The sequence below is a fragment of the Micromonospora sp. HK10 genome, assembly GCF_000982955.1.
In the GTDB taxonomy this organism is placed as follows: domain Bacteria; phylum Actinomycetota; class Actinomycetes; order Mycobacteriales; family Micromonosporaceae; genus Micromonospora.
Genome location: NZ_KQ058772.1, coordinates 1 through 56829, shown reverse-complemented (window position 1 = coordinate 56829; position 56829 = coordinate 1). Strand labels below are relative to the sequence as shown.

Genomic DNA, 56829 nt, shown 5'->3' with positions numbered 1-56829 from the left:
CCCTGGTCCTGGAGCTGGTAGGCCTGCAGCTTGTGCAGCAGGCCGATCCCCCGCCCCTCGTGCCCGCGCACGTAGAGCACCACGCCGCGCCCCTCCTGGGCGACCCGGGCCAGCGCGGCCTGCAACTGCGGGCCGCAGTCACAGCGCAGCGAACCGAACACGTCCCCGGTCAGGCACTCCGAGTGCACCCGGACCAGCACGTCCCGCCCGTCGCCGAGGTCGCCCATGACCAGCGCGACGTGCTCGGCCGAGTCGAAGTCGCTGCGGTAGCCGAGCGCCCGGAACACCCCGTACGGGGTGGGCATCCGCGCCTCGGCGAGCTGCTCCACCTGCTTCTCGGTACGCCGCCGGTAGGCGATCAGGTCGGCGATGGTGATCAGCGTCAGCCCGTGCTCGGCGCAGAACTTCTCCAGATCGGGCAGGCGCATCATGGTGCCGTCGTCGTTGACCAGCTCGCAGAGGACCCCGGCCGGACGCAGCCCGGCCAGCCGGGTCAGGTCCACGGCCGCCTCGGTGTGCCCGGGGCGGCGCAGCACCCCGCCCTCGCGGGCCCGCAGCGGCACCACGTGCCCGGGGCGGGCCAGGTCGGTGGGGTCGGTCGAGGCGGCGGCGAGCAGCCGGATGGTGTGCGCCCGGTCGGCCGCCGAGATGCCGGTGCTGACCCCCTCCCGGGCGTCCACGGTGACCGTGTACGCGGTGCCCCGCCGATCCTGGTTGGTGTGGTGCATGGGCGGCAGGTCCAGCCGGTCGCACTCGCTCTCGGTCAGCGGGGCGCAGATGTAGCCCGAGGTGTAGCGGACCATGAACGCGACCAGTTCCGGGGTGGCCAGCTCGGCCGCGAAGATCAGGTCACCCTCGTTCTCCCGGTCCTCGTCGTCCACCACGACCACGGGTCGGCCGGCGGCGATGTCCGCCACCGCCTGCTCGATGCTGCCGAAGGTGCTGCTCATGCCACGGCCTCCGAGTACGTCGGCGGGATGTCGGTGCGGGCGGGCGGGGTGACCCGGGAGGTGCGCCACCAGGCGGCCAGACCGGCCAGGCAGAACCCGCCGTAGACCAGGTACATGACGGCCGACGGGTAGAAGCCGCCGCGCAGCAGCAGCGGCACGCCGACCGCGTCGACGGCGATCCAGATCAGCCAGAACTCCACCCAGCCGCGGGCCATCCCGTAGGTGGCGAGCAGGCTGCCGACCAGGATCCAGGCGTCCGGCAGCGGTCCCCAGGAGCCGAGCGCGGCCAGCACCGGGTACGCGGCCGCGGTGCCGACCACGGCCGCGACGAGCAGGCCGAGCCGCTCCCGCCCGGTCGCCCAGCGCGGCACCACGGCGGGCCGCTGGCCGTCACCGGAGCGGCGGTTGCGCGACCAGCGCCACCAGCCGTAGACGCTGACCGCGAAGAAGAAGACCTGCCGGCCGGCCTGGCCGTAGAGGTCGTGCGCCTGCGGGGTGGCGAAGACCCCGCCCAGGAAGACGGTGAACAGCAACGCGTTGCCGATCATGCCGACCGGCCAGGCCCAGACCAACCGGCGCAGCCCGAGCAGCGCCGAGGCCAGCCCGAAGCCGTTGCCGACGATCTCCCGGACCAGCACCGGCGAGCCGGCGACGTGCACCTGGGCGTCGAGCAGCCAGCCGAGCGGGCCGGTCACCGGGCACCACCGGCGAGCCGGTCGCCGAGCAGCCGCTCGACGTACTTGGCCAGCACGTCCACCTCAAGGTTGACCGGGTCGCCGACGCCCCTGGCGCCGAGGGTGGTCAGCTTCAGGGTGGTCGGGATCAGCCCGACGGCGAACCAGTCGTCGCCGACCTCGGCGACGGTCAGCGACACGCCGTCGACGGTGATCGAACCCTTCTCCACCACGTACCGGGCCAGGCCGGCGGGGAGCCGGAAGCGGACCGTCTCCCACTGGGCGGCCGGCTCCCGGGCGACCACCTCGCCGACCCCGTCCACGTGGCCCTGGACGAGGTGCCCGCCGAGGCGGCTGTTCAGCGCCGCGGCGCGTTCCAGGTTGACCGGGTCGCCCGGGCGCAGCGCGCCCAGCGCGCTGCGGCGCAGGGTCTCCCCCATCACGTCGGCGGTGAAGACGCCGCCGTCGACGTCGACCACGGTCAGGCAGACGCCGTTGACCGCGATCGAGTCGCCGTGCCGGGCGTCCGAGGTGACCAGCGGGCCGCGGAGGGCGACCAGCACGGAGTCGCCCCCGGTCTCGGTGATCCGGACGACCTCGCCCAACTCCTCGACGATGCCGGTGAACATCTCAGGCCTCCCTCTTCCGGGGCAGCGCGGTGATCCGCAGGTCGGGGCCGACCTGCGTAACGTCGGTGATCTCCAGGTCGATGGCGTCGGCGATGGTCGTCACGCCGGCGTCCAGCAGCGCGGTCGGCCCGGCGCCGAGCAGCTTCGGCGCGACGTACCCGACGACCTTGTCGACCAGGCCGGCGGCGAGGAACGCCCCGGCCAGCCGGGGGCCGCCCTCCAGCAGGGCGGCGCGCACGCCCCGGTGGTGCAGCTCGGCCAGGAGCGCCGGCAGGTCGACCCGGCCGTCCGGGCCGGCGCCGACCTCCGCGGCGGTGGCGATCCAGGTGCGGGCGGCGCCGTCGCGGACCCGGGCGTCGGCCGGGGTACGCCCCGTGCTGTCCACCACCACCCGCAGCGGCTGCCGGATGGCCAGCGTGCCGTCGCGCAGGTTGCGGGCGGTCAGCCGGGGATCGTCGGCGAGCACCGTGCCGACCCCGGCGAGCACCGCGTCCACGGTGCCGCGCAGGGCGTGCACGTCGATCCGGGCGGCCTCCGAGGTGATCCACATGCTGGTGCCGTCGGCGGCCGCGGAACGCCCGTCGAGGGTGGCGGCGTACTTCCAGATCAGGTACGGCCAGCCGCGGCGCATCGAGGTGAGCCAGGCGACGTTGCCGGCCTCGGCCTCCTCGGCGCGTACCCCCACCTGGACCTGGACCCCGGCGGCGCGCAGGGTGGCCGCGCCGCCGGAGGCGACCGGGTTGGGGTCACCGACGGCGACCACCACCCGGGCGATCCCGGCCGCGATGAGCGCGTGGCTGCACGGGCCGGTGCGCCCGGTGTGGTCGCAGGGCTCCAGGGTGACCACGGCGGTGCCGCCACGGGCGCGGCTGCCGGCCTGGGCCAGGGCGACGATCTCGGCGTGCGGGCCACCGGCGTAGGCGTGGAAGCCCTCCCCGACGACCTCGCCGTCCGGGTCGAGGAGCACGCAGCCCACCACCGGGTTGGGGCTGGTGGTGCCGAGGCCGCGGGCGGCCAGTTCGATCGCGCGACGCATCGCCTCGTCCACGGAGACGCTCGCCATCGCCAGCCCTGCCCTCTCGCTCGCCGGGGCACGCGCGGACGGGCGGGAGGCTGGCGGCACGGGTGCCGCGGACACGCGGCGGCGGAGATCCGGAGACGGCACAGCCGACCCCGGGAAGCCCACGCGGCGGCTGAGCATGCCAGCGGCCGGCAGGGGCCTCCCCGTCCCGCGCGCTGTCTCCCATCCGGACTGTCTGGGGGCGGACCAGCCGCACCCCAACCGTCGGCCCCGGATTCTCACCAGGTCCACCGTCCGGCCGAAGCCGTCCGGGTCGCGGGCTTACCACGGTCGGACCGTGGATCACCGCCGGTTCGGAATTTCACCGAGCCCCGCCAGCGCGTGGTGGGTACAGGGGAAGTCTTACACGCCGGACGGGGGCGCGTGCCACCGAGGCGAGCTACCTCACAGCGACGGGTGGTTCGTCACGTCACGCCACGCCGCCGGTCGACCGCGACGTACGACCCGGGTTGGCTCTTGGCGACCGTCTTCATCTCGGAGGCGACCGCGATCGCCTCCAGGGGGTCGGTGAACCGTTTGCCCGAGTCGGAGAGGGAGACCCCGATGGAGAGGGTGACCAGGGCGGCCCGCCGGATGTTGCCGCGCCGGTCCTTCAGCTCGACGAACCCGCGCTCCCGGTCGGTGGGGTCGTAGAGGGCGTCGGCGGCCTTCTCGAAGTCGACCACGGCCCGGCTGGTCAGCGGCCGGACCTGGGTGGGGGCGCAGACGATGACGAAATCGTCGCCGCCGACGTGGCCCAGGAAGGCCGGCGGCAGGCCGATCGAGACGACCGCCCGGTGCAGGCTCCGGGCGAGCGCGGAGATGAACTCGTCGCCGCGGACGAAGCCGTACCGGTCGTTGACGCTCTTGAACCGGTCGATGTCGATGTAGCCGACCGCGTAGTCGACGCCGTTGCGCACCCGGTCGCTGATCTCCCGCCGGATCCGGCTGTTGCCGGGCAGCCCGGTCAGCGGGGAGACCTCGCGGAACTCCTTGTTGCGCCGCAGCGTGGAGCTGACCCGGGCGACCAGCTCGGCGGTGTCGAAGGGCTTGACCAGGTAGTCGTCGGCGCCCGCGCTGAGGCCGTTGACCTTGTCGACGGTCATCCCCTTGGCGGTCAGCATGATCACCGGCAGGGCCGAGGTCATCGGGTCGGCGCGCAGCCGGCGGGTCAGCTCCAGGCCGTCGATGCGGGGCATCATCAGGTCCACCACGGCCAGGTCGGGTCGGCGCTGCTCGATGATCTCCAGGGCCTCCTGGCCGTCCCCGGCGTGCAGCACCTCGAAACCGTGCAGCCGCAGGTTGAACTCGACGAAGCGGGCGATGTCCTCGTCGTCGTCGACGACGAGGATGACGTCGGGTCGCTCGCCGGCCGGCTCCACGTCAGGCCCCGGTCGCCGCGCGTTCCGCCAGGCCGCGCAGCCGGCGTACCGCCTCGGCCGGGTCGTCGGCGCCGTAGACCGCGGTGCCGGCGACGAAGGCGTCGGCGCCCGCCTCGGCGGCCTGCGCGATGGTGTCGTCGGCGATCCCGCCGTCGACCTCGATGCGCAGCTCCAGGTGCCCCGCGGCGGCGTGCCGCCGGGCGGTGCGGACCTTCTCCAGCAGCTGCGGGAGGAACCGCTGCCCGCCGAAGCCCGCCTTGATCGTCATGATCAGCAGCGTGTCGAAGCTGGGCAGCAGCTCCAGGTACGGCTCGATCGGGGTGTCCCGGTCGATGGCCAGCCCCGCCTTCGCCCCCGCCGAACGCAGATCCTTGGCCAGCGCCACCGGGTCGTCGCACGCCTCCGCGTGGAAGGTGACGTTGTAGGCGCCGGCGTCGGCGTAGCCGGGGGCCCAGCGGCGCGGGTCCTCGATCATCAGGTGCACGTCGAAGGGCAGCTCGGTCGCCGCGCGCAGACTCTGCACCACCGGCAGGCCGATGGTCAGGTTCGGCACGAAGTGGTTGTCCATCACGTCCACGTGCAGCCAGTCGGCGGCGTGTTCGACGGCACGGACCTCGTCGGCGAGGCGGGCGAAGTCGGCGGCCAGGATGCTGGGCGCGACGATCAGCGGCGGTACGGTCACCGGGCCAGTGTACGAACGCGGTGACCCGCCGTTCACCACCCGGCACCGACCGCAACGCGCCGTGACCCGGGCGTGACCGGCGGTGCGGGATCGACCCGTCCGGAGGAATAATCCGGAACGAGGAGCCAGACACTACTGGCCGAACGACCGAAAGACGGCAACACTCCAACAGGGACGGTCCCGTATGCTGCACGCCCCGGCGGCGGTACGCCCGCCATCCGGGCCCCGGCGACCGCCTGTCATCTCCCGGAAAGGGCGGACGATGCGACGGTGGCTCCTGGCGCTGGCCGGCGCGGCGACGCTGCTCCTGGCGGGTTGCGTGCCCGGGCACCGGGCCGACGGCGACCTGACCGACGACTGGCCCGCGCTCCCGGAGGCCCGCGTCTTCGTCCCCGCCACCGACGCCTGCCTGCCCCGGATCACGGCGGTGGTGCCGGCCGGCAGCTACGAGACGGTCGACTGCGCGCGCAGCCACCTCGCCGAGGTGGTGCACGTCGGCACGTTCGCCGGGTCCGCCGCGACCGGCCCCCGCCCCGAGCCGGGCTCGCCCGCGCTGCGGGCCGCCCGCGCCGAGTGCGACCAGCGGGCCCGCGAGGTCATCGGCGGGGACTGGCACGCGGCCCGGCTCGCCCTGAACATCGCGCTGCCCACGACGGCCGCCTGGCTGGCCGGGGCCCGCTGGTACCGCTGCGACCTGGCCGAGACCGGCAGCATCGACAACACCCGACCGGTCAACCGGGTGGGCAGCCTGCGCGGCGCGCTGGTCGGCGACAACCCGCTGGCGCACCGCTGCTTCGACCCGAAGCTGATCGGCGAGAACCTCAACTACATGGCCCCGGTGCTCTGCACCGAGCCGCACCGGGCCGAGTTCGTCGGGGTCTTCGTGGAGCGGGACATGAGCTGGGCCGACTTCCTGCGCGCCGCCCCGCAGGTGCACCGCCGCTGCATGGCGCTCATCGCCACCTTCGCCGAGGTGCCCGACAACGCCGACCTGCCGTACCGGGCCGGCTCGATCTTCTATCCGCCGTCGCAGCGGGAGTGGACGGAGGGCGACCGGGGCGTGCGCTGCTTCCTGTGGAGCGACGACCGCAAGCTCAACCGGTCGATGCGCGGCGCCGGCCCGGAGGGACTACCGGTCATCTGAGCGTCCGTGCCGTATGCTGCACCGCCGTGACGGTCGGCCGTTCCGGCGCGCGGCAGGGCGCCGGGCGCACCGGCGCGCGGTGCGGTCCGGGTGACCACGACGACGGGGAGGTCGGTGCGATGCGGCGATGGTGGACGGCGATCGCGGCGGGTGCCGCGGCCGCGCTGGCGCTGACCGGGTGCGGCGCGCCGGGCGGGGTGGACCGCGACCTGGCCGACGACTGGCCCGCGCTGCCGAAGGCCGCCGCGTTCCTGCCGGACGCGGGGACCTGCCACGTCACCATCCAGGACGTCGGATACCTCAGCGGCTACAACCCGGTCGACTGCACCGTCCTGCACCGGGCGGAGACGCTGCACGTGGGCACGCTGACCGGCCCGGACGCCGAGCGGTCCACGCCGCCGCGGGTCGGCTCGGCCGGCATGCGCACCGCCCGCGCCGAGTGCGACACCCAGGTGAGCAAGGCCGTCGGCGCGGACTGGCGGTCCGGGCGTCTGGCGGTCGGGGTGGTCTTCCCGTCGGCCTCGGCGTGGGGCGGCGGGGCGCGCTGGTTCCGCTGCGACGCCTCGGAGGTGACCAGCCTCGACGACGGCAGCGTCACGGCGCGTACCGCCAGCCTGCGCGGGGCGCTGGCCACCGGCTCCCCGCTGGCGTTCGGCTGCTTCAACCCGAAGCTGGTCAAGGACGACATCCAGCAGATGCGTCCGGTCGCCTGCACGGCGAAGCACCACGCCGAGTTCGTCGGGATCTACCAGTTCCCCGACATCTCGTACGCCGAGTTCAAGCGCACCTCGTTGCGCGCGCACAAGGCCTGCCGGGATCTGATCGCCACGTACGCCAAGGTGCCGAAGAACGGCGACCTGCAGTACCGGGCCGGCACGATCATCTACCACCCCCTCGAGGCGGAGTGGCGCAACGGCGAGCGGGGCGTGCAGTGCTTCCTCTGGGTGGCCGACCGGGCGCTGACCCGCTCCATGCGGGGCGCCGGCAACAAGGGGCTGCCGGTCCGGTGAGCGGGGCGGGCACCGGGCCCGCCCCGCCGGAACGCTAGCCGACCTGCACCGTCACGTCGTCGATGACGAAGCTGGTCTGCAGGGACGCGTCCTCCACCCCGGTCCACTTCAGGGTGACCGTCTGCCCGGCGTACCCGGCCAGGTTCACGGTGCGCTGCTGGTAGCCGCTGGCGGCGTTGAGGTTCGAGTACGTCGCCACGGTGGTGCCGCCGACCTGGACGGTCAGCTTGTCGTACGCGGTCGACGTGGTGGTCTCCGCGGTGTCGATGTGCAGCCAGAAGGCGAGGGTGTAGCTGGCGCAGCCGGCCGGGAGGCTCACCGTCTGGGCGAGGCTGTCGGTGTGCGAGCTGCCGTAGCCGTCCAGCCAGGCCTTGTACGACCCGCTCCGGGCCGCCTGGCCGGAGTCGTTGGTGATCACGCCCGAGGTCGCCGTCCACGGTGAGCTGCCGGACTCGAAGCCGCCGTTGACGATGAGCTGGCCGCCGGCGCAGCCGCCGGTGCCGGTCACGGTGAGGGTGTAGCCGGCGGTGCGGGTGGCCGACCCGGTGCCGGTCACGGTGATGGTGAAGGTGCCGGTGGTGGCGCTCGACGAGGCGCTCACCGTCATGGTGGCCGAGCCGCCGGAGGTGACCGACGACGGGCTGAAGCTCACCGTGACACCGCTGGGGGCGCCGCTGGCGGACAGGCTCACGGTCTGGGCGCTGCCGCTCGTGGTCGCGGTGCTGACGGTGGCCGTGGTGGAGCCGCCCCGGGCCACGCTGCCGGAGGTCGGGCTCACCGCCAGGGAGAAGTCGTTGGTCGGGGTGCCGCCGACGGCCGTGTTCCAGATCGTGTAGGCGACGCCGTCGGCGCTGCGGTTCAGGACGGTCGCGTTGATGTTGGCGGTGGTGTCGCAGGAGCGGTGGTAGCAGCCGTCGTACGCCGCCCCGGCGGTGCCGCCCCACTTGCTGGCCTGCGCGGACGTCTTGGTGTAGCTGGCCCCGGCGGCGTAGCCGGAGGTCTGGATGCCGGCGTTGGCGAACGAGTAGTCGTCGCTGCGCCCGGCGCCCTCGGTGTTCTCCTCCGGTTGCAGGTTGAACGAGTCCCAGTACGCCTTCAGTGGCGCCGCCGTGGCCGAGGTGATCCGGTTGATGAAGTAGCCGCCGTTGGGCGAGCCCACCATGTCGAAGTTGTAGTACGCCTTGATGTAGCCCCGCTGGGTCGAGCTGAGCTGCCCGACGTAGTACTTCGAGCCCTGCAGGCCCTGCTCCTCGCCGTTCCACCAGGCGAACCGGACCCGCTTGGACATGGTCGGTTGCTGGCTGGCCAGCACCAGGGCGTTCTCCAGCAGGGTGGCCGAGCCGGAGCCGTTGTCGTTGATGCCCGGCCCGGCGGAGACGCTGTCCAGGTGGGCGCCGAACATGACGACCTGGTCGGCCGGGCCCTGCGGCCATTCGGCGATCAGGTTGCTGCCCGGGTAGGTGCAGCTGGTGCAGGTCTGCTCGGTGACCGTGTAGCCGGCGGCCTGGAGCTTGGACTTCACGTACGCCACCGAGGCGGTGTAGCCGGCCGAGCCGGCCCGCCGGGTGCCCCCGTTGTTGCTGGCGATGGTGTTGAGCTGGGTGAGGTGGGCCTGGACGTTGGTCACCGAGATGTCCGGCGCGGCGGCGGCGAGCGGGGCGGCGACGCTCACCGGCGCGGGCGCGGCGGCGGCGGCCGTGGCGGTCACCGTCGCCGCCATGGTGGCGAAGAGGGCGAGCGCGAGGCCGGCGGCGGGCATGCTGCGTCTCATGGAGACTCCTCGTGGGGGTCGGCGGGACGTGCTGGCGGGGGATGGCGCGACCCGTGGTCTCCGGTGGGAGAGCCCCGGGGCCGGCGGGGGAAACCGGTGATCGGAACAGTTACATGTATCGATCTAAGAGTCAACGGGGTGTCACATGGTGCGCGGAGCGAGCTTCGGTGCGATGGGGGTCGAGGCGTCCGAGGCGCGGCCCATTCCGGCACATCCGCCCGGCGGCCCACCCCCGCGCGCTCAACCCCGGCGCAGCACCGCCAGGAACATCGCGTCGGTGCCGTGCCGCTGCGGCCACAGCTGCACGGTCGGCCCGTCCCCCAGACCGGGCATCCCGGCGGGCAGCAGCGGACGGGCGTCGACGAAATCGACCGGGAAGCCGCACCGCCGGGCCGCCTCGGTGACCGTCACGTGCGTCTCCACCGTGTGCGGCGAACAGGTCACGTAGGCGACCAGGCCGCCCGGCCGGACCGCCCGCAGCGCCGCGGTGAGCAGCTCCCGCTGCAACCGGGTCAGCGGCGGCAGGTCGGCCGGCTGGCGCCGCCAGCGCGACTCCGGCCGGCGGCGCAGCGAGCCGAGCCCGGTGCACGGCGCGTCGACCAGCACCCGGTCGAAGTGCGCCTCGGGCAGCTTCGGGTCGGCGCCGACCGTGCGCCCGTCGGTGTGCAGCACGGTGACCGGGAGCCCCCGGGTGGCCTGGGCGACCAGCCGGGCCCGGTGCTCGGCCACCTCGACGGCGGTGAGCCGGGCGCCGCGCTCCGCGGCCAGGGCGCCGAGCAGGCCGGCCTTGCCGCCCGGACCGGCGCAGAGGTCGAGCCAGCGGCCGTCCGGCCCGTCCAGCGGGGCCACCGCGAGGGCGTTCGCCACCAACTGGGAACCCTCGTCCTGGACGTGCGCGCGCCCGTCGGCCACCGCCGCCAGCTCGCCCGGCGCCCCGCCGGAGAGATAGACCGCGTACGGCGAGAAGGCGCCCGGAGCGCCGCCGACCTCGTCGGCCAGCGCCACCGGGTCGGCCAGCCCGGGCCGGGCGCACAGGTGCACCGGCGGCCGCTCGTTGTCCTCGATGAGCAGGCGGGCGGTCTCCCGCAGGTCGCCGCCGAGCGCCTCGGCGAAGGCCCGGACGATCCACTGCGGGTGGCTGTACGCCAGCGACAGGTGCCCGATCGGGTCGGTCTCCTCGGCCGGGGCGAGCTTGGCCACCCAGCCGTCGAGGTCCCGGCCGGCCACCTCGCGGAGCACCGCGTTGGCGAAGCCGGTGGCGCCGGGACCCACCGACCGGACCAGGTCCACGGTGGACGAGACGGCCGCGTGCGCCGGCACCCGGGTGTGCAGGAGCTGGTACGACCCGAGCCGCAGCGCGTCCCGCACCGGCGGGTCGATCCGCGCCACGTCCCGACCGGCCGCGTCGGTGACGATCGCGTCCAGCGTGCCGGTGTGCCGCAGCGTGCCGTAGGTCAGCTCGGTGGCGAAGGCGGCGTCCCGGCCGGTCAGCCCCTCCTCGCGTAGCAGCGCCGGCAGCACGAGGTTGGCGTACGCGTCGTCCCGGTGCACCGCCGCGATGGCCTGGTACGCGACCTGCCGGGGCAGGTCCACCACCGGCCGGGCCGGCCGGCGCGGCCCGCCGCGCCGGTCCGCGCCGAAGCGCCCCTCGCGCGGCGGCCCGTCGCCCCGGCGCCCGCCGCGCTCGGCTCCGCCCCGGTCGCGGGACCGGTCGCCGCCGGTGAACCGTCCGGCGTCGCCCGCGCGGCCGCCACGCGCCCCGCCCCCGGCGGAACGCTCATCGCGCGGCCCGGACGGGCCGGTCACGCGAACACCTCGCCCGCCGCGACCCGGGCGCCGCGCGCCCAGTCGCTGGCCGACATCGCCTTCTTGCCGGCCGCCCGGACCTCGCCGAGCTGGACCGGGGTGGTCGCCGTGCCGGCCAGCACCCGGGACTTCTCCACCAGCAGCTCACCGGGCTTCAGCTCGGGGCCGTTCGCCACGGGGGTGACCGGGCCGAGCTTCACCCGGTCGTCCCGGAAGGTGGTCCACGGGCCGGGGGCCGGGGTGCAGGCGCGGATCCGCCGGTCGACCGCGAAGGCCGGATCGGCCCAGCGCACCCGGGCGTCCTCGACGGTGAGCTTCGGCGCCAGGGAGACCCCGTCGGCGGGCTGCGGCTCGGCCCGGGCGGTGCCGGCGGCGAGCGCGTCGAGCACCGCCACGAGCAGTCCCGCGCCGGAGTGGGCAAGCCGCTCCAGCAGATCGCCGGAGGTGTCGGTGGGGCGGACCTCGTCGGTCACCGTGCCGTACACCGGGCCGGTGTCCAGCCCCTCCTCCAACTGGAAGACGCTGGCCCCGGTCAGCTCGTCGCCGTGCAGCACGGCGTGCTGCACGGGTGCCGCGCCCCGCCACGCCGGCAGCAGCGAGAAGTGCAGGTTGATCCAGCCGTGCCGGGGGATCTCCAGCGCCACCGGCGGGACCAGGGCGCCGTACGCGACGACCGGCACGCAGTCCGGGGCCAGCGCCCGGAGCCGGTCGAGGAACTCCGGCTCGCGCGGGCGGGCCGGGGTGAGCACCTCGACGCCGTGCGCGTCGGCCCAGGCGCCGACGGGCGAGCGGACCAGGCCGCGGCCCCGGCCGGCGGGCGCGTCGGGGCGGGTCACCACGGCCAGCAGCTCGTGGCCGGCCGCGGCGATGGCGGCCAGGGCGGGCACGGCGACGGCCGGGGTGCCGGCGAAGACCAGGCGCATCCGGGTCACCGCCCCAGACCGAACGGGTTGCCGGCGGCGTGCGGACTGAGCTTGACCGTGGGCGGCGCGGCCGGGTCGTACCACTCGGCCTGGCGGATCGCCTTCATGGCCTCCTTGCGGCCGGCCGGGTCGAGCCGGTCCACGAAGAGCACCCCGTCGAGGTGGTCGGTCTCGTGCTGCACGCAGCGGGCCATCAGGCCGGTGCCGACGATCTGCAGCGGGTCACCGTAGCCGTTGAAGCCCTTGGCGATGACGTTCTGCCGGCGCTTGGTGTCGAAATAGAGCCCGGGGATGGACAGGCAGCCCTCCGGGCCGTCCTGCTCCTCCTCGTCGGGGAACTCCAGCACCGGGTTGACCAGGTGACCGAGGACGTCGTCCACGTCGAAGGTGAACACCCGCAGGCCCACCCCGAGCTGCGGCGCGGCCAGCCCGGCACCGCTCTGCTCGCGCATCGTGTCGGTCAGGTCGGCGATCAGCTTGCGCAGCTCGGCGTCGAAGTCGACCACCGGGTCGGCCGGCGTGCGCAGCACCGGATCGCCGAACAGACGGATGGGCTGGACGGTCACGCGGGGTGGCTCCTTCACTGGGACGGGTGGTGCCGTCCCAGTCTACGGAGTCGCTCCCGCCGCGCCGGCCGGCGTACCGCGATCGGCGCCCGCCCCGGCCGGGTCGCCGACCGTGACCGGCAGGGTGGCGTACCCGCGCAGGGTGAGCCGGACCCGCCGTTCGGGCGTTCCGGCCAGGGCCAGGCCGGGCAGCCGGCGCAGCAGCAGCGGGAAGGCCACCTGGGCCTCCAGGCGGGCCAGCGCCGCGCCCAGGCAGTAGTGCGGGCCGGCACCGAAGGAGAGCGGGTGCGGCTGCGGGCGCCACGGGTCGAAGCGCGCCGGCTCCGGATAGCGGCGCGGGTCCCGGTTCGCCGCGCCGAGCATCACGATCAGCCAGCTGACGGCCGGCAGGTCGAGCCCGCCGTGCCGGCTCGGTGCGGTGCTCATCCGGGAGGTGAGCTGCACCGGGGAGTCGTAGCGCAGCAGCTCCTCGACGTAGGCGGGGGCGAACTCGGGATGCGCGCGCAACGCCGCCGCCTCCCGTGGGTGCTCCAGGAGCACGACCAGGCCGTTGCCCAGCAGGTTGGTGGTGGTCTCGAAACCGGCCACCAGCAGCACGATCAGGTTGGCCAGCAGCTCGTCGGCGCTGAGCCGGGCGCCGTCGGCGCCGGCCCGCGTCCGGTCCGCCGCGGCCGGATCCGGGCCGTCGTGCGCCTGCACGAGCGCGGAGGTCAGGTCGTCGCCCGGGGCGCGCCGGCGGGCCCGGACCAGCTCGGTGAAGTAGTCGCGCAGCTCGACGGCGCCCCGGTCGGCGACGGCCAGCTCCTCCGGAGTGGTCTCCGGCTCGAGGACGCCGGTGAGGTCGGCGGCCCAGCGCCGGAACAGCGGCCGGTCGGCCGCCGGCACCCCGAGCAGCGCGCAGATCACCCCGACCGGCAGCGGATAGGCGAAGCCCGCCATGAAGTCCACCGGCGCGCCGTCGCGGCCGGCGGCCAGCATGCCGTCGACCAGCTCGTCGGCCTGGGCCTCGATCACGTCGCGCATCGCGTTGATCCGGCGCGGGGTGAAGGCGCCGGCCGCCAGCCGGCGCATCCGGCTGTGGTCCGGCGGGTTGGTACGCAGCATCGACCGGGAGATCGACAGCACCGCCGGGCTCTCCCGCCAGCCGGGCATGAACTGGTCGCGCAGGTCGTCGTCCATCACCCCGAAGCGGGCGTCGCGCAGGATCTCGTCGGCCTCCGCGTACCCGGTCACCAGGTAGAAGACCGGGCCGGCCTGGACCACCGGCCCGTGCGCGCGCAGCTGCTCGTACGTCGGGTAGGGGTCGACCCGCCCGGCCGGGGACATCAGCAGCGCGAGGGCGTCGGCAGGATCCACGGTCGGCCTCCCCAGGCATCGGAGACCTTCATCATGCCCCGGATGCGCCGGATCCGGGGAACCCCCGGCCGGCGCTCAGGCCCCGGCGCCCGGCTCCCCGGCCAGCACCGCGTCCCCGCCGAGCAGCGCGTGCTCGGGCAGCGGCAGCTGGATGCCGTGCGCGGCCTCCCAGTCGTGGATCAGGCTGGGCCGGGCCTGTTCGGTGAAGTAGTCGACCGCGCCCAGCCCGCCGACGACCGGCTCGTCCACCTCGGCGACCAGCCGGGCCGGGACCATCGGGAAGCCGCTGCGCAGCGCGGCGCTGAGCCGGCGGTGCCCGTCGACCACGAAGAAGTACTCCCCCGTGTAGCCGATGGTCAGCGGCTCCAGCGCCTCGTCGCCGGCCTCAGCCACGTCGCCGACGTACTCCGAGTCCCACAGGCCCCGCAGGGTGGTGATCTCCTCGGTGGGGTAGATCCGGGCCGGGTCGAGCAGCAGCAGCGGGTGCCCGTCGCGGAGCACGTCGGCGCCGAGCCGGCCCTCGTAGACGTCGATGACGTGCTGGATCACCTGTTCCGGGGTGGCCCGGGTGGTGTCGCAGATCAGGTCGTAGTTGCGCAGCCGGGCCTTGTCGACGCCGTACCGGACGATGAACCGGTTGCGCTCGCTCTCGCTGCGCTCGCGCAGCTTGGCCCGGGCCTCCTCCAGCGAGGTGTAGCTCTCGGCCGGGCCGGACGGGCGGGCCAGCACCCGGCGGGCCGCCTCGGTCGGCTCGGTGATCATGTGCACCTTGAGCGCGTCGGTGAAGAAGTGCCAGGCCAGCCGGGAGTCCATCACCAGGCGCTCCCCGGAGGCGGCGATGTCCCGCTGGAGCTGGTCGACGTACCCGTCGACGGCCTGGTCCAGCTCGGCGTGCAGGTTGAGCTGCAGGGCGGTCATCTGCCGCTCCTGGGCCATCTGCCGGTAGAGGTCGCCGACGCTGACCCGGCGCATGTTCAACCGCTTGGCGATCTCCACCGAGACGGTGCTCTTGCCGCTGCCGAGGTCACCGTTGAAAACGATCGATTGACGAACGGTCACGACTGGTCCATTCCTGATCACCGGCTGGTTGACATCATCGATTTCGCGTCCGCCCCGACGCCCCGTCGCTCCGTACGCCCCGGCATGACGGGCGATGCTATCACGCGGTTGCTACCCATTTGCCGCCCGAGGTGTGCGACAAACCGCTGCTCACGAGCGTTCGTGGCGGGCCGGGTGCGGCAGCTCAGGTGCCGGGTCGGGGCTCAGAACAGGGTCAGCGGGTCGACCTGGAGCCGGACCGGGTCGGCGGCCTTGCGGGCGCTGCGCTGCCCGGCGGCGGTGTGCAGCGCACCGGCGAGCGCGCCCGCCCGGGCCCGCGGTACCCGGACCAGCATCCGCTCCCGCCCCTCCTCGGCCGGCACCGGGCCGAGCACCTCGGCGCCGTCCGGCAGCCGGACCCCGGCCAGCAGGTCCGCCACGGCGGCGGGCGGGCCGGTGAGGCTGGCCATCCGCACCGCCGGCGGGAAGCCCAGCTCCCGCCGCTCGGCCAGCTCGCGGGCCGCGAACCAGGGGGCGTCCCAGCGCAGCAGCGCCTGCACCGGGGCGAGGGCCCCATCGGCCACCACCACCACCCGGCCACCCGCCGGCCCCGGCCGGGCCAGCGCCGCCGCCGCCAGCCAGCGCCGCAGCGCCTCCTCCCCCGCCCGCAGGTCGGCCCGGGTGAGCAGGGCCCACGAGTCGAGCAGCAGCACCGCGCCGTACCCGCCGTCGGCGACCGGTTCGGCACCCGGGGTGGCGATCACCAGCCCGGCGCCGCCGGGCACCGTGGCGAGCACCTCCTCCCGGCCCGAGGTCCGCACCGGCACGCCGGGAAAGGCCCGGCCCAGCTCCTCGGCGGTCCGCCGGGCGCCGGTCACCGCGGCCCGCAGCCGCCGCCCGCCGCACTCCGGACAGGTGTACGCGGCGGCGACCCGCCCGCACCAGCGGCAGGCCGGCGCGCCGTCGGCGGCGGGCAGGGCGAGCGGGCCCGCGCAGTGCGGGCAGCGGGCCGGGGTACGGCAGTCCGCGCAGGCCACCGAGGGCAGGTAGCCGCGGCGGGGCACCTGCACCAGCACCGGCAGGTCGGCGCGGAGCGCGTCCCGGGCGGCGGTCCAGGCCAGGCTGGGCAGCCGCGCGGAGGCGGCGCCCGGGTCGCGGGCCAGTTGCGGGTCGTCCCCGGTCGGCGTGATGACCGGCACCCGGGCCCGCAGGGTGGCCCGGTCGGCCACCACCGCACGGGCCCAGCCGGTCTCGGTCAGCAGCTGCGCCTCGGCGGTGCGGGCGTACCCGCCGACCAGGGCGGCCGCGTCGGCGAGCTGGGCCCGGGTGAGCAGCACCTCCCGGGCGTGCGGGTACGGCGCCCGGGGCTCGGCGTGCAGGTCGTCGCCGTCGTCCCAGATGGCGACCAGGCCGAGCCGGTCGACGGGGGCGAACATGGCCGCCCGGGTGCCGACCACCACGGGCACGTCCCCCCGCAGCGCGGCCAGGAAGGCCCGGTACCGGCGGGCCGGACCGAGCGCGGCGGAGAGGCAGACGTGCCGCCCGGGGCCGAGGACGCCGGTGAGCGCCGCGTCGACGCGGTCCAGGTCGCGGGCGTCGGCCACCACGACCAGCGCGCCCCGGCCGCCGGCCACGGTGGCGGCCACCGCGTCGGCATAGCGGGCGGCCCAGTCCTCGCCGGGCAGCGCCGACCAGACGGCGCGGGGCGCCCGGCCGGTGCTGAGCGCGCGCAGGAACGCCGGCCCGGCCGGGTAGTCCCGCCAGCCGCGCGGATCGACCTCGGCCGGCGCGGGCGGATCGACCGGCCGCGCACCGGGGTCCGTCGTCGGCGCAGCGGTCGTCGGCGCGGTCGGGCCGGGGGCCGGCACGGTCGGATCAAGGGCCGGCACGGTCGGGCCGGCGGCCGGCACGGTCGGATCAAGGGCCGGCGCGGCCGGATCGGCGGCCGTCGGCGCGGCGGCGGTCGGCGCGGTTGGGCCGGCGCTGGTCGGTGCGGCCGGGTCCGGGGTGGGAGCGGCGGCCGTGATCAGGTCCTTCTCGACCCGGGCGTGCCGGGGCGGGACGGCGAGCCGGAGCACGTCGGCGAGGCTGCCGGCGTACCGGTCGGCGACCGCCCGGGCCAGCCGGGCCACCTCCGGCGCCAGCACCGGGACCGGGGAGACCACCTTCTCCAGGTACGCCAGCCGGGGATGGTCGGACGCGGCCACCCGCTCCAACAGCCAGCCGTCGACGAGCTGGCCGGCGAAGCGCACCTTCACCCGCACCCCGGGCCGGGCCGCCGCGTCCAGCTCGGCGGGGACCAGGTAGTCGAAGGGGCGGTCGAGGTGGGCCAGGGGCAGGTCCACGCAGACACGAGCGACCGGCGACCCGTCAGCGGGTCGCCGGTCGGTGCGCCTGGTGGCGGTCAGGCTCCCGCGGCCGACTTGAGGTCGGCGGCCCGGTCGGTGCTCTCCCAGGTCAGGTCCGGCAGCTCCCGGCCGAAGTGGCCGTACGCGGCGGTCTGGCGGTAGATCGGGCGGAGCAGGTTGAGGTCCCGGATGATCGCGGCGGGGCGCAGGTCGAACACCTCGGCGACGGCCTTCTCGATCGAGGCGACCGGCACGGTCTCGGTGCCGAAGGTCTCGATGAAGAGGCTCACCGGGTGGGCCTTGCCGATCGCGTACGCGACCTGCGCCTCGCAGCGCTCGGCGAGGCCGGCGGCGACCACATTCTTGGCCACCCAGCGCATCGCGTACGCCGCGGAGCGGTCCACCTTCGACGGGTCCTTGCCGGAGAAGGCGCCGCCGCCGTGCCGGGCGTACCCGCCGTAGGTGTCGACGATGATCTTGCGGCCGGTGAGCCCGGCATCGCCCATCGGGCCGCCGATTTCGAACCGCCCGGTCGGGTTGACCAGCAGCCGGTAACCCTCGGTGTCCAGGCCGAGGCCCTCCAGCTCCGGGGTGATGACGTGCTCGCGGATGTCCGGGGTGAGCAGCGACTCCAGCGAGATGTCGGCGGCGTGCTGGCTGGAGACCACGACGGTGTTGAGGCGGACCGGGCGCAGCCCGTCGTACTCGATGGTCACCTGGGTCTTGCCGTCCGGCCGCAGGTAGGGCACGCTGCCGTCCTTGCGGACCGCGGCCAGCCGCCGGGCCAGCCGGTGCGCCAGCGCGATCGGCAGCGGCATCAGCTCGGGCGTCTCGGAGCAGGCGAAGCCGAACATCATGCCCTGGTCGCCGGCGCCCTGCGCGTCCAGCGCGCTCTCCGACGAGCCGGTACGCAGCTCGAACGCGTTGTCCACGCCCTGCGCGATGTCCGGCGACTGGGCGCCGATGGAGACGCTCACGCCGCAGGACGCGCCGTCGAAGCCCTTCTTCGACGAGTCGTACCCGATCTCCAGGATGGTCTCCCGGACGATGGTCGGGATGTCGGCGTAGGCCTTGGTGGTCACCTCGCCGGCGACGTGCACCTGGCCGGTGGTGATCAGGGTCTCGACCGCGACGCGGCTGTGCGGGTCCTTCGCGAGCAGAGCGTCGAGAATGCCGTCACTGATCTGGTCGGCGATCTTGTCCGGGTGGCCCTCCGTGACCGATTCGGACGTGAAAAGACGTGTCACGGCACTCCTAAGCATGTGAAGACTTTTAAAGGTCGCTCGGCGGCAGTTTAGTCACCGTGCTCCCAGGGTGGCTTGAGGAACGGGAGAGTGACCAACTCTCAGGACCGGGCCGGCAGCCGGGTCACCACGAGGTCCCAGACGGCGTCGGCCAGATCCTCCTTGGGCTGCTCGGGCAGCCGGTGCACGGCACCGTCCGCCCCGATCACGGTGGCCGCGTTGGTCTCCGCGCCGAAGACTTTGTCCACGCCGACCTCGTTGATCACGATCAGGTCCGCCCGCTTGCGGGCCAGCTTGGCCCGGCCGTTCGCCTCGGCGTCCCCGGTCTCCGCGGCGAAGACCACCAGCAGTTGCTCGGGCCGGCGGCCGGCGCCCAGCTCGGCGGCGATGTCCGGGTTGGTCACCAGCGCGAGGGTGGGCGCGCTGCCGTCGTCCGACTTCTTGATCTTGCCCGGGGCGTAGCTGGCCGGGCGGAAGTCGGCGGGGGCGGCGGCCATCACCACGACGTCCGCGTCGGCGGCCGCCGCCAGCGTCGCGCTGCGCAGCTCGGCGGTGCTGCCGACCCGGACCAGGTCCGCGCCGGCCGGGTCGGCCAGCGCCACGTTGGCCGAGACCAGGGTGACCCGGGCGCCCCTGGCCACCGCGGCGCGGGCGAACGCGTACCCCTGCTTGCCGGAGGAGCGGTTGCCGAGGAAGCGGACCGGGTCGAGGGGCTCACGGGTGCCGCCGGCGGTGACCACCACGTGCCGGCCGGCCAGGTCCGCCGGGGCGGCGACGCCCCGGGCCAGGGCCCGGCGGGCCACCGCGAAGATCTCCGCCGGGTCGGGCAGCCGGCCCTTGCCGGTGTCGACCCCGGTGAGCCGCCCCACCGCCGGCTCGATCACCCGCACGCCCCGGGACCGCAGGGTCGCCACGTTGGCGGCGGTGGCCGGGTGCTCCCACATCTCGGTGTGCATGGCCGGGGCGAGCAGCACCGGGCAGCGGGCGGTCAGCAGGGTGTTGGTGAGCAGGTCGTCGGCGAGGCCGTGGGCGGCCTTGGCGAGCAGGTCGGCGGTCGCCGGGGCGACCACGACCAGGTCGGCGTGCTGGCCGAGGCGCACGTGCGGCACCTCGTGCACGTCGGACCAGACGTCGTCGGCCACCGGTTGGCCGGAGAGCGCGGCCCAGGTCGGCGCCCCGACGAAGCGGAGCGCCGACGCGGTCGGCACGACCCGGACCCGGTGGCCCGACTCGGTGAAGAGCCGCAGCAGCTCACACGCCTTGTAGGCGGCGATGCCGCCACCGACCCCGAGGACGATCTCGGCGGCCATCGGCGCGGGCGGGCGTTACGGCTGGTCGGTCGGCTCGGCGGTGAGCAGACCCGCGTTGATCTCGCGCATGGCGATGGAGAGCGGCTTCTCCTGGGGGGTGGTCTCCACCAGCGGGCCCACGTACTCCAGCAGGCCCTCACCGAGCTGGCTGTAGTAGGCGTTGACCTGGCGGGCGCGCTTCGCGGCGAAGATCACCAGCGCGTACTTCGAGGTCGTCTTCTCGAGGAGCTCGTCGATCGGCGGGTTGGTGATGCCCTCGGGGTTGGTGGCGATGGATCCCACGAATAAACCTCTGCGTCTGTCTGCACCGCCCGCAAGCGGGTGGCTCTCAACCGCTCGGGCGCGGCTGGGCCGGAGCCAGGAAGGAAGAACCGAGCAAGCCTACCAGCTCCTCGACCACGCGCTCGGTCCGGTCGTGCCACACGGCGTGTGCCACGGCGGCCGAAACGGCCGGGTCGGGACGGTACGACGGCGGGGCGAGCAGCACCAGCTGCGCGTCCGGCAGCACGGCCCGGACGGCGAGCGCGCCGGGCAGGTCCAGCGGGAGCAGCACCGGCCGGCCCTCGGCGAGCCGGTCTCGGATGCCCGCCCGCGGCACGCCGTGCCGGTACGGGCCGATCCGGCACCACTCCAGCAGCTCGTCCGCGGCGATCATCCGGTCGAAGGCGGCCGGGTCGAGGAAGAGCCGGTCGATCCCGGGCAGCTCGCCCGGGGCGGGCGCCCGGGTGGTGGCGGGCACCGGCCGCCACACGGACGGGAGACGCGCCCGGACCTGCTCGACGACACTGCCCCGACCGGCACCCGAAGGTCCAGTCAGGACAGTGAGCCGAGCCGCCGGGCGCGCCTCGTCATCCGTGCTCACCGCTTGTTTCTACACGCCCGCGGCGCTCAGTTGGCGGCGAACTCTCCAAGCAGAGCCTTGCGCTGCTGCTCGCCCAGGCCACGCAGGCGACGGCTGTCGGCGATCTTGAGCTTCTCCATGATCTGGGTGGCCCGGATCTTGCCGATGCCCGGCATCGCCTGCAGCACGGCCGACACCTTGAGCTTGCCGACGACGTCGTCGGACTCGGCCTGCTCGAGGACGGTGGCGAGGCTGGTCTTGCCCTGCTTGAGGTCCTCCTTCAGCTTGGCGCGGGCCTTGCGGATCTCCGCGGCCTTCTCCAGCGCGGCAGCGCGCTGCTCGGGGGTCAGTGACGGGAGCGGCACCAGTTCTCCTCAGGTCCCTAGTGCGGCGGGCGGGGCGCACCGCCGCTGCTGTGAAACGTGGTGACGCTGGCAACCAAAGGGGTCCGTGGTTCCCAGCGCGGGGAAAACTAGCGGTCAGCGGAGTTTTCGGCAACGTGGGCGCGCGAGATCAACAGAAAGTGACCGAGTCGTCAGTCAGTCAGGACCCGGCCAGGGCGGCCCGGCACTGGGCCAGCACGCGGTCCGCCGCGGCCCGCAGTCCGGCCACGTCCGGGCCGGCGTGCAGGACCTCCCGGGAGTACGAGGGCAGCACCGCCGGCAGGCCGGCGCCGAAGACGGTACGCAGGTCGGCGGCCGTGGCGCCCTGCGCGCCGAGCCCCGGGGCGAGCAGCGGGCCGTGCACCGCGGACAGGTCGTGGCCGGTCTCGCCGATCGTCGCGCCGACCACGAGCCCGAAGCTGCCGAGCGGATCGGCACCCCGGTTGAGCTGGGAAATCTCGTCGATCACGGTCTGCGCCACGGTGCGTCCGTCGGCGGTTACCGCGCGCTGCACCGCCGCCCCCTCGGGATTGGAGGTCAGCGCCAGGACGAACACGCCCCCGCCGTGCGCGGCGGCCAGGTCGAACATCGGGGCCAGCGCGCCGACCCCGAGGTAGGGGCTGGCGGTCACCGCATCGACATACAGCGGGCTGGATGGATCGAGGTACGCCGACGCGTACGCGCTGACCGTCGAGCCGATGTCGCCGCGCTTGACGTCGAGGAGAACGAGTGAGCCACAATCTCGCAACTGTCGGATAGTTGACTCAAGGATTCCCACTCCTCGCGCGCCGAACCGCTCGAAGAACGCCGACTGCGGCTTGACCACGGCGACCCGGTCGCCGAGCGCCTCCACCACGGTCCCGCAGAACCGCTCCAGGCCCGCCACGTCGTCGGTCAGCCCCCACCGGGTCAGCAGCCCCGGATGCGGGTCGATGCCCACGCAGAGCGGTCCCCGCTCGGCCACGGCCCGGTGCACGCGGGCGCCGAAGCTCTCCATCGTCAACCTCCCTCTCCCGCGGCCTGCGCCGCGCGTGCCCGCGACGGGGTTCCCCGTCGCCGGTCGTCCTCCCGCCGGCCCCCATGGGACGGCCGGGTCCGTTCCCGTCCCGCGCCGGCGCGCCGGCCGGCTCGACCCGATCCGGTACCACGACCCGGCAGATGCCGCGCCGCGACTGGTAAATCCGGCACCGCCGGCTGACAGATCCGGCAGCGCGCTCCGGCAGATCGGTGCGGCGCTCCGGCAGATCCGGCCGCAGCACCCGGCCGGCCCGGGACGACCCCGTTCCGCCGCCCGGCCGCGCCAACTCAGCCCGCCTTGACCGCCGCCTCGACGCCGGCCGCGATCCGCGCCACGTCCGCCTCGTCGGTGACGTACGGCGGCATGGTGTAGACCAGGTCTCGGAACGGCCGCAGCCAGACGCCCTGAGCGGCCGCGGCGGCGGTCGCCCGGGGAACGTCCACCTCGTGGTCCAACTGGACCACCCCGATCGCGCCGAGCACCCGCACGTCGGCCACCCCGGGCGCGCCGCGCAGCGGCTCCAGGCCGGCCCGCAGGCCCGCGGAGATCCCCGCCACCCGCCCGGCCCAGTCCCCGGCCCGCAGCAGGCCCAGCGAGGCGTTGGCCACCGCGCAGGCCAGCGGGTTGCCCATGAAGGTCGGCCCGTGCGCCAGCACCCCGTCGGCGGAGATGCCGCGGGCCACCTCGGCGGTGCAGAGGGCGGCGGCCAGGGTGAGGTACCCGCCGGTGAGCGCCTTGCCGACGCAGAGCACGTCCGGGGCCACCCCGGCGTGCTCGGCGGCGAACATCGTCCCGGTCCGGCCGAACCCGGTGGCGATCTCGTCGAAGACCAGCAGGATGCCGTGCGCCCGGGTCGCCTCGCGCAGCACCCGCAGGTAGTGCGGGTGGTGGAAACGCATGCCCCCGGCGCCCTGCACCACCGGTTCGACGATCACCGCGGCCAGCTCGTCGGCGTGCCGCTCGACCGCGTCCACCAGCGCCGCCTCGTACGCCGGGTCGGGCGGGGTGTCGAAGCCGGCCGGCGGCACCGGCGCGAAGACCTGCCGGGGCAACACGTCCCCCCAGAGGTGGTGCATGCCGCCCTCGGGATCACAGACGCTCATCGGGTGGAAGGTGTCGCCGTGGTAGCCGCCCCGCCAGGTGCCCAACCGGTGGCGCTCCGGCCGGCCGGTGGCCCGCTGGTACTGCAGGCACATCTTCACCGCCACCTCGACGCTGACCGACCCGGAGTCGGCCAGGAAGACGTGCTCCATTCCGTCCGGGGCCAGCTCGACCAGGGTGCGGGCCAGGCGTACCGCGGGCTCGTGGGTGAGCCCGCCGAACATCACGTGACTCATCCGGCCGAGCTGGTCGGCGACCGCGGCGTCCAGCACCGGGTGCCGGTAGCCGTGGATCGCCGCCCACCAGGACGACATGCCGTCCACCAGCTCCCGACCGTCGGCCAGCCGCAGCCGCACCCCCGCGGCGCTCTCCACCAGGTACGGCGGGCTGGCCGGCGGCAGCGCCGCGTACGGGTGCCAGACGTGCCGGCGGTCGGCGGCCAGGATCTCCTCGGGCGTCACGGTGCTCCTTCCTGGGGTCCGGGCGGGCCGACGGTCAACGCCGGGCGGCCACCCGGGCGACCGAGCGGACCAGGGCCGGGCCCCGGTAGATGAAACCGGTGTAGAGCTGCACCAGGCTCGCGCCGGCGTCGAACATCCGGGCGGCGTCGTCCGGGTCGAGGATGCCGCCCACGCCGATCACCGGCAGCCGGCCGCCGGTCTCCCGGTGCACGAAGGCGACCACCTCGCGGGCGCGGCCGGTCAGCGGGCGCCCGGAGAGGCCACCGGTCTCCGCGCCGCGCGCCCGGTCGGCCGGCGCGAGCCCGTCCCGGCCCAGCGTGGTGTTGGTGGCGATCACCCCGGCCGCACCCCGGTCGAGGCAGACCTCCAGCAGCTCGGCGATGGCCGGCTCGGAGAGGTCCGGGGCGATCTTCACCAGCACCGGCTTCTCCCCCACCAGGGCGGCGAGCAGCGCGTCCAGGTGGGCCCGGTCCTGAAGGGACCGCAGGCCGGGGGTGTTCGGTGAGGACACGTTGACCGCGAAGTAGTCACCGTGGCCGCGCAGCGCCCGGTACGAGGTCAGGTAGTCCTCGACCGCCTCGTCCAGCGGGGTCACCTTGGACTTGCCGAGCGAGATCCCCAGCGGTACGCCGATCGGGCGCGGCAGCGCCGCCAGCCGGGCCGCGAGGGCGTCGGCGCCGGCGTTGTTGAAGCCCATCCGGTTCACCACGGCCGCGCTGTCGCGCAGCCGGAACAGCCGGGGCCGCGGGTTGCCCGGCTGGGCGTGCGCGGTGACCGTGCCCACCTCGACGAAGCCGAACCCGAGCGCCGGCCAGGCCGGCAGCGCCACCCCGTTCTTGTCCATGCCGGCAGCCAGCCCCACCGGGTTGGGGAACCGCACCCCGAACACGGTGCGCGGCGCGGACCGGAAGTATCGCGCACGCAGCGCCGCGAGAGCGGCCGGCCGCCGGGCGAGCCCCGCCAGCCGGGCCAGCGTCCACTCGTGCGCCGCCTCCGCGTCCCCGCCCCCGATCCGGAACAGCCCTGGCCGAACGACCTGCTCAAAGAGCACGCCGCACCCCCCGCCCTCGCCCGCGGCCGTCGATCATGGCGGTGTTGCCGGCCGCCTCGGCGTATCGCGGCAACACCCTCATGCTCAACGCGTGCGGGGCGGTCACTCGCCGGCCCGGAGGGCGGCGTGCAGGTCCTGGAGGGGACGCACCCGCAGGTCGCCGTTGATCCTCGCCTCGATGCCCATGACCGCGGCGGCGGCGCCGGGGACCGTGGTGATGCACGGGATGTCGGCCGTCACGGCGGCGCTGCGGATCTCGTAGCCGTCGGAGCGGGCGCTCGCGCCGGAGCCCTGCGGGGTGTTCACCACCAGCGCCACGTCGCCGCCGAGGATCAGCGACACCGCGTCCTCGCCCGCACCCGACTCGTAGTGCTTGCGGATCTGCTCGCAGGCGATCCCGTGCCGGCGCAGCACCTCGGCCGTGCCGGTGGTGGCCACGATCTCGAAACCCAGGTCGGCCAGGCGCTTGATCGGGAAGATCATGCCGCGCTTGTCCCGGTTGGCCACCGAGACGAAGATCTTCCCGGCGGTCGGCAGCGACCCGTACGCGGCCGCCTGCGACTTGGCGAAGGCCTGGCCGAAGCCGGTGTCGATGCCCATCACCTCGCCGGTGGACTTCATCTCCGGGCCGAGCAGCACGTCGATGCCCTTGCCCGACGGGGTGCGGAACCGCTTGAACGGCAGCACCGCCTCCTTGACCGCGATCGGGGCGTCGGCCGGCATGGTGCCCCCGTCGCCGGTCGGCGGCAGCATCCGCTCGGCGCGCAGCTCGGCGAGGGTGGCGCCGAGCGCGATCCGGGCCGCCGCCTTGGCCAGCGGCACCGCCGTGGCCTTGGAGACGAACGGCACGGTCCGGGACGCGCGGGGATTGGCCTCCAGCACGTAGAGCATGTCGCCCTGGAGCGCGTACTGGACGTTGAGCAGGCCCTTCACCCCGATGCCCCGGGCGATCGCCTCGGTGTAGCGGCGGACCTGGTCCAGGTGCGAGCCGGCCAGGGTGATCGGCGGCAGGGCGCAGGACGAGTCGCCGGAGTGGATGCCGGCCTCCTCGATGTGCTCCATCACCCCGCCCAGGTAGACGTCGCCGTCGGCGTCGACCAGCGCGTCCACGTCGATTTCGATGGCGTCGTCGAGGAAGCGGTCCACCAGCACCGGGTGGTCGGGTGAGATGTCGGTGGCCCGGCCGATGTAGTCGCGCAGGGTGGCGTCGTCGTAGACGATCTCCATGCCCCGCCCGCCCAGCACGTACGACGGGCGGACCAGCACCGGGTAGCCGATCTCGTCGGCGATCGCCTTGGCCTCGTCGTACGAGGTGGCCATGCCGTGCGCCGGGGCGCGCAGCCCGGCCCGGGCCAGCACCGCACCGAACGCGCCGCGCTCCTCGGCCAGGTGGATCGACTCCGGGGAGGTGCCGACGATCGGCACCCCGGCGTTCTTGAGCCGCTGGGCCAGGCCGAGCGGGGTCTGCCCGCCGAGCTGGACGATCACCCCGACCACGCCCGGGCCGCCGGCCGCCCGGCCGGAGGTGTCCTCGGCGTGCCACACCTCCAGGACGTCCTCGAAGGTCAGCGGCTCGAAGTAGAGCCGGTCGGCGGTGTCGTAGTCGGTGGAGACGGTCTCCGGGTTGCAGTTGACCATGACGGTCTCGTAGCCGACCCCACCGGCACCGGACGCGGCGGTGCCGATCGGCGCGCTCCGCAGCGCCTGCACGGCGTGCACGCAGGAGTAGTCGAACTCGATGCCCTGCCCGATCCGGTTCGGCCCGGAGCCCAGGATGAGCACCTTGGGCCGGGCCGAGGGCGCCACCTCGGTCTCCTGGTCGTACGTCGAGTAGTGGTAGGGCGTGGTCGCCTCGAACTCGGCGGCGCAGGTGTCCACGGTCTTGTAGACCGGCCGGATGCCCAGCCGGTGTCGCAGGGTGCGTACCCCGTCCTCGGCGGCCAGTTCCGGGCGGAGCGCGGCGAGCTGCCGGTCGGACAGGCCGGCCCGCTTGGCCCGGCGCAGCAGGTCGGCGTCGAGCACCGGGGCGTCGACGATCTCCGCGCGCAGCTCCACCAGGGCGGCGATCTGGTCCAGGAACCAGGGGTCCATCCCGCCGGAGGCCTCGGCCACCTCGGCGATGGAGGCGCCCAGGCGCAGCGCCCGCTCGACGGTGTAGAGCCGGCCGTCGTGCGGCATCCGCAACGCGGCCAGGGTGTTCTGCCGCGTCGCGCCCGCCGGGTCGGGGACGGTCCAGAAACCGGCTGACTTGGTTTCCATCGAGCGCATCGCCTTGTTCAGCGCCTCGGTGAAGTTGCGGCCCAGGCTCATCGCCTCGCCGACCGACTTCATCGTGGTGGTCAGCTCCGGGTCCGCGCCGGCGAACTTCTCGAACGCGAACCGGGGGATCTTCACCACCACGTAGTCGAGCGTCGGCTCGAACGCGGCCGGCGTCTTGAGCGTGATGTCGTTGGGGATCTCGTCCAGCGTGTAGCCGATGGCCAGCTTCGCCGCGATCTTGGCGATCGGGAAGCCGGTGGCCTTCGACGCCAGCGCCGAGGAGCGGGACACCCGGGGGTTCATCTCGATCACGACGATCCGGCCGTCGGCCGGGTTGACCGCGAACTGGATGTTGCAGCCGCCGGTGTCCACCCCGACCTCGCGCAGCACCGCGATGCCCAGGTCGCGCAGCCGCTGGTACTCCCGGTCGGTCAGGGTCATCGCCGGCGCCACGGTGACGCTGTCGCCGGTGTGCACGCCCATCGGGTCGACGTTCTCGATCGAGCAGACCACCACCACGTTGTCGTGGCGGTCGCGCATGAGTTCGAGCTCGTACTCCTTCCAGCCGAGCACGCTCTCCTCGATGAGCACCTCGTGCACCGGGCTGGCGGCCAGGCCGGCGCCGGCGATGCGCTCCAGGTCCTCGTCGGTGTGCGCCATGCCGGACCCGAGCCCGCCCATGGTGAACGACGGCCGGATCACCACCGGCAAGCCCAGCTCGGCGACGGTGTCCCGCACCTCGTCCATCGAGTGGCAGACCCGCGAGCGCGGGGTCAGCGTCGACGGGTCGGCCAGCCCGAGGCGTACGCCCGCCTTGGCCACGATGTCCTTGAACAGCTGCCGGTCCTCGCCCCGGTTGATGGCGTCGATGTTGGCGCCGATCAGCTCGACGCCGTACTTCTCCAGCACGCCCGCCTCGTGCAGGGCGACCGCCGTGTTCAGCGCGGTCTGCCCGCCGAGGGTGGGCAGCAGCGCGTCGGGGCGCTCCTTGGCGATGACCAGTTCGACGAACTCCGGGGTGATCGGCTCGACGTACGTGGCGTCGGCGAACTCCGGGTCGGTCATGATCGTCGCCGGGTTGGAGTTGACCAGGCTGACCCGGATCCCCTCGCTGCGCAGCACCCGGCAGGCCTGGGTGCCGGAGTAGTCGAACTCGCAGGCCTGTCCGATCACGATCGGCCCGGAGCCGATCACCAGCACGTGCTTCAGGTCGCTCCGCTTTGGCATCACTTACCGCCTTCGATGAGCTCGGCGAAACGGTCGAAGAGGTAGTCCGCGTCGTGCGGGCCCGCCGCCGCCTCCGGGTGGTACTGGACGGTGAAGGCGGGCACATCCATGGCCCGCAGCCCTTCGACCACGTTGTCGTTGAGGCAGACGTGCGACACCTGGACGCCGCCGAACTCCGTGTCGATCACCCGGTCCGGCACGACCGCGCCGTCGCCGGCCCCCGGCACCTGCACCGCGAAGCCGTGGTTGTGGCTGGTCACCTCGACCTTGCCGGTGGCCCGGTCGAGCACCGGCTGGTTGATGCCGCGGTGGCCGTACCCGAGCTTGTAGGTGCCGAAGCCGAGCGCCCGGCCGAGGATCTGGCTGCCGAAGCAGATGCCGAACAGCGGGATCCGCCGGCCCAGCACCTCCCGGGCCAGCGCCACCGGGCCGTCGGCGGTCGCCGGGTCACCCGGGCCGGGCGAGAAGAAGACCGCGTCCGCGCCGGTGGCCAGCAGGTCCTCGATCGTCGACCCGGCGGGCAGCACGTGGGTGGTGACGCCGCGGGCGGCGAGCCGGCGCGGCACGTTGCGCTTGATGCCGAGGTCCACCGCGGCCACCGTGAACCGGTGCGCGCCGACGGCCTCGACGACGTACGGCTCGGCGGTGGTCACCTCGGCGGACAGGTTCGCGCCGACCATCTGCGGCGCCTGGCGGACCCGGTCCAGCAGGCCCTGCGGATCGGTGTCCACGCTGGAGATGCCCACCCGCATGGCGCCCCGCTCGCGCAGGTGCCGGGTGAGCGCCCGGGTGTCCACCCCGCTGATGCCCACCACGCCCTCGGTGGCGAGCCGGTCCTCCAGCGAGCCGGTGGCCCGCCAGTTCGAGCTGATCCGGGCCGGGTCGCGGACCACGTAGCCGGCCACCCAGATCCGGGCGGACTCGTCGTCCTCGGCGTTGACGCCCGTGTTGCCGATGTGCGGCGCGGTCTGCACCACGACCTGCCGGTGGTACGAGGGGTCGGTGAGGGTCTCCTGGTAGCCGGTCATGCCGGTGTTGAAGACCGCCTCGCCGAAGGTCTCTCCGACGCTGCCGTACGCCTCGCCGTGGAAGGTGCGCCCGTCCTCGAGAACGAGGATCGCTGAACGCCTGCGACTCACTTGACTGCCTTTCCGTCCAGGACCGTCGGCTCGCCGCGCAGGAAGGTCGCCACGATGCGACCCGGCAGCGTCATGCGGGCGTACGGGGTGTTGCGGCTGCGGCTGGCCAGCTCCGCCGGCTCGATGACGCGACGAGCGGCCGGGTCGACCAGGGTCAGGTTCGCCGGCACGCCGGGTGCCGGGTCGAGGCCGTGCGAGTCCAGCCCGGCGATCCGGGCCGGGGCGCGGGACATCCGCTCGGCGATCAGGTCCCACTGCGGGCCGAGCACGTCCAGCGCGATGGAGAGGGCGGTCTCCAGGCCGAGCATGCCCGGCCTGGCGTACGCCCATTCGCACTCCTTGTCCTCCACGGCGTGCGGGGCGTGGTCGGTGGCGATGATGTCGATCACCCCGTCGGCGAGCGCGGCCCGCAGCGCGGCGATGTCGGTGGCGGTGCGCAGCGGCGGGTTGACCTTGAAGACGGGGTCGTAACTGGCTGCCTTCTCGTCGGTCAGCAGGAGGTGGTGCGGCGTCACCTCGGCGGTGACCCGTACCCCGCGCGTCTTGGCCTGACGCAGCACCTCGACGCTGCCGGCGGTGGAGACGTGGCAGATGTGCAGCCGGCTGCCCACGTGCTCGGCCAGCAGCACGTCCCGGGCGATGATCGCCTCCTCGGCCACGGCCGGCCAGCCGGCCAGCCCGAGCCGGGTGGAGACCTCCCCCTCGTGCATCTGCGCGCCCTCGGTGAGCCGGGGCTCCTCGGCGTGCTGGGCGACCACCCCGTCGAAGGCCTTCACGTACTCCAGCGCCCGGCGCATCAGCCGCGGGTCGGCCACGCAGTGCCCGTCGTCGGAGAAGATCCGCACCCGGGCGGCGGAGTCGGCCATCGCGCCCAGCTCGGCCAGGCGCTCACCGGCCAGGCCGACGGTGACCGCGCCGATCGGCTGCACGTCGACCAGCCCGGCCTCCCGGCCGAGCCGCCAGACCTGCTCGACCACACCGGCCGTGTCGGCCACCGGCGAGGTGTTCGCCATCGCGCAGACCGCCGTGTAGCCGCCCAGCGCCGCCGCCCGGGAGCCGGACTCCACGGTCTCGGCGTCCTCGCGGCCCGGCTCGCGCAGGTGGGTGTGCAGGTCGACCAGGCCGGGCAGGGCCACCAGGCCGGTGGCGTCGAGCACCGTGGCGTCCGGCGCGGTCAGCCCCGCGCCGGCCTCCGCCACCAGGCCGTCGCGGATGAGCAGGTCGGTCGGCTCCGCGCCGACCACGCTGACGTTCCTGATCAGGTACGCGGTCACCGGTTGTTCCCTCCGAGCAGCAGGTAGAGCACGGCCATCCGCACGGAGACCCCGTTGGCGACCTGTTCGACGATGGTGGAGCGGGGCGAGTCGGCCACCTCGGCGGTGATCTCCATGCCCCGGTTCATCGGGCCCGGGTGCATGACGATCGCGTGCTCGGGCAGCCGGCGCATCCGTGGCCCGTCCAGCCCGTAGCGGCGGGCGTACTCGCGGGCCGAGGGGAAGTAGGAGTCGCCCATCCGCTCGCGCTGCACCCGCAGCATCATCACCACGTCCACACCCGGTAGAACGGCGTCGAGGTCGTAGGAGACGTCGGTGCCCGGGGCGAGCGCCTGCGGGATGTCGACCGGGATGAGGGTCGGCGGGCCGACCAGGGTGACCTTGGCGCCGAGGGTGGAGAGCAGCAGCACGTTGGAGCGGGCCACCCGGGAGTGCAGCACGTCGCCCACGATCGCCACGTGCAGGCCGGCCAGCCGGCCCAGCCGGGCCCGCATGGTGTACGCGTCGAGCAGCGCCTGGGTGGGGTGCTCGTGGGTGCCGTCGCCGGCGTTGACCACCGAGCCGTCGACCCAGTTGGCCAGCCGGTGCGGGGCGCCCGAGGCGGGGTGCCGGACGACCACCGCGTCGGCCCCCATGGCCTGCAGGGTCAGCGCGGTGTCCTTCAGGCTCTCGCCCTTGGTCACGCTGGAGCCCTTGGCCGAGAAGTTGATCACGTCGGCGCTGAGCCGCTTGGCGGCCGCCTCGAACGAGATCCGGGTCCGGGTGGAGTCCTCGTAGAAGAGGTTCACCACGGTCCGGCCGCGCAGCGCGGGCAGCTTCTTGACCTCGCGCCCGGCCACGGTGGCCATCTCGGCGGCGGTGTCCAGGATCTGGGTGGCGGTGGCCGCGTCCAGGTCGGCCCCGGAGAGCAGGTGCCTGATCATGAGGTGGTCCCCCCGTACAGCCTGACCTCGTCGGCGCCGTCGGTCTCGGCGAGGGTGACCTTCACGCTCTCGGCGAGCGCGGTCGGGATGTTCTTGCCGACGTAGTCGGCGCGGATCGGCAGCTGGCGGTGGCCGCGGTCGACCAGCACGGCGAGCTGCACGGAGGCCGGGCGGCCGACGTCACTGAGCGCGTCGAGGGCGGCCCGCACGGTGCGGCCGGAGAAGAGCACGTCGTCGACGAGGACGACCCGCTTGCCGTCGATGCCGCCGGGCGGCAGGTCGGTCGGGCCGACCGCGCGGGTGGCGTGCCGGCGCAGATCGTCGCGGTAGAGCGTGATGTCGAGCACGCCGACCGGGACGGTCACGTCCTCGAAGGTGCTGATCCGGGCGGCGAGGCGGCGGGCCAGCGGCACGCCCCGGGTGGGGATGCCGAGCAGCACGGTGTCGGCGGCGCCCTGGGTCTTCTCCAGGATCTGGTGGGCGATGCGGTCGACCACCCGCGACACGTCGGCGGAGGCGAGGATCACCTTCACCGAGGGTTGTCGCGGCGGCGACGGTGACTGGGCAGCCGGTGGGTAGGCCACGGCGGACCTCCTTCCCCGCCTCACGGGACGGGTCGTTAAAGGACGTCTGGTCTTCCGGCGGACCGGGTACGGCCCGGACCGGGGCTGCACGCCACGTTACCAGCGGTCACCGGGGTGGCCGTCGCCGGTACTGACCGCCGGGTCAGCCCGGAGAAATGCGGACAACCCACACCGGCGCTCCCGACCGGGTCGCCTCGAACACTTGACCACGTGTCGCAATCCCCGTACCGTCACGCTCCGTAGCGATAGCTGGGAGAACCCCGAGCAGCACTGGGAGTGTCCGAATGCCCTCTGAATACGCCAAGTCGCTGGGCGCCCGCCTGCGCTCCATCCGCCAGCAGCAGGGCCTGTCCCTGCAGGGGGTGGAGGAGAAGTCGAACGGGCGGTGGAAGGCCGTGGTGGTCGGCTCGTACGAGCGCGGCGACCGGGCCGTCACCGTGTCCCGCCTGGCGGAGCTGGCCGAGTTCTACCGCGTTCCCGTCTCGGAGCTGCTCCCCGACGGCAGCGGGGTGCGCCACGAGCCGACCAGCAAGATCGTCCTGGACCTGGAGCGGCTCTACGACGAGGCCTCCGAGGACCTCGCCTACGTGGCCCGGTACGCGCGTGCCATCCAGCAGCAGCGCGGTGACTACAACGGCCGGGTGCTCTCCATCCGCGCCGACGACCTGCGCGCCCTCGCGATCGTCTACGACGCCTCGCCGTCGGGCCTGATCGAGCGGCTCACCGAGCACGGTGTGCTGGTCGCCGACCCGCGCGCGTTCTTCGCGTCCTGACCCACCTGTCGCAGACGAAAGGGCCCGTGCCGTCCGGCACGGGCCCTTTCGTCGCGTCCTGCCCCGTACCGTCCGGCACGGGCCTTCGTCGCGTTCCGGGCCGCGCCGTCCGGCACGGGTCCCTCGTCGCGTTCCGGGCCGCGCCGTCCGGCACGGGTCCGCTGCCGGGGTCGCTCAGCGGGTGGCGTACTCGGCGATCCGGCCGAGCAGGCCGTTGAGGAAGCGCGGCGAGTCGTCGGTCGACATCTGCCGGGCCAGCTCGACAGCCTCGCTGATCGCCACCGCGTCGTCGATCTCGTCGACGTAGAGCAACTCGTAGACCGCGATCCGGGCCAGGTTGCGGTCGACCACCGGCATCCGGTCCAGCGTCCAACCCTCGGCGTAGCTGGCGATCACCTCGTCGATCCGGTCCAGGTGCGCCGCGACGCCCTCGACCAGCCCCACCGCGTAGCCGAGGTGCTCCGGGTGGGGCTTCTCGATCCGCTCGAGGTAGCCAGCGAGCACCTCGACCGGGGGCCGGTCCCGCAGATCGGCCTCGAAAAGCACGTCCAGCGCCCGCTTGCGCGCCTTGCGACGCGCCGGCATCTGCTGCTTGGGACCCTCAGCCATCAGGCGCGGCCGAGGTAACGGCCGTCGCGGGTGTCGACCTTGATCTTCTCGCCGGTGGTGATGAAGAGCGGCACCTGCACGGTCGCGCCGGTCTCGACGGTGGCCGGCTTGTTGCCGCCGGTCGACCGGTCGCCCTGCAGACCCGGCTCGGTGTAGGTGACTTCGAGCACCACGGAGGTGGGCAGCTCGATGTAGAGCGGCACGCCCTCGTGGGTGGCGACGGTCGCCTCGGCCTCGGGGAGGAGGTAGTTGGCGGCCTCGGCGACGGTGCCGCCGGGGACGGTGATCTGGTCGAACGTCTCCAGATCCATGAAGACGAAGTCCTCGCCGTCGGCGTAGAGGTACTGCATGGTGCGCTTGTCTACGGTCGCGGTCTCGACCTTCGTGCCCGCGTTGAAGGTCTTGTCGACCACCTTCCCGGACAGCACGTTCTTCAGCGTGGTACGCACGAATGCGCCACCCTTACCGGGCTTGACGTGCTGGAACTCGACGACGGCCCAGAGTTCGCCGTCGAGGTTGAGCACCAGGCCGTTCTTCAGGTCGTTGGTGGTGGCCATTTCCTGCCTTGATCATCAATTGGCGGACAGACCCACGAAGTCTACTAGCTGTGTCGAACCGGGTCCGGCGCGCTACGCGCCCGCCCGGCTGTCCCGCCCAGCGCCGGCACCCCGGCGGTGAGTGACATCACTCAGCGCAACCGCACGCCGCCCCTCCCACCCCACCCGTCGGTCCCTTTGCTCTGCAGCCACCCGCGCAACACTCGACGCTGAGTGAGGGCTGCGCCGATGGCTGCAGAGCGGGCCGACCGGGTCGGCGCAGGTCGGCGGGGTGGTGCGCCGATGGCTGCAGAGCAAAGGCGGCAACCAGCCCTGGCGGCGAGCGCCAGGGCTGGCCACGCAGTGTGACGAATAGCAGGGTTACGGAGAGCGACCGTCGCCGTCGGGCTGGCGGGCGCGAGCGGCCGTTGCCGTGGACGGTACGCCGGCCGGCTGGACGGCCGCCGGTCAGGCGCGGAGGTCCGGCCGGGCCGCCAGGTGGTGCAGGGCCAGCCGGTAGCCGTCCACGCCGAGGCCGCAGATCACCCCGGTGGCCACCGCGGAGACCACCGAGTGGTGCCGGAACTCCTCCCGGGCGTGGATGTTGGAGATGTGCACCTCGACCAGCGGGCCACGGAGCATCGCGCAGGCGTCCCGGACGGCGATCGAGTAGTGCGACCAGGCGGCCGGGTTGAGCACCACGGCCGCGCCCTCGTCGGCCGCCTCGTGCAGCCAGCCCAGCAGCTCGTGCTCGGCGTCGGTCTGCCGGACCACCACCTCCAGCCCGAGCTCCCGGCCGGCGTCCACACACATGGTCACCAGATCGGCGTAGCTGGTCGCCCCGTACACGTCGACCTGGCGGGTGCCGAGCCGGCCCAGGTTCGGCCCGTTGAGCACGTACACCTTCACGAGCTGATCTCTCGGTACGCCTCGTGCAGCAGCTCGTCCGGCGGGCCCTCCAGGATCGCCGGCCGGGCCAGCCCGTCCAGCACCACGAAGCGCAACGTGTTCCCCCGGGCCTTCTTGTCCACCCGCATCGCGGCCAGCAGCTCCGGCCAGGCGTCGGCCCGGTAGCCGGTGGGCAGGTCGAGGGCCGCCACCACCGCCCGGTGCCGCTCGGCGGTGGCCGCGTCGAGCCGGCCGGCGAGCCGGGCCAGGGTGGCGGCGTAGACCAGCCCCACCGCGACGGCGTGCCCGTGCCGCCAGCGGTAGCCCTCCACCTTCTCGATGGCGTGCGCCAGGGTGTGCCCGTAGTTGAGCACCTCGCGTACCCCGGACTCGCGCAGGTCGCCGGAGACCACGCCGGCCTTGACCCGCACCGCCCGTTCGATCAGCTCGCGGGCCACCGGCCCGGTCGGGTCCAGCGCGGCGGCCGGGTCCCGCTCGACGAGGTCCAGGATCACCGGGTCGGCGATGAACCCGCACTTGACCACCTCGGCCATTCCGGCGGCCAGGTCGGCCGGGGGCAGGCTGTCCAGGGTCGCCAGGTCGCAGATCACCCCGGCCGGCGGGTGGAAGGCGCCGACCAGGTTCTTGCCGGCGGCGGTGTTTATCCCGGTCTTGCCGCCGACGGCGGCGTCCACCATGCCGAGCAGCGAGGTGGCCACCGGCACCCAGCGCACCCCGCGCAGCCAGCAGGCCGCCACGAACCCGGCCAGGTCGGTGACCGCGCCGCCGCCCACCCCGACCACCGCGTCGGTACGGGTGAAGCCGGCCGCGCCGAGCCGGTCCCAGCAGGCCGCCGCCACGTCCACGTGCTTGCCCGCCTCGGCGTCCGGCACCTCGATCAGCAGCGGCGCCACGCCGGCCGCGCGCACGCGCTCGGCCAGCCTGTCGGCCAGGCCCTTCAGCGGCGGCGCGTGCAGGAAGGCGATCCGCTCCGCGCCGGGCAGCAGGCGGGGCGGCGGGTCGAGCAGGTCACGTCCCACGAGTACGTCGTACGGCCGCTCGCCGCCGACCGGGATCCGGGTCACCTCGTCCATCGCCGGCAGCCTAGTCCAGCGGCCGCTCCTGGCGGGGCGACTGTCCACTCCGTGGGGCGTTTGCCCGGCCCGACCGACGGGTACGGCGGCCGGATGAGCGAGCGGACCCGACACCTGACCGAGCCGGAGACCGCGACGAGCATCCGGGTCCCCGCCACGATCCTCGGTATCGGCCTGGGCGGCTTCGTCGACGGCATCCTCCTGCACCAGGTCTTCCAGTGGCACCACATGCTCAGCAGCACCGCCACCGACCGGGTGGGGATCAAGGACTATCCGGTCGACACCGTGCCGGGGCTGCAGATGAACACGGTGTGGGACGGCCTGTTCCACGTCGTCACCTGGGTGGCGGTGCTGACCGGGCTGGCCCTGCTCTACGCCCGGGTGACCCGCTCCCGCGGCCGGCTCTGGCGCTCCCCGATGCTGTGGGGGTGGGTGCTGGTCGGCTGGGGGCTGTTCAACCTGGTCGAGGGGATCGTCGACCACCACCTGCTCGGCATCCACCACGTCCGCAGCGGCCCGCACCAGACCTGGTGGGACCTCGGGTTCCTCGCGCTCGGCGTGATCCTGATCGCGGTCGGCTGGGCGATCCAGCGCCGGGCCGATGCCGTCGACCTCTGCGCTCCGGAGCGCCGGTGAACCTCGCCCACACCGGGCACGTCGCAGCCGGTGGCTTCCCGGCGTCCGCGCTGGTGCCGGTGGTGGTGTTCTGGGCGTACCTGGCCGCGGCGTTGCGGCTGCGCGACCCGGGCCGACCGGGCTGGCCGCACGCCCGGACGGCGAGTTTCGGGCTGGGCGCGCTGCTGCTGGTGGCCGGGCTGTGCTGGCCCGCCGGCGACTTCGTCGGGCACATGTGGCAGCACCTGCTGATCGGCATGCTTGCGCCGCTGGCGCTGGTGCTCGGCGCGCCGGTGACGCTGCTGCTGCGCACCCTGGACCGGCGTACCGGCCGGGCGCTGGTCCGCCTGCTGCGGCACCCGGTCGCGCGGGTGCTCGGCCATCCGGTGACCGGCCTGCTGCTCAGCGCGGGCGGCCTGTGGCTGCTCTACCTGACCCCGCTGTACCGGGCGACCCTGGACAGCCCGGCCCTGCACGCGCTGGTGAACCTTCATTTCCTGCTCAGCGGCGCCCTGTTCGCCTGGTCGATCGCCGGGCCGGACCCGGGCCCGCACCGCCCGCGGGTGCCGGTGCGGCTGGTGGTGCTCGGTTTCGGGGTCGCCGCGCACGCCACCATCGCCCAACTGCTCTACGCCGGGGTGCTGGTGGACGTGCCGGCCACCGCCGCCGAGCTGCGGGCCGGAGCGACGCTCATGTACTACCTGGGTGACCTGGCCGAGATCGCGCTGGCGCTCGCGCTGCTCGCCACCTGGCGGCCCGAGCCGTCCCGGCGCCGCCGCGCCGCGCGCTCCGCACCGGCGCGGACCGCACAGGTCGGGGCTTGAGTAGCGCCTCACGGCTGAGGCAGCGCCTCACGGCTTGAGCAGCGCCTCACGGCTTGAGCAGCGCCTCAGGGCTTTAGCAGCGCCTCACGGCTTGAGCAGCGCGGCGATCTCGGCGGCCAGCTCCTGCGGGGTGCGCCCGTCGGTCACCACGGTCGCGGTGGCCACCTCGGCGTCTCGGCGGATTACGAACGGGTTCGGGCGTACCCGAGAAATGCCCGCCAGGCACCGGGGACGAAGGTCAACACGGGCCCCTGCCGGTCCTTGCTGTCCCGGACCAGCACCCGACCGGGCAGATTGTCCGCGACCTCGATGCAGTTACCCCCGCCATCGGCGGACCGAATCGACGTCCGCCAGCGCGGGCTGTCGGTGAGGGTCATGGGATCACCTTCAGCTTCGTGATCAGATCAAGCGAGGCCCGCTCGGATAGAGCTTCGCCGAGCAGGCTATCCCACTTACGCCGAATCAGGCGCAACGAGTCCGGGTCGTCGACGACCTGGCCCCGGGCGACGGTTTCCAGATACAGCACCTGCTCGTCAGCGGGCAGGTCCGCCAGAATGAATCCGCTCGCGAGCCCGACGTGCCCGCCGACATCGTTCGGAATGACGTGGATCCAAAGGTGCGGGAGCCGAGCGAGCTCCAACAGGTGCCCGAGCTGCGCATCCAACACCGCGGGGCCGCCGACCGGCCGACGCAGCGCACTCTCGTCCAGGATGGCCACGAGTTCTGGAGGATCGTCCCGGGTCAGTAGGTGCTGCCGCTCCATCCGGACGCTGACCAGCTCGTCCACCTTGTCCGACGGGTTCAAGCCGCCGGCCGAGATGATCGCCCGGGCGTACTCCTCGGTCTGCAGGAGCCCCGGGATCAGGCAGGGTTCGAAGGCGCGCAGCCGCACGGCCTGCGACTCGTAGGAGCGCCAGGTGGCGAACCAGCTCGGCGAGCGTTCCCGGTCGGCCGCCTCCAGCAGCTCCGTCAGCAGGCCACCGGTCTCCAGCACCTGGTCGGCCGCGATCGCGAACTCCCGGGTCGGCCTGCGCCGGCCGGTCTCGATCGCCGCCACCGTGGACGGACTCCACTTGACCAGGCTCGCCATCCGTTCCTGGGAGACGTCCGCACTCGCCCGCGCGGCCTTCAACGCGCGGATCCACATGTCGAAGTCCACCACGACTCCTTTTGCAACCGTGCGAACGCGCTCCGTAGTATGCCCTGGCATTCTCCACTGTGGGTGGCAGGCGGTCCAGAGGATCCTCAGCCGGAGCGGCGCCGCCGCATCAGGGCTTGAGCAGCGCGGCGATCTCGGCGGCTAACTCCTCCGGGCTGCGCCCGTCGGTGACCACCGTCGCGGTCGCCACCTCGGCGTAGAGCGGGCGGCGCTGCTCCATCAGGTGCTTCAGGGTGGCGCGCGGGTTGAGCGCCAGCAACGGCCGGCCGGCGCCCAGGCCGACCCGCTTCACCGCGTCGGGCAGCTCCACCGACAGGTGCACCACGGTGTGCCCGACCAGCGCGGCCCGGTTCTCCTCGGCGAGGACCGCGCCGCCACCGAGGGCGAGCACGCCCGGGTGCGACGCCAGCGCCGCCGCCACCGCGGCCCGTTCGAGGGTACGGAAGTGCTCCTCCCCCTCGTCCACGAAGATCTCCGGGATGGGCTTGCCCGCCAGCGCCTCGATGTCGGCGTCGGTGTCCCGGAACGGCACGCCGAGGATCGCCGCGAGCGCCTGCCCCACCGTGGTCTTACCGGAGCCGGGCGCCCCGACCAGCACGCAGACCGGCCGGCCGCTCATCGGATCACCAGGTTGTCGAGGTAGCCGGCCAGGTTGCGGCGCAGCTCGGCGACCGAGTCGCCGCCGAACTTCTCCACCGCCGCCTCGGCCAGCACCAGCGCGACCATCGCCTCCGCGACCACCGCGGCGGCCGGCACCGCGCAGACGTCGGAGCGCTGGTTGATCGCGGTGGCCGGCTCGCCGGTGGTGACGTCGACCGTGGACAGTGCCCGGTTCAGCGAGGAGATCGGCTTCATGGCGGCCTTGACGCGCAACGGCTCGCCGGTGGTGATGCCGCCCTCCAGGCCACCGGCCCGGTCGGTCACCCGGCGTACCCCGGTCGCGGTCGGGATGATCTCGTCGTGCGCGGCGGATCCCCGGGACCGGGCCTGCTGCCACCCGTCACCGATCTCCACCCCCTTGATCGCCTGGATGGACATCAGCGCGGCGGCCAGCCGGGCGTCGAGCTTGCGGTCCCACTGCACGTGGCTGCCCAGGCCGGGCGGCACCCCGTACGCCAGCACCTCGACCACGCCGCCGAGGGTGTCGGCGGCCTTCTTCGCGGCGTCGACCTCGGCCACCATCCGGGCGCTGGCCTCCGGGTCGAGGCAGCGCAGCGGGTCGGCGTCGATCCGGACCGCGTCCTCCGGGGTGGGCCGCAGGCCCGGCTTCACGGCGACCGGGCCCAGCTCCACCACGTGCGACACGATCTCGACGCCGAGCGCCTGCCGGACCAGCGCCTTGGCCACCGTGCCGACGGCCACCCGGGCGGCGGTCTCGCGGGCGCTGGCCCGCTCCAGGATCGGCCGGGCGTCGGTGTGGCCGTACTTCTGCATGCCGGCCAGGTCGGCGTGGCCGGGACGGGGGCGGGTGAGCGGGGCATTGCGGGCCTGCCCGGCCAGTTCGTCCGGGTCGACCGGGTCGGCGGCCATCACGGTCTGCCACTTGGGCCACTCGGAGTTGCCCACCCGGATCGCCACCGGGCTGCCGATCGTCACCCCGTGCCGCAGCCCGCCGATGATCTCGACCTCGTCCTGCTCGAACGCCATCCGCGCGCCACGCCCGTAGCCGAGCCGGCGCCGAGCCAGCTCGCCGGCGATCTCCGCCGTGGTCACCTCGACCCCGGCGGGCACCCCCTCGACCAGCGCGACGAGGGCGGGTCCGTGCGATTCACCTGCAGTCAGCCAGCGCAACACAGCGGTCAGTCTGTCACGCCCGGTGGCCGCCCCGGTGCGCCGCCCGTCCCGTCCCGCCCTGCGGACGCGGACGTCCGCAGGGCGGGGCGGGGGCGGTCAGCGGGCCCAGTCGAAGGTCATTCCCAGCCGGTCGGCGAGGGCCCGGTTGTGCGGCGCGTAGTACCGGGTCAGCTCGGCGCGGACCGTGTCGTCCATGGCGCTGCTGCGCCGGTCGTTGAAGACCTCGTACCGGTCGAGCTGGTGCGCCGGCAGGCCGAGGAAGTCCAGCACCCGGGCGTACGTGGCGGCCGGCTCCCGGTACAGCGTCTCGCTGGGCAGGATCAGCAGCTGCTCCCGCTCGAACCGGTCCAGCCAGGGCTCCAGGTGCTCCAGGTAGCGGCCCCGGGCGCGGTAGCTGTACCAGTCGTAGGCGTTGCTGACGTACGTCGGGTCGGCGATCAGCTTCTCCCGCTCCCCCGCCGTCCGCTCCTCCTCGGCGGCCAGGGCCTCGGCGAAGCCGAGTGGCTCCACCCCCTCGGTGCGCCGCTCCTTCCAGTGCGAGTACGCCCGCTCCACCGGGTCGCGCAGCAGCACGATCAGCCGCACCGCCGGGATCAGCTCGGCGACCCGAGCCGGAGCGAGCGGGTGGAACATGTACAGCGGTGCCGCCTCCCCCACCCGGGTCGGCCCGCCGTGCCGGCGTTCCAGGGCGCGCCGGTGCCGTTCGGTGGGAAAGTGCGAGCGGTACCAGGCCTCGCCCCGGGCATGGGTGTCCTCGAAGTAGTGCGAGGTCTTGGTGTTCCAGGCCGGGAAGAGCCGCGGCACCAGCGGGTGCTCCAGCAGGTAGCGCCAGAGCGAGGTGGTCCCGCCGCGCTTCGTGCCGATGACGAGGAAGTCCGGCAGCGGACGCCGGTCGCTGGTCCGCTCCCCGTAGCGCACCAGTGAGCTGCGCACCCCGTTCACCATCGGGCTGGGCACCAGCGTCTTGACCCGGTCCCGCAGCGTCGTCATCTCGTCCTCCTCGTCATCGCGCTGCCCGGCCGAGCAGGGTGGGCACCGCGGCCCGGACCCGCCGGCGTACCCCGGGGTGCAGCAGCGCCGCGCCGGCGAGCAGCACCACCACCCCGAGGGTGAGAAAAAGTCCGGCCACCCCGCGCCCGCCGGCCGCCGCGCCCGCGCCGGCGACCGCGATGGTGCCCGCCGTGGCGGCGCCGGCCGTCCGGAGCACGGTACGGGTCAGCAGCGGCTCGCCGACCACCCGCCGGGCGGCCAGCGCGGCCAGCACGTTCTCGGTCACGATGCCGGCCGTCCAGGCCGCCGCCGCGCCGAGCGCGCCGTGCGCCGGGATCAGCAGCAGCGCCAGCCCGACGTTGAGCGCCAGGCCGGTCGCGGCGGCGACCAGGTGCCGTCCGCTGCTGCCGCTCATCAGCAGCAGGGTCTGCACGATGCCGGTGCCCGAGTTGACCATCATGCCGGCGGCGAGCACCGCCATGGCGGCCGCGCCGGCGGTGAACTCCGCCCCGAACAGCCGCAGGAACCCCGGCGCGAAGATCGCCAGGAGCAGGTAGCCGGGCCAGGAGAGCGCGATGATCACGCTGGTGATCCGGCGGTAGACCAGCGCCGCCTCGGCGGTGCGTCCCGCACCGAGCAGCCGGGACAGCTGCGGGGCGACGGCCACCCGCAGGCCCTGCATGACGAGCAGCCCGGCCAGGGCGTACCGGCCGACGGCGCCGATGACGCCCGCGTCGGCCTGGCCGGCGAGGGCGGCGGTGAGCAGCACGGTGAGCCACATGCTGCTGGCGTCGATGGCCGCCGACGCGGCCCGGGGCAGCGCGAAGCCCCACAGGGTGCGCCAGTCCCGCCCGGTCGGGCGCAGCGCGGCCCCGTTGGCCAGGCCGAGCGGGCCGACCAGCAGTGCCGCGGCGACCAGTCCGGCCGCCAGCACCGGGGCCAGCCAGCCGGCGAACGCGACGGTGACCCCCGCACCGGCGGCGACCGCGGCCAGCACCAGCGCGGGTCGGGCCGCGGGCAGCAGCACGTACTGCACGGCGACCAGCGCGGCGACCGGCCGGACCGCGCGGACGGCGGCGAGCAGCACGGTCATCGCCACCACGAACGGCAGCCCGGCGAAGGCCAGTCGGAGCAGGTCTGCGCCGGCGGCGGTGCCCGGGTCGAAGAAGACCGGCGCGAGCGGCCCGGACAGGGCGACGCCGGCCACCGCCACGGCGACGCCGAGCAGCAGCGCCGGCAGCAGCGCCACCGGCAGCAGCCGCGCCCCGTCGCCGTCGCGGCCCGTGGTGCGCCGGGGCAGCGCCCAGACCAGGGCGGTGTCCGCGCCCGCGCAGCAGAGCCCGGCCAGGACGGTGACCACGCCGATCGCGGTGAACATGGCGCCCGACCCGGCCGGCCCGAGCCCGCGCACGATCACCACGGTCAGCACGAACCCGAGCACGCCGTTGACCGCCGCGCCGAGCAGCCCGACGGCGCCGCTGCGGGTGCTGCGCCGGACCTCCCGGTCGGCGCTGGTGGCGGTGCCGCCCGGCGCGGTCGTCGTCCCGGTCATGGTGTCCCTCCCCGGTCCGCGTCGATCCCGGCCGGCGGCGTGGCCAGCGGCGGGTCGGCCGGCGGGCGCGGCCTCGGCGGGACCGGCGCCGAGCCGGCGGCCGGTCCGGGGCGCTCCGAGCGGTCCGGACGGTCCGGGCGCTCGGGGTGCTCCGGGTGCTCCGAGCGGTCCGAGCGGTCCGAGCGGTCCGAGGCCGGCTGGGCCGCCGCACCGGTCGGCGGCGCGGCGGCGCCGGGACGGCCCGCCAGGCGCAGCGGAACGGCGGCCACCCCGGCCGTCGCGGACGGCCGCCGCCGGCCGGGCACCGCGGCCCGGCCGAAACCGCGGGTCCGCCACGGGGTCAGCGGCGCCGGCCGGGACATCGCCGACGGTCCGAGAGCGGGGCGGTTGACCGGGCCGGCGACGGCGGCCAACCCCGCGCCGACACCGAAGAAGATCACCGACAGGTTCGGGTCGATGTACGCGTACACCGGGATCACCACCAGGGCGATCACCGGGATGGTGCTCAGCCAGTACCCGGCCGGCGACACCGCGGCGGCCAGCCGGCGGGCGACCAGCACCAGCCAGGAGAGGAAGACGACCAGCGCCGGGATGCCGTGGCTGTAGAGGATCTGCCAGATCAGCCCCTGGGTGCCGAGCGGCTCCTCGGCCAGCGTGGTGTCCACGCTCTTCGGCGCGCCGTAGCCGAGCAGCGGAGACCGTTCGACCGCCTGCCAGGTCCGCAGGTACAGGTCCATCCGGTCGACGTTGGTGTCGGTGGTGCTCACCCGCGCGTTGATCATGTCCTGCACCGGGACCACCAGGCTGACCACCCAGACCAGCAGCACCAGCCCGGCGATCGAGACGATGAGCCGGGCGTTGCCCCGCAGCAGGGCCCGCAGGCCCAGGTAGACCAGGCCGGCGCCGAGGCCCAGGAACATGCCGCGGTTGAGGGTCAGGAAGGCCGGCACCACCGACAGCGGCAGCGACACCCAGAGCACGGTCCGGAACCGGCCGGTCCGCACCGACGTCAGGTACGCGAGCACGCACGGCACCAGCAGCGCGTAGGCGGTGCCCCAGTTGTTCGTGTACGGGTAGGGCGCGGCGGTGCGGTAGATCGGCGTACGGGACACCGGGTTGAACTCGTTGACCCGCACGTGGGTCAACGCCTGGACGAACCGCTCCCCGCTGATCGCGTGCGGCAGCACCAACTCCACCGGCGTGGTGAGGGTGAGGGTGGGGGCGAGCACGGCCAGCCAACCCAGCGCCACGACACCGAGCCAGTACCAGCCCAGCGGCCGCAGCACCCGTTCCCAGGCGACGCCCTCGCGGACCAGGGCGTACACGTACACGCCGACGACGAGGGCGGTCACCAGGAAGCCGTAGCGCAGCCCGAAGGTGAAGTAGGCGGTGGCCCGGTCCAGCCGGGTGGCGCTGAGCAGCACCAGGGCGAGGAAGAGCAGCCAGCAGGCCGTCCCGGCGGGCAGCGGCACCCGGCCGCGGGCGACCAGCAGCGCGAGCAGCACCACGCCGAGGACCGACCAGCCCAGATAGAACGCGCCGAGCGCCCACCAGAGCGGCATCAGCGCGAACATCACGGTCAACGGCCAGACGGGCAGCGGCGGGACGGCCGATCGCCGCGACCACCGGCCGGCGCGGGCCGGCGTCCGGGTTCGGCCGGTCACCGGCGGCGGGGCGGTGGCCGCCGTCCGGTCAGACACCCCGTCCCGTCCGCTGGGCCAGCCGCAGCACCCGCTCCCCGGAGAGCAGGCCGAGCACCACCGGCACGGTGACCAGGACCCGCTTCTCGCGCGGGTTGAGCCGGATCACCCGGCCCAGTTCCCGCACCGCCTCCCGGCGCCGCCGCCCGGAGGCGAGGGCGAACGCGATCTGCCCGTGCAGCCGGGCCAGTCCGGTGCGGCTGCCGGCCAGCTCGGGGTGCTTGTCGATCAGGTAGCGGGTCGCCTCGACGATCAGCGCCCAGCGGCCGAAGAAGAACGAGCCGCCGTGCCAGTCGACCACCACCAGGACCTCGGGCACGATCACCACCGGCCCGTGCGCGGCGATCCGCAGCAGCCACTCGTAGTCCTCGCCGTAGCCGCCGGGCAGCTCCTCGTCGACCGGGCCGACCGCGTCCCAGGTGGCGCGCGGCAGCAGGATGGTGCTGGAGTGCACCTCCATGATCCGGTCCTCGACGAAGTCGGGCAGGGTCACCTCGGCAGCGTCGAGCCGGCGTTCCTTGGCGATGCCGGGGCCCTCCAGCCGGATGCCGCAACTGGCCGCCGCGGCGTCCGGGCGGGTTAGCAGCAGCTCCACCTGGCGGCGCAGCTTGGCGGGCAGCCAGCGGTCGTCGTCGTCGCAGAAGGCCAGCAGGTCGTGCGACGCCTCCTCGGCGCCGGTGTTGCGACCGCCGGGCAGGCCCCGGGAGTGGGTGTTGGTGACGTACCGCAGGCTCCGGTCGGCCGGCACCGGCAGGTCCAGCGGGCGGATCTCGGTGTGGTCGTAGACGACCAGGCACTCCACCGGGCCGGGGTAGTCCTGGTCGAGGACCGCGCCGACGGCCCGTTCCAGCAGCCCTGGCCGGTCCCGGGTGGCCACCACCACGGTCACCGGCGGGTACGCCGGCCCGGTCGCCGGCCGGTCGTGGTCAGTCACGTCCCTCTCCCGTCAGCACGAACCCGAACGGCTCCACGCCGACCGAACGCAGCCGCTCCACCAGGCGGACCAGCCGCGCCGACCGGGTCCGGTCGCGGGCGGCCACCAGCACGGCGCGCCCCTCCCGGGCGGCCCGTACGCCCCGCTCGTCGTGCAGCGCGGGCGGCGCGTCGAGCAGGGTGAGGCCGTCGGCCGGCGGGGCGTCCAGCCCGACCAGCCGCACGGTGCCGGAGCCGATCCGCAGCTCCTGCCCGTCGGTCCGGGTGGTCGAGCCGGTCGAGGCGGTGCGGGCGGCCGGGATGACCTGGGTCTTGTCCTCGGTGGTGGTGGACCGGTAGACGCCGCCGTTCTTCGCGTCCGAGGTCGGGAACGGGCGGGGCTTGCGTACGGCGGGGATGACCGCGGTCGCCTCGGGGTCGCCGCCACCGGCGGTCGGCGTCCCGGTGGCGGCCCGCGTCCCGGTGGCGGCCGGGGTGCCGGCGGCGGCCGGGGTGGGGCTCGGGGCCGGCCGCGGCCGGGGCAGCTTGGTCAGGGCCGGCTCGGTCGGCGGGTTGCGGCGCTGCGCGTCGAGCATCAGCGGGCGGATCCGGTCCAGGCTCTCCGGGGTGACGCCCAGGCGCACCTCATGACCGGCGCCGGCCAGGATCGCGGCGAGGCCGGCGGTCACCTGCTCGCGTCCCTCGTCGCTGCCGGCGGAGAGCAGCACCAGCGGGCCGCGCTGCGGGCCGTCGACCCAGCGGGCCAGGGCGAGCGAGAGGTAGCGGAGGTCGGATTCGTCGGGGTGCCCGCTGCGCGCCCAGCGGACCGTGCCGAGCAGTGGCGCGCCGATCGTGCTGACCGCCTCGGCGGTGGTGCGCAGCCGCCGGTCCAGCGACTCCCGGACGAACGCGACCAGGCCGCCGAGGAGCAGGCCGCCGAGCAGGCCGGCGGCGAGGATCAGCGGGGCGGCGTCGCGGCTGGACGGCACCGGGGTGCGGGCGGCGCTGGTGATCGAACCGGGGCTGAGATCCGCCGAGGCGATCTTGGAGCGCTGCTCGGCCAGCGTGGCGAGCTGGTCGTTCAGGGCCCGCAGCTGGTCCAGCAGGGCGCTGGTACGCGGCGACGGATTGTCCGACGACTGGTGGTCCGGCAGGGACCGCTGGGTGGTGGTGCGCTGGGCGGTCACCACGTCGATGGTCTCGTCGTACGACTTCAGCACGGCGGCGCGCTGGTTCTCGTAGATGCCGCGGCGCTGGTCCAGGTAGGCCTGGGCGGCCCCGTTGGCGCCGTCGACCGCCTCCCGCTCGCTGTCGGCGGAGTAGTTGAAGCGCATCACCTGGCCGCCGACCGGGACCTCCACCTCGAGCGCGTCGGCGACGTCCTTGGTGTCCCGGCGGGTGATCGCGGCGACCTTGTCGATCACCTCGTTGCTGGTCGCGATGCCGCTCTCGGCGGTCATGTTCACCGCGCGGTCCGCGCCGCCGGAGGGCACCGAGAACGGGTCGGTGACCACCGGGCGGACCACCACGGCGGTGGTCGCGGTGTACGTCGCCGGCAGCACGAACAGGTAGACCAGCACGGCCACCAGCACCGCCGCCGCCGTGCCGAGCACGAGCCGCCACCGGCGGAGCGGGATGCGGGCCAGCTCGACGAGGCCGACCGGGCTCTGCCGGGCGGGGGCGACGTCGGTCACGTCCATCAGTCAGGTCCTTGCGCATGGAGGGATCGGTGACCGCCCCGGGCGGCACGGGCCGGCCGGGGCGGTGACGTCTCATTGTGGCCGACGGAGCCGCCCGGCCGGCAGAGCGGTTCGGCCGTTCCGGGCGGTCCGCCGGGTCACGGGGACGGCGGCGGGCCGCCCGGTCGGGCCGACCGTCAGGAGGTGGCGAAGAACAGCGTCCGGCTCGACCAGTTCACGGCGCCACCGGCGGCCGCGAGCTCGACCGACGCGGCGCCGTCGACGGCCGCACCGTCGAACGGCACGGCCCGCAGCGAGCCGTCCGTGTTGCCGTACACGATCTTGCCGTTGACCCAGGCCAGGCCCCGGACGTTGCCCCAGGCCAGGCCGATGCTGGGCAGGGTGAACTCGGTGCAGCCGAGGATGTAGCCGTCCGGCTCCAGGTAGCGGTAGAAGAGCTTGTTCGTCCCGGACTTGGTGTAGTACATCCGGCCGTCCAGAGCGAACGCGCCGCTCATCGTCGACGGCTTGAACCAGTCGTTGTAGCCGCTGCTGACCCAGGGCGCGCCCACCGAGCCGCCCGAGAAGATCGACACGTCGAGGTAGCTGCCGTTCGGCGCGCTCGCGTCGGTCTTCGACCAGTACAGCTTGTTGCCGACCGAGAACGCCGCACCGGCGGCGGTGAGGTTCGGCTGGCTGCTGCTGACCGGGGTGCCCAGCGTGCTGCCGTTGAACGGCACCTTGGTCGCCTGCCCGTCGGCGGCGGAGACGTAGAGGTAGCCCGACGCCGCGGACGGCGCGTTGACCGCCGCCACGGTACGGCCACCGGCCAGCGGGAAGTGGCCCAGCCGGCCGTGGTACTCGTTGCCCACCCCGTCGGAGTCGAAGCCGGCGTACAGGCCGGTGCTGCCGCGCCACAGCTCCCACATGATCGGGCCCCAGGTGGTGGTGCCCGCCGGGGCGCCCGAGCGGGTCGGGTTCCAGACCAGCGGCAGCCCGTTGACCGGGTCCAGGGCGCCCAGCCCGAACCGGTTGATCGCGCCGGCGCCGGCCGCGTCGTTGCCGTTGGCGTTGTTCAGCCAGCGGAAGTGCCCACCCACGTAGACCACGTTGTCGGCGACCTCGACCGAGGTCACCGAGTCGGTCCCGGTGTAGTTGACCCAGGTGGCGTCGATGCCGGCGCCCCGGTCGGCGGTCTCGAACCGGGCGATCGCGTCGCAGTACGCGCCGGTGCCCCGCCCGCCGTCGGCGATGATGACGAAGTACGTGCCGTCGTCGGAGAAGTCGACGTCCCGGGCGTAGAACGGGAACGAGTCGCTGTAGCACGGCGCGACGTAGCGCTGGGTGCTCCAGTCGGCCACCGCCGGGGTGCCGTCGAGGTCGACGACCACGACCTGGTTGCGGGCCTGGCCGTTGACCTGGGTGAAGTTGCCGACCGCCACGAGGGTCTTCTGGTCGGGCGCGACCGCGAGACCCCAGACGAACTCGCTGCTGGCCCGGGGCACGCTGGCGTCGATCTGGAAGCTCGGGTCGATCGCGCCGGTGGTGGCGTTCAACCGGGCGAGCAGCGAGTGCTCGGTGCCGTTGACCCAGTGGAACGCGCCGGCGATGTAGAGGTTGTTGCCGACCACGATGGTGCGCCGCACCAGGCCGCCGTCACTGCGCCCGACCCAGCTGGTCACCGTCGCGCCGGTGGCCGGGTCCAGCTCGACCAGGTTCTTGCGGCTGACCCCGTTCACGGTGTTGAAGGCGCCGCCGACGATGAGCTTGCCGTCCGGGCTGACCGCGAGGGCGTGCACCGCGCCGTTCAGCTCCGGGGTGAAGCCGGTCTTCAGCGCGCCGGTGGAGCGGTCGTACGCGAAGAGGTAGTTGCGGGCCGTCCAGCTGGCGTCGCCGGCCGCCTTCACCGAGGTGAAGGAACCGCCCACGTAGACGGTGTTGCCGATCTCGGCGAACGCCTTGGTGTCGCCGTTCTGCGCGTGCGGCGTGTTGTCCGCCGGGTTCGCCGAGGTGAGCGTGCTGGTCACCGGCGTGGGGTTGGCCGCGGCGGCCGGCGCCCCGAGCAGCCCGACGGCGAGCACCGGTACGGCGACCGCGGCGCACCACCGCCGCCACACCGGACGAGACGTTCTGTGAAGCACTACTGCCCCCAAAGAGGTAGAGAAATCACGGGTAGCTTGCGGGGAACGGACATTGCGCACCATCAACCGTCCGGTTCGCTCGATCACCGGCTCGGTCCGGCCGGGCCGTACGGGTCGCGTCCCGAGCGCCCGGTGCGGACGGGGGCCGGTGTCGACCGGCCGGGCGGGCTGCCGGGTCGGCCGTGCGGTGGCGGCCTCATGCCAGCTCCGTCCACTCGAACGGCGCCACGGCACCGGTCGCGGCGACCGTCCAGGACGCCGCCTCCGCCAGGTCCTCGACCGTCACGGCGTCCGCCTCCCGGTGCCGGACCAACTGCCGGCGGTCCAGCTGCCGGGCCAGTTCGACCTGGTGGTCGTCGACGTGCTCGCGGTGGCTACGCCGGCGCGGCACGAAGACGGCCCGGTGGCCGGCCCGCATCGCGGCCAGCGCCGAGCCCACGCCGGCGTGGGTCACCACGACGTCGGCCTCCCGCATCGCCTGCTGCATCTCGGCGTACGGGACGTGCGGGCGGGCCCCGGCCGGCATCCGGGGGATCCGGGTGGCGCCGACCTGCCAGAGCACCTCCGCCTCGGGCGGCACCACCTCGACCAGGCGGGCCAGCAGCCGGGGGAAGCCGAACCGCCCGTGCGTGCCGAGGGCCACCACGATCCGGGACACCGGTCGGGGGGTGACCCGGCGGCTGGCCTGGTAGCCGTCGAAGACGGTGCCGCCGTAGCGCCACCGGTCGTCGGCCCAGTCCAGGTGCTGGGTGTAGAGCCGGGTGCGGGGTACCCGGGAGACCAGCCGGCCGGTGAGCGAGGGCCCGGCCGTGCGGGTCGCGCTCTCGATGTAGTGGCAGGCCAGCCCGTGCCGGCTGGCGGGCACGAAGAACGACATGGCCACACTGGCGCCGGTGCTGACCACGCGGGTGAACCGCCCGCCGCGCAGCACCCGGCGAGCGGCCAGCAGGTCGCGCAGCGTGCCGAGCGCGTCCCGGGTGGTCGCGGGCGGCACGTGGATGACCTCGTGACCGTCCAACAGGGACCGGCTCTGCGGCGAGTCGAAGGTCGCCCAGACGCAGTCGTCACCCAGGCCCAGCCGGGGCTTCAGGTCGTACAACTCGGCGAGGTGCCCACCGGTGGAGGCGACGAGAAGGGTGGTCACGTCGTTGCCCACCTTCCGATCGAGGGGTGGCGTGGGACAGGTGCGGGGTGGCGGCGGGCCGCCGGTTCAGGTGCCGACCGGGACGCGTTCCCGGGCCGGGGTGGTGGGCCGTTGCGCCGGGGGCCGGACCCGCCCGTCGGCCACCGCGACGGCGAACACCATCACGGCGGTGAGCAGGATGGCGAAGGTCCAGCCGCCGAGGACGTCGGTGAGCCAGTGCTTCTCGGCGTAGATGCGGGTGTAGCCCTCCACGCTGACCAGCACGGCCAGCGCGGTGAGCAGTCCCACCCGGACCCGGCGCGGGATCCGCCAGACGAGCGCGGCGAGCGCCAGCATGGTGCCGAAGGTCATCAGCACCCGGGCGCACCCACCGGACGGGTAGGTGCCCAGGTCGGTCGGCGGGTGACCGCGGTCGACCACCACGGCGAGGATCTGCTGGGTGTACTGCTCGAGAACGAACTGCAGCGGCATCGCGACCAGCGGCAGCCACCAGCGCCGGCGGCGCCACGCCACGGCCAGGGCGATCGCGCCCACCACGGTGACCCACTTCAGCGGGTACCGGTCGCCGATCGCGGTGACGAAGCTGTTCAGGTCGGCCCAGCCGTCGACCCGCCGGGCGTGCACGTACTCGAAGACCGGGCGGTCGACGTGCGGTTCGAGCCGGGACAGCGCCTCGCCCAGCGGCCAGCAGAGCGCGATGACCGCGGCGGACCCGGCGAGCAGCACGACCAGGGCGGCGCCGAGCCGGCCGAAGGCGGCGGTGAGCCCGGCGACGGCCTGGCGTAGCCGGTCGGCGGTCCGGCTGGCGGCGACGGCCGGCGCCCACCTCGTGGCCAGCCACGGTACGAGCAGTGCCGGCACGAGCACGGCCAGCGCCCCCAACAGGTAGATCAACGTCACCGTCGGTCACCACCTGTCCGGGCCGCGCGCCCCGCGACGGCCACGTGAACATTTCCTGCCATGCCAGCCACCGGCCGGACCTCCCGAACGCTGTGCCCCTGGGGTGCCCGACGACCCTGAGGCGCCCCACGCACACCCGGACCGATCGAAGCCGTCACCATCGTGGTGGTGATCGAGTGCTGACACCCTAGTGGAGGTGTGCCGGCCAGCGGTAGCGGGGGCGGCGGCCCCGGGGCATTTCCCCGGTTTGCCGGTCGGCACCCCGACAGTCGCGCCGGCGGGACAGGTCAGTCGCCCGTCGCCGGCAGCCGCTCGGCGAGCACGTGCAGCAGCGCGGGGTGCAGCTTCGGGCTCCAGCCGCCGCCCCCCGCGGCGAGCTCCGCGGTCCGCAGCCACAGCTCGACCAGGTAGGCGTCCGCGACGAGGCGGCAGCGGGCCGGGTCAAGGCCGAGCGACCGGCCGTGCCGGGCCAGCACCGCCGCCATCTCGTCGGCCGCCTGCGCCGCCGGTCGCCCGCGCAGCGACAGGGCACTTTGGAAGCCCTGGTGGGCGAGGTCGAAGCCGACCGGCCGCGCGGCGCCGCTGTTCTCCCAGTCCCAGGCGTACAGCCGTCCCCGGTGGGTGCCGAGGTTCCACGGCACCCAGTCGCCGTGCCAGTGGCCGAACTCCAGCGCGACCGCCCCGTCCCGGTCGGCGAACGCCGCCAGCGCCGCGACGACCGGCCCGCCGGCGCGTTCGGCCCGCGCGGTGAGGTCGGCGAGGAACGGTGAGCCGGCGAGCGGCCGGGGCGCGGCCGGCGGTCCGCCGCGCCGCGCGACGGCCAGCATCGCGGCCACCTCCGGCCGGTCCGGGCGGGCCAGCCGGCGCACGCCCGCGGGCATCGGCTCGACCAGGGTGACCGCCAGATCACCCCAGCTCAGCTCGCGCAGCAGGCGGGGCGCGTCGGGCAGGTCGCCGCCGCCGCGGGGCAGGTCGCGCAGCGCCGCGGCCTCCGCGCGGACCATCGCCCGGGTCGCCTCGTTCCACCCCACCTTCGCGTACGCCCACGCCGCGCCCCGGTCGTCGAAGAGTTGCAGCGTCGGCTTGTGGTGCGGGTCGGGCGGCCGGATCCCGATGGCGGCGTGCAGCGGCCGGCCCTCGGCCCGGGCGAGGCTCGCGGTCAGCAGCAGCTCAGCCGGGTCGGCGGCGTTCGGGACGGCGACGGTCAGCACCGGCATCCGGGCCAGCCGGGTGGCGCCCAAACCGGCCAGCACGCCGACGGCGAGCCGGTTGGCCCGGACCCGGGGCGGCCGCAGCGCGTTGTACGCCAGCGTCGACGCCGCGCCGACCCGGCGGGAGGCCAACGGCAGCAGGAACTTCGCCCGCTCCACCGAGGGCACCACGGCGTACCGGGCGACGACCCGGTGACCCGGGGGCGGCGGGGCGGGGCCGGACGCGACGCCCAGCCACAGCCGCGCGTCGGCGAAGATGGCCCGGCTCACCCAGCCGATACCGTCCTGGCGGTTCCGTGGATCCTGCACCGCGCCCTGCCCTCCCCTGTGCCCGTCCCGCTGTCCCGGCACGTCGGCGGCCACGATATTGCCCGCCGGCCAGCCCGCCCGCGGCGGGCCGGGTCGGCGGTCAGCCCGCCCGCGGCGGGCCGGGTCGGCGGTCAGCGCTGCCAGACCCGGACGTAGTCGACCCGGAAGTCGGCCGGGAACCGGGTGGCCGGGCCGGGCGCGCCGAGCCAGCCGCCGACCTGGACGTTCAGCCGCAGGTTGTACGGCTTGTCGAAGACCTCGTCGAACCAGGGCGTGCTGCGCCGGTCCCGCTGCCACACCTGCCGGCCGTCGACGTACCAGCGGATCACCCCCGGCTCCCACTCGGTGGTGTAGGTGTGGAAGCCGTCGCCCGGGTGCCCGGCCGGGAACGGCCAGCGCTGGTCCTGCTTCACGGGCGTGTAGTCGTAGAAGATCGCCTGGGTGGCGGCCCGGTGGTGGGCGGCGCCGCCGGGCAGCTCGACCACGTCGATCTCGCCCTTGCCGGCGTCGTCGGCGCGCAGCCAGAACGCCGGCCACAGCCCCTGCGAACCGTCCGGCCCGGCCGGCGCCTGGGCCCGCACCTCGAAGCGGCCGTACCGGAACGCGGCCTTGCCGATGGTGTCCAGGTAGCTCTCGGTGTACTGCCGCAGTTGGGAACCGCAGGCGACCACCCGCCGCTGCACCCGCAGGGTCAGCACCCCGCCGGCCACCACGACGTTCGCCGGGTCGTCGACGTTGCAGCCGAGGTCGACGTCGCGCGCCTCGCCGTCGCGGACGTTCCACCGGGACCGGTCGACCGCCGTCCCGTCGAACTCGTCCGTCCAGACCAGCCGCCAGCCCGGCAGGTGGGCGCCGGGCGGCTCGGTGGGCGGCGGCGCGGGCCGGGCGGGGACCGACACGGCCGGCTCGGCGGGGGCCGGCCGCGCGCCGCCCCGCTGCGGGGGCGTGGCGGTGGCCGCGAGCGTGGTGACCAGTCCGCCGCCGAGCAGGGCGAGCAGCGCGGCCCGGCGGCGCAGCCGCCGGGCCGGACGGTCGGGTGGGGGCGGCTGCCCGGTCACGGAGGGCTCCCTGCGTCGGCGGCGGTCGCCCAGCAGGGTATCCCGGTGGCTGCGGCGGCCCGCCCGCGCCGGTCGCCGTCCCGGCGACGCCGCTGTCGCACCGCTGCGCGTCGTCACCGGACCGGTGCGCGTCGTCACCGCCGGTGCGCGTCGTCACCGCCGGTGCGCGTCGTCACCGCCGGTGCGCGTCGCCACCGGGCCGGTGTTCGAGCCCGGCCGGCTCAGGCGCGGGCCGCCGCCAGCGCCGCCCGCATCGCCTCCACCGGCGCGGCAACCCCGGTGAACTGGGCGAACTGGTCGACCGCCTGGGCCAGCAGCAGGTCCAGGCCGGAGAGCACCCGGCAGCCGGCGGCCAGCGCCGCGGCGGCGAGCGGGGTGGGCCAGGGGTCGTAGAGGGCGTCGAAGAAGACCGTGCCGGGCCGCCAGTCGAAGTTCTCGGCCAGCGGGTCGGCCACCCCCTTCGGCACCGTGGAGAGCACCACGTCGGCGCGGGCGTGCGCGGGCGCGCCGTCCCACGCGGCGCCGGTCAGCGGCACCCCGACCGCCCGCGCCACCGGGCGCAACTCGTGCACCGCCTCGGGGCGGCGGGCCACCACGGTCACCTCGGCGGCGCCGAGCCGGGCCGCCGCCGCGAGCGCCGCCCGGGCGGTGCCACCCGCGCCGAGCAGGGTCACCGTGGCCCCGGCCGGCACCCCGGCGGCGGTGAGCACGTCGACCATGCCGGTGACGTCGGTGTTGTCGGCGTACCAGGTGCCGTCGCAGCGGCGTACCAGCGTGTTGGCGGCACCGACCGCGGCGGCGACCGGGGAGGCCTCGCCGGCCAGCGCGAGCGCCGCCTCCTTGCCGGGCATGGTCACCGACAGCCCGGCCCACTCCGGGCCCAGGCCCGCGACCAGGCCGGCCAGCTCGTCGGCCGCGCACTCGATCCGGGTGTACGACCAGCCGGTCAGCCCGGCCGCCGCGTACCCGGCCTGGTGGATGACCGGGGAGAGCGAGTGGGCGATGGGCTTGCCCACGACGGCGGCCCTCACGCGCAGTTCGATCCCGTCAGCACCTTGTTGTCGCACATGGTCTTGATGAGCCGGCGGTACTCGGCGTCGTTGGAGCCGTAGCCCATCGTGCCCTTCTTGTCGATCGTCATGAAGTAGATCCAGTCCCCGGTCGGCGGGTCCAGCGCGCCCTTGAGCGCGCCCTCGCCCGGGTTGCTGATCGGGGTGATCGGCAGGCCGGCCACATCGTGCGTGTTGTACGGGTTCTTCAGGTCGTTGATCTCGCTCTGCAGCAGCTCGTTGGAGTCCTTCGGGTCCTTGCCCTGCAACCGGAACCAGTAGTTGATGCCGCTGTCGATGCCCAGGCACTTGCAGCCGATCTTGCCGGCGTAGACCCGGTTGTAGATCACCCGGGAGACCTTGGCGAAGTCCTTGGGGTCCACCGACTCGGCCTGCGCGATGGAGGCGGCGATCAGCGCCTCGTACGGGGAGATCTTCCGTTCCTTCTGCACCCGGTCGACGAAGTTGAGCTGCTCGGTGACCCGCAGGAACTCGTCCACCATCATCGACAGGATCTGCGCGGCGGTGGCCTTCGGCGGGATCTCGTAGGTGGACGGGAAGAGGAAGCCCTCGATGCTCTTCGGGCCCTTCTTGCCGTCCTGCCGGTTGAACCAGAAGGCCGGCACGCCCAGCTTGACCGGGTCCTTCGCGGCGGCCTTGAACTCGGCCACCGGGATCTTGGTCTCCCGGGACAGGATCGCGTAGATGTTCAGGCTGATCGTGCCCTCCGGGATGGTCACCCCGTTGACCACCCGGCTCTTCGGATCGAGCATCAGGACGATCACGTCGGCGGCCTTCATCTGCTTGCGCACCTTGTACGTGCCGACCTGGATGTTCTTGCTGCGGGAGTTCGCGTCGGCGGCCTCGATGAACGCCTTGGTGCTCTTGACCACGCCGGCGTCGTAGAGGGAGTTGCCGATGTCGGTGAGGGTGTCCCCCGCCTTGACCTGCACCGTCGCCTCGCCCGAGCCCGGACCGTCGTAGTCGGGGGTGACGAAGTGGTTACGGATCCGGTCGAAGCCGACGTACGCGCCGCCGCCGATGCCGCCCAGCAGCACGATGGCCATCAAAAGGGCGAAGATCGTCTTGCCGCGGCTGCCGCCCGAGCCGCCGTTGCGCTTGCGAACCGCGCTGCGTCGGTGCCGGCCCTTCTCCCCCCTCTCCGGCTCGTCGAACCCCAGATCAAGATCGTCGATCATTGCGTCCGCCTCCGCTGTGCGTCCAGCCAGCTCTGCAGAATCTCCACCGCGGCGGCCTGGTCGACCACCGCCCGTTGGCGCTTTCCCCGGACGCCCCGTTCGGCCAGCCTACGACTAGCCACCACGGTCGACATCCTCTCGTCCGTCAGCGTCACCGGAATCGACCCCATTACATCGGCCAACCGGGCAGCGTAGGCCGATACGTTCGCCGCGGCCGGGCCATGCTTTCCGGCGAGGTTCACCGGAAGGCCGACCACGATCCCGACCGCCTCGTGCTCGGCGGCCAACCGGACCAGCTCCGCCATGTCGCCGGGCACCCCGTCGGGGCCGGTGCTCAGGTCCCGGGCCAGGGTGACCAGCGGGGTGGCCAGGATGCCGTGCGGATCGGAACGGGCCACGCCCACCCGGACCTGTCCGACATCCACCCCGAGGCGGACGCCGGGGGTCGAGTCAGCCATCTACCGGACACCTCCCCGCCGGTACGGGCCAGGGCGGACCGGCCGGTCCGCCCTGGCGGCGATCGGTGTCACCATCACGCG

Annotated in this window: 52 protein-coding genes, 1 pseudogene and 1 riboswitch (1 of these 54 only partly in view); of the genes and pseudogenes, 5 read left to right on the top strand and 48 right to left on the bottom strand. The window is 74.2% G+C overall.

Annotation, left to right across the window (positions count from 1 at the left end):
• From LQ51_RS10805 to rpe, 6 genes are all read right to left on the bottom strand, one after another.
• On the bottom strand, positions 1-950 hold the 5' portion of the coding sequence (locus tag LQ51_RS10805; RefSeq protein ID WP_046564669.1) for a bifunctional 3,4-dihydroxy-2-butanone-4-phosphate synthase/GTP cyclohydrolase II. It extends 319 nt beyond the left edge of the window; 950 of the gene's 1269 nt are visible here — the first part of the coding sequence; the start codon lies at positions 948-950; its stop codon lies beyond the left edge, outside the window.
• Entirely contained in the window at positions 947-1645 is a 699-nt protein-coding gene (gene pnuC, locus LQ51_RS10800; protein WP_046564666.1) for a nicotinamide riboside transporter PnuC, read from the bottom strand. The genes LQ51_RS10805 and pnuC overlap by 4 nt, the downstream gene beginning before the upstream one ends.
• Entirely contained in the window at positions 1642-2253 is a 612-nt protein-coding gene (locus tag LQ51_RS10795; RefSeq protein WP_046564664.1) for a riboflavin synthase, read from the bottom strand. The genes pnuC and LQ51_RS10795 overlap by 4 nt, the downstream gene beginning before the upstream one ends.
• Before the next feature lies 1 nt (position 2254).
• A complete protein-coding gene (gene ribD, locus LQ51_RS10790) occupies positions 2255-3316 on the bottom strand; it encodes a bifunctional diaminohydroxyphosphoribosylaminopyrimidine deaminase/5-amino-6-(5-phosphoribosylamino)uracil reductase RibD (RefSeq protein ID WP_046564662.1) in 1062 nt (353 codons plus the stop codon).
• A 168-nt stretch (positions 3317-3484) separates the two neighbouring features.
• Positions 3485-3657: riboswitch (FMN riboswitch) on the bottom strand.
• A gap of 81 nt (positions 3658-3738) precedes the next feature.
• Positions 3739-4695: a response regulator gene (locus LQ51_RS10785; protein ID WP_046564660.1), complete on the bottom strand. Its 957-nt coding sequence runs from the start codon at positions 4693-4695 to the stop codon at positions 3739-3741.
• Position 4696: 1 nt separating this feature from the next.
• Entirely contained in the window at positions 4697-5377 is a 681-nt protein-coding gene (gene rpe, locus LQ51_RS10780; protein WP_046564658.1) for a ribulose-phosphate 3-epimerase, read from the bottom strand.
• A 262-nt stretch (positions 5378-5639) separates the two neighbouring features.
• Here rpe and LQ51_RS10775 point away from each other — a divergent pair, with 262 nt between their 5' ends.
• A complete protein-coding gene (locus LQ51_RS10775) occupies positions 5640-6521 on the top strand; it encodes a septum formation family protein (RefSeq protein WP_046564656.1) in 882 nt (293 codons plus the stop codon).
• A 119-nt stretch (positions 6522-6640) separates the two neighbouring features.
• Entirely contained in the window at positions 6641-7531 is an 891-nt protein-coding gene (locus LQ51_RS10770) for a septum formation family protein (RefSeq protein ID WP_046564820.1), read from the top strand.
• Between the two features lie 34 nt (positions 7532-7565).
• Here the strand turns inward: LQ51_RS10770 and LQ51_RS10765 are convergent, their stop codons facing one another.
• The 20 genes from LQ51_RS10765 to pyrR form a co-directional block, all read right to left on the bottom strand.
• On the bottom strand, positions 7566-9302 hold the full coding sequence (locus LQ51_RS10765) for a M28 family peptidase (protein ID WP_046564654.1): 1737 nt from the start codon (positions 9300-9302) through the stop codon (positions 7566-7568).
• 240 nt (positions 9303-9542) lie between these two features.
• Complete coding sequence (locus tag LQ51_RS10760) at positions 9543-11108, bottom strand: RsmB/NOP family class I SAM-dependent RNA methyltransferase (protein WP_046564653.1); 1566 nt, start codon at positions 11106-11108, stop codon at positions 9543-9545.
• A complete protein-coding gene (fmt, locus tag LQ51_RS10755) occupies positions 11105-12031 on the bottom strand; it encodes a methionyl-tRNA formyltransferase (protein WP_046564817.1) in 927 nt (308 codons plus the stop codon). The genes LQ51_RS10760 and fmt overlap by 4 nt, the downstream gene beginning before the upstream one ends.
• A gap of 5 nt (positions 12032-12036) precedes the next feature.
• Positions 12037-12597 carry a peptide deformylase gene (def, locus tag LQ51_RS10750; RefSeq protein ID WP_046564652.1) on the bottom strand — a complete coding sequence of 187 codons (561 nt, stop codon included), beginning with the start codon at positions 12595-12597 and terminating at the stop codon, positions 12037-12039.
• 42 nt (positions 12598-12639) lie between these two features.
• The gene (locus LQ51_RS10745) at positions 12640-13923 is read right to left on the bottom strand and encodes a cytochrome P450 (RefSeq protein WP_369799836.1); all 1284 of its coding nucleotides are present in this window, start codon (positions 13921-13923) and stop codon (positions 12640-12642) included.
• Positions 13924-14028: 105 nt separating this feature from the next.
• Positions 14029-15012, bottom strand: a complete 984-nt coding sequence (locus LQ51_RS10740) for an AAA family ATPase (RefSeq protein ID WP_046564648.1) — start codon at positions 15010-15012, stop codon at positions 14029-14031.
• A 203-nt stretch (positions 15013-15215) separates the two neighbouring features.
• The gene (locus LQ51_RS10735; protein WP_046564644.1) at positions 15216-17336 is read right to left on the bottom strand and encodes a primosomal protein N'; all 2121 of its coding nucleotides are present in this window, start codon (positions 17334-17336) and stop codon (positions 15216-15218) included.
• 59 nt (positions 17337-17395) lie between these two features.
• Positions 17396-18601, bottom strand: coding sequence for a methionine adenosyltransferase (gene metK / locus LQ51_RS10730; protein ID WP_046564643.1), 1206 nt, complete (start codon positions 18599-18601; stop codon positions 17396-17398).
• Between the two features lie 83 nt (positions 18602-18684).
• Complete coding sequence (gene coaBC / locus LQ51_RS10725) at positions 18685-19893, bottom strand: bifunctional phosphopantothenoylcysteine decarboxylase/phosphopantothenate--cysteine ligase CoaBC (protein ID WP_046564641.1); 1209 nt, start codon at positions 19891-19893, stop codon at positions 18685-18687.
• 15 nt (positions 19894-19908) lie between these two features.
• Positions 19909-20175 carry a DNA-directed RNA polymerase subunit omega gene (rpoZ, locus tag LQ51_RS10720; protein WP_013285517.1) on the bottom strand — a complete coding sequence of 89 codons (267 nt, stop codon included), beginning with the start codon at positions 20173-20175 and terminating at the stop codon, positions 19909-19911.
• 46 nt (positions 20176-20221) lie between these two features.
• Entirely contained in the window at positions 20222-20755 is a 534-nt protein-coding gene (locus LQ51_RS10715) for a guanylate kinase (RefSeq protein ID WP_046564637.1), read from the bottom strand.
• A 26-nt stretch (positions 20756-20781) separates the two neighbouring features.
• The gene (gene mihF / locus LQ51_RS10710) at positions 20782-21099 is read right to left on the bottom strand and encodes an integration host factor, actinobacterial type (RefSeq protein WP_046564635.1); all 318 of its coding nucleotides are present in this window, start codon (positions 21097-21099) and stop codon (positions 20782-20784) included.
• Between the two features lie 178 nt (positions 21100-21277).
• Positions 21278-22114: an orotidine-5'-phosphate decarboxylase gene (gene pyrF / locus LQ51_RS10705; protein ID WP_046564633.1), complete on the bottom strand. Its 837-nt coding sequence runs from the start codon at positions 22112-22114 to the stop codon at positions 21278-21280.
• 308 nt (positions 22115-22422) lie between these two features.
• Positions 22423-23697, bottom strand: a complete 1275-nt coding sequence (locus tag LQ51_RS10700; protein ID WP_046564631.1) for an adenosylmethionine--8-amino-7-oxononanoate transaminase — start codon at positions 23695-23697, stop codon at positions 22423-22425.
• Between the two features lie 34 nt (positions 23698-23731).
• Positions 23732-24748, bottom strand: a complete 1017-nt coding sequence (locus LQ51_RS10695; RefSeq protein ID WP_046564625.1) for a quinone-dependent dihydroorotate dehydrogenase — start codon at positions 24746-24748, stop codon at positions 23732-23734.
• A 102-nt stretch (positions 24749-24850) separates the two neighbouring features.
• Positions 24851-28234, bottom strand: coding sequence for a carbamoyl-phosphate synthase large subunit (gene carB / locus LQ51_RS10690; RefSeq protein ID WP_046564622.1), 3384 nt, complete (start codon positions 28232-28234; stop codon positions 24851-24853).
• Positions 28234-29373, bottom strand: coding sequence for a glutamine-hydrolyzing carbamoyl-phosphate synthase small subunit (gene carA / locus LQ51_RS10685; protein ID WP_046564620.1), 1140 nt, complete (start codon positions 29371-29373; stop codon positions 28234-28236). Before carA ends, carB begins: the two co-directional genes overlap by 1 nt.
• Entirely contained in the window at positions 29370-30647 is a 1278-nt protein-coding gene (locus tag LQ51_RS10680) for a dihydroorotase (protein WP_046564618.1), read from the bottom strand. The genes carA and LQ51_RS10680 overlap by 4 nt, the downstream gene beginning before the upstream one ends.
• Entirely contained in the window at positions 30644-31570 is a 927-nt protein-coding gene (locus tag LQ51_RS10675; protein ID WP_046564617.1) for an aspartate carbamoyltransferase catalytic subunit, read from the bottom strand. The genes LQ51_RS10680 and LQ51_RS10675 overlap by 4 nt, the downstream gene beginning before the upstream one ends.
• Positions 31567-32154, bottom strand: coding sequence for a bifunctional pyr operon transcriptional regulator/uracil phosphoribosyltransferase PyrR (gene pyrR / locus LQ51_RS10670; RefSeq protein WP_046564616.1), 588 nt, complete (start codon positions 32152-32154; stop codon positions 31567-31569). The genes LQ51_RS10675 and pyrR overlap by 4 nt, the downstream gene beginning before the upstream one ends.
• A 284-nt stretch (positions 32155-32438) precedes the next feature.
• Between pyrR and LQ51_RS10665 the strand changes: the two genes are divergently transcribed.
• On the top strand, positions 32439-32927 hold the full coding sequence (locus LQ51_RS10665) for a transcriptional regulator BldD (protein ID WP_007458348.1): 489 nt from the start codon (positions 32439-32441) through the stop codon (positions 32925-32927).
• A 174-nt stretch (positions 32928-33101) separates the two neighbouring features.
• Here LQ51_RS10665 and nusB read toward each other — a convergent pair whose 3' ends face one another.
• The 4 genes from nusB to aroB all read right to left on the bottom strand — a co-directional run bounded on the left by nusB (position 33102) and on the right by aroB (position 36054).
• Positions 33102-33512 (bottom strand): transcription antitermination factor NusB, encoded by a 411-nt coding sequence (gene nusB / locus LQ51_RS10660; RefSeq protein WP_197087655.1) that lies wholly within the window; start codon positions 33510-33512, stop codon positions 33102-33104.
• A gap of 23 nt (positions 33513-33535) precedes the next feature.
• Complete coding sequence (efp, locus tag LQ51_RS10655) at positions 33536-34093, bottom strand: elongation factor P (protein ID WP_046564610.1); 558 nt, start codon at positions 34091-34093, stop codon at positions 33536-33538.
• Positions 34094-34540: 447 nt separating this feature from the next.
• A complete protein-coding gene (gene aroQ, locus LQ51_RS10650) occupies positions 34541-34981 on the bottom strand; it encodes a type II 3-dehydroquinate dehydratase (RefSeq protein WP_046564608.1) in 441 nt (146 codons plus the stop codon).
• Positions 34978-36054 (bottom strand): 3-dehydroquinate synthase, encoded by a 1077-nt coding sequence (aroB, locus tag LQ51_RS10645; RefSeq protein WP_046564607.1) that lies wholly within the window; start codon positions 36052-36054, stop codon positions 34978-34980. Before aroB ends, aroQ begins: the two co-directional genes overlap by 4 nt.
• A gap of 93 nt (positions 36055-36147) precedes the next feature.
• On the opposite strand from aroB, the gene LQ51_RS10640 reads away from it, so the two are divergent.
• Both LQ51_RS10640 and LQ51_RS10635 read left to right on the top strand, forming a co-directional pair.
• A complete protein-coding gene (locus LQ51_RS10640; protein WP_046564606.1) occupies positions 36148-36690 on the top strand; it encodes a DUF2243 domain-containing protein in 543 nt (180 codons plus the stop codon).
• Entirely contained in the window at positions 36687-37493 is an 807-nt protein-coding gene (locus tag LQ51_RS10635) for a cytochrome c oxidase assembly protein (protein ID WP_046564605.1), read from the top strand. The genes LQ51_RS10640 and LQ51_RS10635 overlap by 4 nt, the downstream gene beginning before the upstream one ends.
• A gap of 84 nt (positions 37494-37577) precedes the next feature.
• On the opposite strand, the pseudogene LQ51_RS34510 reads toward LQ51_RS10635, so the two are convergent.
• The 18 genes and pseudogenes from LQ51_RS34510 to ruvX form a co-directional block, all read right to left on the bottom strand.
• A pseudogene (locus LQ51_RS34510) lies at positions 37578-37664 on the bottom strand (shikimate kinase); the annotation flags it as partial.
• Between the two features lie 11 nt (positions 37665-37675).
• A complete protein-coding gene (locus tag LQ51_RS10630) occupies positions 37676-37870 on the bottom strand; it encodes a DUF397 domain-containing protein (RefSeq protein WP_046564604.1) in 195 nt (64 codons plus the stop codon).
• Positions 37867-38652 (bottom strand): helix-turn-helix domain-containing protein, encoded by a 786-nt coding sequence (locus LQ51_RS10625; RefSeq protein ID WP_046564815.1) that lies wholly within the window; start codon positions 38650-38652, stop codon positions 37867-37869. Before LQ51_RS10625 ends, LQ51_RS10630 begins: the two co-directional genes overlap by 4 nt.
• A 109-nt stretch (positions 38653-38761) precedes the next feature.
• Positions 38762-39271, bottom strand: a complete 510-nt coding sequence (locus LQ51_RS10620) for a shikimate kinase (protein WP_046564603.1) — start codon at positions 39269-39271, stop codon at positions 38762-38764.
• Positions 39268-40446, bottom strand: coding sequence for a chorismate synthase (gene aroC / locus LQ51_RS10615; RefSeq protein ID WP_046564602.1), 1179 nt, complete (start codon positions 40444-40446; stop codon positions 39268-39270). The genes LQ51_RS10620 and aroC overlap by 4 nt, the downstream gene beginning before the upstream one ends.
• 96 nt (positions 40447-40542) lie before the next feature.
• Positions 40543-41436 carry a sulfotransferase domain-containing protein gene (locus LQ51_RS10610; RefSeq protein WP_046564601.1) on the bottom strand — a complete coding sequence of 298 codons (894 nt, stop codon included), beginning with the start codon at positions 41434-41436 and terminating at the stop codon, positions 40543-40545.
• 13 nt (positions 41437-41449) lie between these two features.
• Positions 41450-42988, bottom strand: coding sequence for a lipopolysaccharide biosynthesis protein (locus tag LQ51_RS10605; RefSeq protein WP_046564600.1), 1539 nt, complete (start codon positions 42986-42988; stop codon positions 41450-41452).
• Positions 42985-44562, bottom strand: a complete 1578-nt coding sequence (locus LQ51_RS10600; RefSeq protein ID WP_082159363.1) for an O-antigen ligase family protein — start codon at positions 44560-44562, stop codon at positions 42985-42987. Before LQ51_RS10600 ends, LQ51_RS10605 begins: the two co-directional genes overlap by 4 nt.
• A 118-nt stretch (positions 44563-44680) precedes the next feature.
• Positions 44681-45622, bottom strand: a complete 942-nt coding sequence (locus tag LQ51_RS10595; protein WP_046564599.1) for a glycosyltransferase family 2 protein — start codon at positions 45620-45622, stop codon at positions 44681-44683.
• Positions 45615-47300 carry a Wzz/FepE/Etk N-terminal domain-containing protein gene (locus LQ51_RS10590; protein WP_052744809.1) on the bottom strand — a complete coding sequence of 562 codons (1686 nt, stop codon included), beginning with the start codon at positions 47298-47300 and terminating at the stop codon, positions 45615-45617. The genes LQ51_RS10595 and LQ51_RS10590 overlap by 8 nt, the downstream gene beginning before the upstream one ends.
• 176 nt (positions 47301-47476) lie before the next feature.
• The gene (locus tag LQ51_RS10585; RefSeq protein WP_082159362.1) at positions 47477-49483 is read right to left on the bottom strand and encodes an NHL repeat-containing protein; all 2007 of its coding nucleotides are present in this window, start codon (positions 49481-49483) and stop codon (positions 47477-47479) included.
• A 133-nt stretch (positions 49484-49616) separates the two neighbouring features.
• A complete protein-coding gene (locus tag LQ51_RS10580; protein ID WP_046564809.1) occupies positions 49617-50564 on the bottom strand; it encodes a glycosyltransferase in 948 nt (315 codons plus the stop codon).
• 66 nt (positions 50565-50630) lie between these two features.
• Positions 50631-51464, bottom strand: a complete 834-nt coding sequence (locus LQ51_RS10575; RefSeq protein WP_046564596.1) for a phosphatase PAP2 family protein — start codon at positions 51462-51464, stop codon at positions 50631-50633.
• A gap of 287 nt (positions 51465-51751) precedes the next feature.
• Complete coding sequence (locus tag LQ51_RS10570) at positions 51752-52984, bottom strand: hypothetical protein (protein ID WP_046564808.1); 1233 nt, start codon at positions 52982-52984, stop codon at positions 51752-51754.
• Between the two features lie 131 nt (positions 52985-53115).
• Positions 53116-54042 carry a glycoside hydrolase family 16 protein gene (locus LQ51_RS10565; protein WP_046564595.1) on the bottom strand — a complete coding sequence of 309 codons (927 nt, stop codon included), beginning with the start codon at positions 54040-54042 and terminating at the stop codon, positions 53116-53118.
• 221 nt (positions 54043-54263) lie between these two features.
• Positions 54264-55073 (bottom strand): shikimate dehydrogenase, encoded by an 810-nt coding sequence (locus LQ51_RS10560; RefSeq protein WP_046564594.1) that lies wholly within the window; start codon positions 55071-55073, stop codon positions 54264-54266.
• On the bottom strand, positions 55070-56290 hold the full coding sequence (gene mltG, locus LQ51_RS10555; RefSeq protein WP_046564593.1) for an endolytic transglycosylase MltG: 1221 nt from the start codon (positions 56288-56290) through the stop codon (positions 55070-55072). The genes LQ51_RS10560 and mltG overlap by 4 nt, the downstream gene beginning before the upstream one ends.
• On the bottom strand, positions 56287-56748 hold the full coding sequence (ruvX, locus tag LQ51_RS10550; protein WP_046564592.1) for a Holliday junction resolvase RuvX: 462 nt from the start codon (positions 56746-56748) through the stop codon (positions 56287-56289). The genes mltG and ruvX overlap by 4 nt, the downstream gene beginning before the upstream one ends.
• Positions 56749-56829 lie beyond the last annotated feature (81 nt).

What these genes read in the sequence shown, in the direction of transcription:
- LQ51_RS10795 (WP_046564664.1), bottom strand. Translation starts at nt 2,253, where the DNA reads ATGTTCACCGGCATCGTCGAGGAGTTGGGCGAGGTCGTCCGGATCACC.
- ribD (WP_046564662.1), bottom strand. Translation starts at nt 3,316, where the DNA reads ATGGCGAGCGTCTCCGTGGACGAGGCGATGCGTCGCGCGATCGAACTG.
- LQ51_RS10775 (WP_046564656.1), top strand. Translation starts at nt 5,640, where the DNA reads ATGCGACGGTGGCTCCTGGCGCTGGCCGGCGCGGCGACGCTGCTCCTG.
- LQ51_RS10770 (WP_046564820.1), top strand. Translation starts at nt 6,641, where the DNA reads ATGCGGCGATGGTGGACGGCGATCGCGGCGGGTGCCGCGGCCGCGCTG.
- LQ51_RS10765 (WP_046564654.1), bottom strand. Translation starts at nt 9,302, where the DNA reads ATGAGACGCAGCATGCCCGCCGCCGGCCTCGCGCTCGCCCTCTTCGCC.
- fmt (WP_046564817.1), bottom strand. Translation starts at nt 12,031, where the DNA reads ATGCGCCTGGTCTTCGCCGGCACCCCGGCCGTCGCCGTGCCCGCCCTG.
- LQ51_RS10745 (WP_369799836.1), bottom strand. Translation starts at nt 13,923, where the DNA reads ATGTCCCCGGCCGGGCGGGTCGACCCCTACCCGACGTACGAGCAGCTG.
- metK (WP_046564643.1), bottom strand. Translation starts at nt 18,601, where the DNA reads ATGCTTAGGAGTGCCGTGACACGTCTTTTCACGTCCGAATCGGTCACG.
- coaBC (WP_046564641.1), bottom strand. Translation starts at nt 19,893, where the DNA reads ATGGCCGCCGAGATCGTCCTCGGGGTCGGTGGCGGCATCGCCGCCTAC.
- pyrF (WP_046564633.1), bottom strand. Translation starts at nt 22,114, where the DNA reads ATGGAGAGCTTCGGCGCCCGCGTGCACCGGGCCGTGGCCGAGCGGGGA.
- carB (WP_046564622.1), bottom strand. Translation starts at nt 28,234, where the DNA reads ATGCCAAAGCGGAGCGACCTGAAGCACGTGCTGGTGATCGGCTCCGGG.
- LQ51_RS10675 (WP_046564617.1), bottom strand. Translation starts at nt 31,570, where the DNA reads ATGATCAGGCACCTGCTCTCCGGGGCCGACCTGGACGCGGCCACCGCC.
- LQ51_RS10665 (WP_007458348.1), top strand. Translation starts at nt 32,439, where the DNA reads ATGCCCTCTGAATACGCCAAGTCGCTGGGCGCCCGCCTGCGCTCCATC.
- nusB (WP_197087655.1), bottom strand. Translation starts at nt 33,512, where the DNA reads ATGCCGGCGCGTCGCAAGGCGCGCAAGCGGGCGCTGGACGTGCTTTTC.
- efp (WP_046564610.1), bottom strand. Translation starts at nt 34,093, where the DNA reads ATGGCCACCACCAACGACCTGAAGAACGGCCTGGTGCTCAACCTCGAC.
- aroB (WP_046564607.1), bottom strand. Translation starts at nt 36,054, where the DNA reads ATGGACGAGGTGACCCGGATCCCGGTCGGCGGCGAGCGGCCGTACGAC.
- LQ51_RS10640 (WP_046564606.1), top strand. Translation starts at nt 36,148, where the DNA reads ATGAGCGAGCGGACCCGACACCTGACCGAGCCGGAGACCGCGACGAGC.
- LQ51_RS10630 (WP_046564604.1), bottom strand. Translation starts at nt 37,870, where the DNA reads ATGACCCTCACCGACAGCCCGCGCTGGCGGACGTCGATTCGGTCCGCC.
- LQ51_RS10620 (WP_046564603.1), bottom strand. Translation starts at nt 39,271, where the DNA reads ATGAGCGGCCGGCCGGTCTGCGTGCTGGTCGGGGCGCCCGGCTCCGGT.
- LQ51_RS10610 (WP_046564601.1), bottom strand. Translation starts at nt 41,436, where the DNA reads ATGACGACGCTGCGGGACCGGGTCAAGACGCTGGTGCCCAGCCCGATG.
- LQ51_RS10605 (WP_046564600.1), bottom strand. Translation starts at nt 42,988, where the DNA reads ATGACCGGGACGACGACCGCGCCGGGCGGCACCGCCACCAGCGCCGAC.
- LQ51_RS10600 (WP_082159363.1), bottom strand. Translation starts at nt 44,562, where the DNA reads ATGTTCGCGCTGATGCCGCTCTGGTGGGCGCTCGGCGCGTTCTATCTG.
- LQ51_RS10590 (WP_052744809.1), bottom strand. Translation starts at nt 47,300, where the DNA reads ATGGACGTGACCGACGTCGCCCCCGCCCGGCAGAGCCCGGTCGGCCTC.
- LQ51_RS10585 (WP_082159362.1), bottom strand. Translation starts at nt 49,483, where the DNA reads ATGGTGCGCAATGTCCGTTCCCCGCAAGCTACCCGTGATTTCTCTACC.
- mltG (WP_046564593.1), bottom strand. Translation starts at nt 56,290, where the DNA reads ATGATCGACGATCTTGATCTGGGGTTCGACGAGCCGGAGAGGGGGGAG.
- ruvX (WP_046564592.1), bottom strand. Translation starts at nt 56,748, where the DNA reads ATGGCTGACTCGACCCCCGGCGTCCGCCTCGGGGTGGATGTCGGACAG.